This is a genomic window from Microcoleus sp. D2_18a_D3 (assembly GCF_036702455.1).
Lineage (GTDB): Bacteria > Cyanobacteriota > Cyanobacteriia > Cyanobacteriales > Microcoleaceae > Microcoleus.
In genome coordinates this window covers 1-57388 of sequence record NZ_JAUBTK010000035.1, presented here as the reverse complement: position 1 = coordinate 57388, position 57388 = coordinate 1, and the positions used below count along the sequence as shown (strand labels likewise).

The 57388-nt window shown below is 45.9% G+C and carries 53 protein-coding genes, 1 CRISPR repeat array and 1 riboswitch; of the genes, 29 read left to right on the top strand and 24 right to left on the bottom strand.

Annotated elements, in window-relative coordinates; all coding sequences use genetic code 11:
* Positions 1-117 precede the first annotated feature (117 nt).
* The 3 genes from QUB06_RS17440 to QUB06_RS17430 all read left to right on the top strand — a co-directional run bounded on the left by QUB06_RS17440 (position 118) and on the right by QUB06_RS17430 (position 2699).
* Positions 118-1011: a DUF2382 domain-containing protein gene (locus QUB06_RS17440; protein ID WP_333436332.1), complete on the top strand. Its 894-nt coding sequence runs from the start codon at positions 118-120 to the stop codon at positions 1009-1011.
* Between the two features lie 241 nt (positions 1012-1252).
* A complete protein-coding gene (locus QUB06_RS17435; RefSeq protein ID WP_333436331.1) occupies positions 1253-1738 on the top strand; it encodes a glutathione peroxidase in 486 nt (161 codons plus the stop codon).
* 499 nt (positions 1739-2237) lie between these two features.
* A complete protein-coding gene (locus QUB06_RS17430; RefSeq protein ID WP_333436330.1) occupies positions 2238-2699 on the top strand; it encodes a VOC family protein in 462 nt (153 codons plus the stop codon).
* A gap of 219 nt (positions 2700-2918) precedes the next feature.
* Here QUB06_RS17430 and QUB06_RS17425 read toward each other — a convergent pair whose 3' ends face one another.
* The 5 genes from QUB06_RS17425 to QUB06_RS17405 all read right to left on the bottom strand — a co-directional run bounded on the left by QUB06_RS17425 (position 2919) and on the right by QUB06_RS17405 (position 9224).
* Positions 2919-5504: a PAS domain S-box protein gene (locus QUB06_RS17425; protein WP_333436329.1), complete on the bottom strand. Its 2586-nt coding sequence runs from the start codon at positions 5502-5504 to the stop codon at positions 2919-2921.
* A gap of 129 nt (positions 5505-5633) precedes the next feature.
* Entirely contained in the window at positions 5634-5909 is a 276-nt protein-coding gene (locus QUB06_RS17420; protein WP_333143480.1) for a hypothetical protein, read from the bottom strand.
* A 302-nt stretch (positions 5910-6211) separates the two neighbouring features.
* On the bottom strand, positions 6212-6418 hold the full coding sequence (locus QUB06_RS17415) for a hypothetical protein (protein WP_333436328.1): 207 nt from the start codon (positions 6416-6418) through the stop codon (positions 6212-6214).
* Between the two features lie 175 nt (positions 6419-6593).
* A complete protein-coding gene (locus tag QUB06_RS17410) occupies positions 6594-8732 on the bottom strand; it encodes an ATP-binding protein (RefSeq protein ID WP_333436327.1) in 2139 nt (712 codons plus the stop codon).
* Positions 8733-8879: 147 nt separating this feature from the next.
* Positions 8880-9224: a slr1659 superfamily regulator gene (locus QUB06_RS17405; RefSeq protein ID WP_333282684.1), complete on the bottom strand. Its 345-nt coding sequence runs from the start codon at positions 9222-9224 to the stop codon at positions 8880-8882.
* A 369-nt stretch (positions 9225-9593) separates the two neighbouring features.
* On the opposite strand from QUB06_RS17405, the gene tnpA reads away from it, so the two are divergent.
* The 5 genes from tnpA to QUB06_RS17380 all read left to right on the top strand — a co-directional run bounded on the left by tnpA (position 9594) and on the right by QUB06_RS17380 (position 14206).
* Positions 9594-9992, top strand: a complete 399-nt coding sequence (gene tnpA, locus QUB06_RS17400; RefSeq protein WP_333436326.1) for an IS200/IS605 family transposase — start codon at positions 9594-9596, stop codon at positions 9990-9992.
* Positions 9985-11256 (top strand): transposase, encoded by a 1272-nt coding sequence (locus tag QUB06_RS17395; RefSeq protein WP_333436325.1) that lies wholly within the window; start codon positions 9985-9987, stop codon positions 11254-11256. Before tnpA ends, QUB06_RS17395 begins: the two co-directional genes overlap by 8 nt.
* A gap of 141 nt (positions 11257-11397) precedes the next feature.
* The gene (gene cynS / locus QUB06_RS17390; RefSeq protein ID WP_333436324.1) at positions 11398-11841 is read left to right on the top strand and encodes a cyanase; all 444 of its coding nucleotides are present in this window, start codon (positions 11398-11400) and stop codon (positions 11839-11841) included.
* Between the two features lie 224 nt (positions 11842-12065).
* Entirely contained in the window at positions 12066-13445 is a 1380-nt protein-coding gene (clpX, locus tag QUB06_RS17385) for an ATP-dependent protease ATP-binding subunit ClpX (protein WP_333436323.1), read from the top strand.
* 221 nt (positions 13446-13666) lie between these two features.
* Positions 13667-14206: a type IV pilin-like G/H family protein gene (locus QUB06_RS17380; protein WP_333436322.1), complete on the top strand. Its 540-nt coding sequence runs from the start codon at positions 13667-13669 to the stop codon at positions 14204-14206.
* On the opposite strand, the gene QUB06_RS17375 is transcribed toward QUB06_RS17380, so the two are convergent.
* A complete protein-coding gene (locus tag QUB06_RS17375) occupies positions 14198-15541 on the bottom strand; it encodes a serine/threonine-protein kinase (protein ID WP_333436321.1) in 1344 nt (447 codons plus the stop codon). The two genes, QUB06_RS17380 and QUB06_RS17375, sit on opposite strands and share 9 nt — an antisense overlap.
* A 142-nt stretch (positions 15542-15683) precedes the next feature.
* Positions 15684-17591: a serine/threonine-protein kinase gene (locus QUB06_RS17370; protein ID WP_333436320.1), complete on the bottom strand. Its 1908-nt coding sequence runs from the start codon at positions 17589-17591 to the stop codon at positions 15684-15686.
* 91 nt (positions 17592-17682) lie between these two features.
* Positions 17683-17829: riboswitch (cobalamin riboswitch) on the top strand.
* Positions 17830-17851: 22 nt separating this feature from the next.
* On the opposite strand from QUB06_RS17370, the gene QUB06_RS17365 reads away from it, so the two are divergent.
* Both QUB06_RS17365 and cobW read left to right on the top strand, forming a co-directional pair.
* Positions 17852-18262 carry a DUF1636 domain-containing protein gene (locus QUB06_RS17365; RefSeq protein WP_333436319.1) on the top strand — a complete coding sequence of 137 codons (411 nt, stop codon included), beginning with the start codon at positions 17852-17854 and terminating at the stop codon, positions 18260-18262.
* 281 nt (positions 18263-18543) lie between these two features.
* Entirely contained in the window at positions 18544-19572 is a 1029-nt protein-coding gene (gene cobW / locus QUB06_RS17360) for a cobalamin biosynthesis protein CobW (protein WP_333436318.1), read from the top strand.
* 48 nt (positions 19573-19620) lie between these two features.
* Here the strand turns inward: cobW and QUB06_RS17355 are convergent, their stop codons facing one another.
* Together QUB06_RS17355 and QUB06_RS17350 are read right to left on the bottom strand one after the other, a co-directional pair.
* Complete coding sequence (locus tag QUB06_RS17355) at positions 19621-20007, bottom strand: aspartyl protease (protein WP_333436317.1); 387 nt, start codon at positions 20005-20007, stop codon at positions 19621-19623.
* Positions 20004-20327: a hypothetical protein gene (locus QUB06_RS17350; protein ID WP_333436316.1), complete on the bottom strand. Its 324-nt coding sequence runs from the start codon at positions 20325-20327 to the stop codon at positions 20004-20006. The genes QUB06_RS17355 and QUB06_RS17350 overlap by 4 nt, the downstream gene beginning before the upstream one ends.
* A 194-nt stretch (positions 20328-20521) precedes the next feature.
* On the opposite strand from QUB06_RS17350, the gene QUB06_RS17345 reads away from it, so the two are divergent.
* Positions 20522-21493: a GTP-binding protein gene (locus QUB06_RS17345; protein ID WP_333436315.1), complete on the top strand. Its 972-nt coding sequence runs from the start codon at positions 20522-20524 to the stop codon at positions 21491-21493.
* A gap of 573 nt (positions 21494-22066) precedes the next feature.
* Positions 22067-23155 (top strand): WD40 repeat domain-containing protein, encoded by a 1089-nt coding sequence (locus QUB06_RS17340; protein ID WP_333436314.1) that lies wholly within the window; start codon positions 22067-22069, stop codon positions 23153-23155.
* A 158-nt stretch (positions 23156-23313) separates the two neighbouring features.
* Here the strand turns inward: QUB06_RS17340 and QUB06_RS17335 are convergent, their stop codons facing one another.
* Positions 23314-24150 carry a metal ABC transporter permease gene (locus tag QUB06_RS17335; protein WP_333282657.1) on the bottom strand — a complete coding sequence of 279 codons (837 nt, stop codon included), beginning with the start codon at positions 24148-24150 and terminating at the stop codon, positions 23314-23316.
* A 96-nt stretch (positions 24151-24246) separates the two neighbouring features.
* Positions 24247-24966: a metal ABC transporter ATP-binding protein gene (locus QUB06_RS17330; RefSeq protein ID WP_333436313.1), complete on the bottom strand. Its 720-nt coding sequence runs from the start codon at positions 24964-24966 to the stop codon at positions 24247-24249.
* 90 nt (positions 24967-25056) lie between these two features.
* Between QUB06_RS17330 and QUB06_RS17325 the strand changes: the two genes are divergently transcribed.
* The gene (locus QUB06_RS17325) at positions 25057-26133 is read left to right on the top strand and encodes a metal ABC transporter solute-binding protein, Zn/Mn family (protein WP_333436312.1); all 1077 of its coding nucleotides are present in this window, start codon (positions 25057-25059) and stop codon (positions 26131-26133) included.
* Positions 26134-26417: 284 nt separating this feature from the next.
* Here the strand turns inward: QUB06_RS17325 and QUB06_RS17320 are convergent, their stop codons facing one another.
* A complete protein-coding gene (locus QUB06_RS17320) occupies positions 26418-26678 on the bottom strand; it encodes a DUF7219 family protein (protein WP_333143497.1) in 261 nt (86 codons plus the stop codon).
* A 289-nt stretch (positions 26679-26967) separates the two neighbouring features.
* The gene (locus QUB06_RS17315; RefSeq protein WP_333081421.1) at positions 26968-27135 is read right to left on the bottom strand and encodes a metallothionein; all 168 of its coding nucleotides are present in this window, start codon (positions 27133-27135) and stop codon (positions 26968-26970) included.
* A gap of 147 nt (positions 27136-27282) precedes the next feature.
* Between QUB06_RS17315 and QUB06_RS17310 the strand changes: the two genes are divergently transcribed.
* Positions 27283-27693, top strand: a complete 411-nt coding sequence (locus QUB06_RS17310; protein ID WP_333436311.1) for a metalloregulator ArsR/SmtB family transcription factor — start codon at positions 27283-27285, stop codon at positions 27691-27693.
* A gap of 212 nt (positions 27694-27905) precedes the next feature.
* Here QUB06_RS17310 and QUB06_RS17305 read toward each other — a convergent pair whose 3' ends face one another.
* From QUB06_RS17305 to QUB06_RS17295, 3 genes are all read right to left on the bottom strand, one after another.
* Positions 27906-28103, bottom strand: coding sequence for a heavy-metal-associated domain-containing protein (locus QUB06_RS17305; protein WP_333436310.1), 198 nt, complete (start codon positions 28101-28103; stop codon positions 27906-27908).
* A gap of 173 nt (positions 28104-28276) precedes the next feature.
* Entirely contained in the window at positions 28277-29137 is an 861-nt protein-coding gene (aroF, locus tag QUB06_RS17300; RefSeq protein WP_333436309.1) for a 3-deoxy-7-phosphoheptulonate synthase, read from the bottom strand.
* A 142-nt stretch (positions 29138-29279) separates the two neighbouring features.
* A complete protein-coding gene (locus tag QUB06_RS17295; protein ID WP_333436308.1) occupies positions 29280-29504 on the bottom strand; it encodes a hypothetical protein in 225 nt (74 codons plus the stop codon).
* A gap of 230 nt (positions 29505-29734) precedes the next feature.
* On the opposite strand from QUB06_RS17295, the gene QUB06_RS17290 reads away from it, so the two are divergent.
* From QUB06_RS17290 to QUB06_RS17280, 3 genes are all read left to right on the top strand, one after another.
* A complete protein-coding gene (locus QUB06_RS17290; RefSeq protein WP_333436307.1) occupies positions 29735-29950 on the top strand; it encodes a plasmid partition protein ParG in 216 nt (71 codons plus the stop codon).
* A 200-nt stretch (positions 29951-30150) separates the two neighbouring features.
* Positions 30151-30366, top strand: a complete 216-nt coding sequence (locus tag QUB06_RS17285) for a hypothetical protein (protein WP_333436306.1) — start codon at positions 30151-30153, stop codon at positions 30364-30366.
* Positions 30353-30763, top strand: coding sequence for a hypothetical protein (locus tag QUB06_RS17280; protein WP_333436305.1), 411 nt, complete (start codon positions 30353-30355; stop codon positions 30761-30763). The genes QUB06_RS17285 and QUB06_RS17280 overlap by 14 nt, the downstream gene beginning before the upstream one ends.
* A gap of 58 nt (positions 30764-30821) precedes the next feature.
* On the opposite strand, the gene QUB06_RS17275 is transcribed toward QUB06_RS17280, so the two are convergent.
* Positions 30822-31586 (bottom strand): sulfotransferase domain-containing protein, encoded by a 765-nt coding sequence (locus QUB06_RS17275; RefSeq protein WP_333436304.1) that lies wholly within the window; start codon positions 31584-31586, stop codon positions 30822-30824.
* A gap of 856 nt (positions 31587-32442) precedes the next feature.
* Between QUB06_RS17275 and hpsA the strand changes: the two genes are divergently transcribed.
* The 4 genes from hpsA to QUB06_RS17255 all read left to right on the top strand — a co-directional run bounded on the left by hpsA (position 32443) and on the right by QUB06_RS17255 (position 40121).
* Complete coding sequence (hpsA, locus tag QUB06_RS17270; protein ID WP_333436303.1) at positions 32443-37632, top strand: hormogonium polysaccharide biosynthesis protein HpsA; 5190 nt, start codon at positions 32443-32445, stop codon at positions 37630-37632.
* Positions 37633-37677: 45 nt separating this feature from the next.
* On the top strand, positions 37678-38334 hold the full coding sequence (gene hpsB, locus QUB06_RS17265) for a hormogonium polysaccharide secretion pseudopilin HpsB (protein ID WP_333436302.1): 657 nt from the start codon (positions 37678-37680) through the stop codon (positions 38332-38334).
* Between the two features lie 64 nt (positions 38335-38398).
* Complete coding sequence (gene hpsC / locus QUB06_RS17260; RefSeq protein WP_333436301.1) at positions 38399-39439, top strand: hormogonium polysaccharide secretion pseudopilin HpsC; 1041 nt, start codon at positions 38399-38401, stop codon at positions 39437-39439.
* Positions 39440-39497: 58 nt separating this feature from the next.
* Entirely contained in the window at positions 39498-40121 is a 624-nt protein-coding gene (locus QUB06_RS17255) for a GspH/FimT family pseudopilin (protein ID WP_333436300.1), read from the top strand.
* Between the two features lie 340 nt (positions 40122-40461).
* On the opposite strand, the gene QUB06_RS17250 is transcribed toward QUB06_RS17255, so the two are convergent.
* Positions 40462-41208: a cobalt-precorrin-6A reductase gene (locus QUB06_RS17250; RefSeq protein WP_333436299.1), complete on the bottom strand. Its 747-nt coding sequence runs from the start codon at positions 41206-41208 to the stop codon at positions 40462-40464.
* Positions 41209-41738: 530 nt separating this feature from the next.
* Here QUB06_RS17250 and QUB06_RS17245 point away from each other — a divergent pair.
* The gene (locus tag QUB06_RS17245) at positions 41739-42557 is read left to right on the top strand and encodes a tetratricopeptide repeat protein (protein ID WP_333436298.1); all 819 of its coding nucleotides are present in this window, start codon (positions 41739-41741) and stop codon (positions 42555-42557) included.
* A gap of 327 nt (positions 42558-42884) precedes the next feature.
* Here the strand turns inward: QUB06_RS17245 and QUB06_RS17240 are convergent, their stop codons facing one another.
* Complete coding sequence (locus tag QUB06_RS17240; protein ID WP_333143511.1) at positions 42885-43121, bottom strand: hypothetical protein; 237 nt, start codon at positions 43119-43121, stop codon at positions 42885-42887.
* A gap of 277 nt (positions 43122-43398) precedes the next feature.
* Positions 43399-44187: a TIGR01548 family HAD-type hydrolase gene (locus tag QUB06_RS17235; protein WP_333436297.1), complete on the bottom strand. Its 789-nt coding sequence runs from the start codon at positions 44185-44187 to the stop codon at positions 43399-43401.
* Between the two features lie 177 nt (positions 44188-44364).
* Here QUB06_RS17235 and QUB06_RS17230 point away from each other — a divergent pair, with 177 nt between their 5' ends.
* From QUB06_RS17230 to QUB06_RS17220, 3 genes are all read left to right on the top strand, one after another.
* Complete coding sequence (locus tag QUB06_RS17230) at positions 44365-44676, top strand: 30S ribosomal protein PSRP-3 (protein ID WP_278187374.1); 312 nt, start codon at positions 44365-44367, stop codon at positions 44674-44676.
* Between the two features lie 550 nt (positions 44677-45226).
* On the top strand, positions 45227-46159 hold the full coding sequence (locus tag QUB06_RS17225) for a class I SAM-dependent methyltransferase (protein ID WP_445251392.1): 933 nt from the start codon (positions 45227-45229) through the stop codon (positions 46157-46159).
* Positions 46160-46576: 417 nt separating this feature from the next.
* Positions 46577-47473, top strand: coding sequence for a Mo-dependent nitrogenase C-terminal domain-containing protein (locus QUB06_RS17220; protein ID WP_333436295.1), 897 nt, complete (start codon positions 46577-46579; stop codon positions 47471-47473).
* Between the two features lie 375 nt (positions 47474-47848).
* On the opposite strand, the gene QUB06_RS17215 is transcribed toward QUB06_RS17220, so the two are convergent.
* Positions 47849-49039 carry a transposase gene (locus QUB06_RS17215; RefSeq protein WP_333436294.1) on the bottom strand — a complete coding sequence of 397 codons (1191 nt, stop codon included), beginning with the start codon at positions 49037-49039 and terminating at the stop codon, positions 47849-47851.
* Positions 49040-49528: 489 nt separating this feature from the next.
* Between QUB06_RS17215 and obgE the strand changes: the two genes are divergently transcribed.
* Positions 49529-50569 (top strand): GTPase ObgE, encoded by a 1041-nt coding sequence (gene obgE / locus QUB06_RS17210; protein WP_333436293.1) that lies wholly within the window; start codon positions 49529-49531, stop codon positions 50567-50569.
* A 270-nt stretch (positions 50570-50839) separates the two neighbouring features.
* A CRISPR array of direct repeats spans positions 50840-52342; the repeat unit is 37 nt; unit sequence GCCGGAATCAACCTAAACCCCTATCAGGGATTGAAAC.
* Positions 52343-52475: 133 nt separating this feature from the next.
* Here the strand turns inward: obgE and QUB06_RS17205 are convergent.
* From QUB06_RS17205 to QUB06_RS17195, 3 genes are all read right to left on the bottom strand, one after another.
* Positions 52476-52877: a hypothetical protein gene (locus QUB06_RS17205; RefSeq protein ID WP_333436292.1), complete on the bottom strand. Its 402-nt coding sequence runs from the start codon at positions 52875-52877 to the stop codon at positions 52476-52478.
* Between the two features lie 65 nt (positions 52878-52942).
* Positions 52943-54529 carry a serine hydrolase gene (locus QUB06_RS17200; protein WP_333436291.1) on the bottom strand — a complete coding sequence of 529 codons (1587 nt, stop codon included), beginning with the start codon at positions 54527-54529 and terminating at the stop codon, positions 52943-52945.
* A gap of 298 nt (positions 54530-54827) precedes the next feature.
* Complete coding sequence (locus QUB06_RS17195; RefSeq protein ID WP_333436290.1) at positions 54828-55616, bottom strand: RNA methyltransferase; 789 nt, start codon at positions 55614-55616, stop codon at positions 54828-54830.
* Between QUB06_RS17195 and QUB06_RS17190 the strand changes: the two genes are divergently transcribed.
* The 3 genes from QUB06_RS17190 to QUB06_RS17180 all read left to right on the top strand — a co-directional run bounded on the left by QUB06_RS17190 (position 55531) and on the right by QUB06_RS17180 (position 57055).
* A complete protein-coding gene (locus tag QUB06_RS17190) occupies positions 55531-55716 on the top strand; it encodes a hypothetical protein (RefSeq protein WP_333436340.1) in 186 nt (61 codons plus the stop codon). The two genes, QUB06_RS17195 and QUB06_RS17190, sit on opposite strands and share 86 nt — an antisense overlap.
* Positions 55717-55887: 171 nt before the next feature.
* Complete coding sequence (locus tag QUB06_RS17185; protein ID WP_332959674.1) at positions 55888-56043, top strand: DUF2256 domain-containing protein; 156 nt, start codon at positions 55888-55890, stop codon at positions 56041-56043.
* A 76-nt stretch (positions 56044-56119) separates the two neighbouring features.
* Complete coding sequence (locus QUB06_RS17180; RefSeq protein WP_333436289.1) at positions 56120-57055, top strand: isoaspartyl peptidase/L-asparaginase; 936 nt, start codon at positions 56120-56122, stop codon at positions 57053-57055.
* Positions 57056-57388: the final 333 nt, after the last annotated feature.

Below are 57388 nucleotides of genomic sequence, written 5' to 3'. Positions count from 1 at the left end.
GGCGGGGGGGGGTACAAAACTTGTCTAGTTTTGGCAACGTTTATGAACTTTCCCCGCCTTTACCAATTTCCCCTTACCAATTCATAATAAAAATCCCTAAGCAGGAAAGTTTAAAAAATGAACGGTCAAGCATCAGCAGAAAAGATAGCAACTGCCAAATCAATAACCCGTCTCAACCGGGTGCCTGAAAAAGTCAGAACTAAGCTAAAAAGTTTTACCGTAAAAGACAACCAAGGTCACTTAGTAGGCAAAGTTAAAGATGTCTATTTTGATGCTAACGGTCAGTTAAACTTTGTGGTGGCAGGGCTAGGCAGCGAAAATCCCCGCATTTTTTTATTAAGTGTTACGCTGCTAAAAAAAGTCGATTATCACCAAAAAGCGCTGTTTGTAACTATTAATTCTGAGCACCTCGATCTGCTCCCGGTAGCTTCGGCAAATGGCGGGCATCCGTATTTAGAAAATGCCTCTGAACCGGATAGTGAATTTAGCAACAGTGAGTCAACAAATCCCTCAAAAGTTATGTCAAATCTAACAGATGCCGATCTCACAAATGCAGATTTCGAGACAGATCAGGATGAGGAAAACTTCGATATTGTCGATCAAGAAGTAATTCGCCTGCTAGAAGAACGATTGGTGATCAATCGCAGCAAGCGCAAAGTCGGCGAAGTCATAGTGCGTAAAGAAATTGAAACTCGGATGGTACAAGTACCCATCCAATGGGAAAAGCTGATTGTCGAACAAGTCGGCGACGATCCGAAGGTGTTGGCAGAAATAGATTTAGGCCAGGGAAACATCACCGGTATAGATTTGACGGAGATTAAGACCGATCGCCAAGAACCGACTGTTAAGGCTGAATTTACCTCTGTGCAGAAAGCGAGCAAAATCTTAAATTCGATCGCCTCTCAACCCCGTCACGGTTGCGTGAAAGTCCGCCTAGAACTCGTTCTGGAAGACAAGCAACTTGAGGATACTTACCAAAAATGGATGACGGAACACAACTCAGAGAGTTAAATCTAACAGCGGGCTGTGGCGAGTCGTGCTGGGGAGAAAGTTCACCGCCATCTACTAAGATCAGGTTCGGTAAATTAACCGTAATTTTGGTAGGGGCGGGTTCACCAATATCTATAATATAAGCCGGAGATGCGTAAACCTGCCCCTACCGGGATATTGAAATTTTTAGCGATCGACCTCTAGACAAAATTGTACCGACTTGCGGTAAAATTGTGGTGGTCAAATTTAAAAGTATTTGAAAATGCCCAGCACAATCTCCGACATTAAAGTAAAAACGATCGCAGGCGAAGACAAGCAACTAGGAGAGTACGCTGGCCAGGTACTCTTGATAGTTAATGTAGCTTCCAAATGTGGCTATACACCTCAATACAAAGGACTCGAAGAATTAAGCCAGAAGTACAGCGCGGCTGGACTCCGTGTTTTAGGATTTCCCTGCAACGACTTCGGAGGCCAAGAACCCGGAAGTAATCCCGAAATCGTCAATTTCTGTACTACAAAATACGGCGTCACCTTTGAATTATTTGACAAAGTACGCGCTAAAGGCACTCAGCAGCACCCGCTATACGCTAAGCTTACGAGTGCAGTCGAGCCCCAGGGTGAGGTTGCGTGGAATTTTGAGAAATTCTTAGTTAGCAAACAGGGTGAAGTGGTGGCTAGATTCCGCAGCAGTGTGGGGCCCGATTCGCCCGAACTAATCGCTGCTATCGATCGAGAATTGGCCAAATAAAAAGTTCGGCAACTAAGCAGTGTACAGGATTTAACGGATGGAGGTTTAAGGAAGAGGGAAGAAATTAATAGGCTTTTTTTATAATAAGTGGAAAGCTATTTTTTTTCTGCTCTTCCCCATTGTTTGCAAGCACTCAACCCTGAACAAATACCGATGATTGTATTTAATTGGAGAACGGTTTAATTTAATGGAAAATACATCGGGATTAGATTTAGTGGTAGGTTTACTTGCCTTCGCAATTCTGGCAGGTGGTCTGGCCATGCTATTTGTAGGCATGGCATCGTTTCCTAAAGAAAAATAACAATACTAGGACTTACTCACAATTGTTGAGAAACCGGGTTTTTTTACGAAAAGACACGTTGTAGACCGCACCCAAGGTAAAAAACCCGGTTTCGGGGCCCCGATGAAGTCCTGACTACCAACTTAAAATGCTTATTTTACAGGACACCATCTGAATAAATCAAACTGCTTTTAATTTGAACATTCGCAATTGACAATCATGCAAACTACCGAAAACAACGTCACAATTGCCCTCGCGCCTGGGAATTTGCGCCGCGTTCACCATATCGCTTTAAACGTGCGCGATATGACAGCTTCCCGCCACTTCTACGGTACAATTCTCGGCCTGCACGAACTAACAGGTGCAGAAATTCCCGCAACTTTAACAGAAATGGTAGCCGCTGGTAAAGTCGCTAATTTCGTTACCCCAGACGGTACTGTTATTGACTTATTTTGGCAGCCAGACTTGGAACCGCCAAACCCAGACCCGGAGAAAGCTTTTACCCGCGCCAACCACTTAGCCTTCGATATCGAGCCGGATTTGTTCGATCGCGCTCTGGAAGTGCTAAAGTCAAATCAAATTGCGATCGATAGCGGCCCCGTCACTCGCGCTACAGGACGCGGCATTTACTTTTACGATCCTGATGGATTTATCATCGAAATCCGTTGTGATGCCGTTTAAACACTCGCTATCGGGTTCTCCGTAGTCCGTGTGCACCCTACATTTACTCTTTTGAGCGCGGCGATCCGTAAACCTCCTATAGCAATCCTAAATCATTTGTAAAAATATGTAGGGGTAGTGCCCCCGTGCCTACCCCAGTCAAGGCGGGGCAACCACGGGGGGTTTGCCCCTACAAGAATTACACGAATCATTTAGGAGTGCTATACCTTTAGAGTTGTTTTATTTTCCGTCTTTGCTAATAGATTGCTTCGGCCAAGTAAACCGAAAAGTGGCTCCCTCACCTTCAGCAGATTCTAGGGAAATACTGCCCCCTTGACCTTCCACAATTTTTTTCACCAGCGACAAACCAATCCCAGTATTTTCAACTTTATCGCGAGCTTCCAAGGTCTGAAAAATTACAAAAACTTTATCGTGATATTGAGGAGCAATCCCCGGCCCGTCATCCTCTACAGAAAACTCGTAAAAATCATCTAACTCTTTAACCGAGATTTTTACGTGACCCGATTCAGCTCGGTTGTGCTTAATTGCGTTGCTAATTAAATTAGAAAAAACCTGCTGCAACAGCAATCTTTCGGTCACAAAATTTGGCATTCCCGGTTCAACTTTCACCTCAAATCCCGACGGCGGCGCCAACGAATCAATAATTTCTGCTAATAACTTCTCAACTTTTACCATTTCTGAAGGCACTTCAATGCGTCCGACGCGGGAATATTGCAGCAGTCCCTCAATCAAAGCTTCCATCCTGTGAACTCTGCCGCGTAGCAGGTTCATTTGGTGCAGAGTATCCTCTGTCATTGACTCGCTGAGGTCTTCTTCTATCCAACTGCTGAGATTTGCGATCGCCCTGAGCGGCGCTTTCAAATCGTGAGAAACTACATAAGCAAACTGGTCTAATTCTTGATTCCGCTTTTTCAAAACATTCGTCGTTTGAGCCAGATTTTGCGCCGTCAACCTCAATTCTTGAGCGCGCAACCGCAGCGATTCCTCAGCTTGTTTGCGTTCCCTAATATCTTCTACCACACTCATCAGAAATTGAGTGCCATTTTGTTCTCGCAGGAGCGAAACCGTCAAGTTTGCCCACACCAACTCTCCGTCTTTGCGGATGTAGCGCTTTTCCAGAGAGAAATTTTCAATTTCTGCTGCTAACAATTGGCGCAAAAGTTCCAGTTCGCTTGCCAAATCTGCTGGCAAAGTAATATCCTGAAATCTTTTCTCCACCAATTCTTGCCGGCTGTAGCCCAAAATTTCGCAAAGTTTTTGATTGACTAACAGAAACTTGCCTTCCACAGTCGCTTGAACCATGCCGACTGCCGCCTGCTCAAAAGTAGCGCGAAACCGCTGCGCGCTTTGGGCTAAAGCAATTTCTGAGCGTTTGCGATCGCTAATATCGTTGCTGATTTCCAAAATAGCAACCGGTTGATCTTGATCGTCGTACTGCAAAGTCCACCGGCTGGCCACTGTTATTTTTGTGCCGTCTTTCTTGGTTCGCACCAGTTCTCCTTGCCAAGAACCCTTCTCGAAAAATACTTTTTGAATTACCTCAAAAGGTTGGGCCCACTCTGTTTGTAAAAGCTTGTGAATATTTTTTCCTATTGCTTGCGATTTGCGCCACCCGTAGAGCCACTTTGCCCCCAAATTCCAATAAGAAATTGCCCCATTCAAGTCTAGTACCGCGATCGTATCATTTGCCAAATCCAGCATTTGCGCTTGCTTTCGCAGAGTTTCCTCGGCTTTTTTCCGTCCTCTGGCATCGCGGCAAATCGCAATAAACAAGTGTTGATTTGCCAGACGCATTTCGCTGACAGACAACTCCATCGGAAACTTCGTTCCGTCGTGTCGAATTCCAACTGTTTCTTGCTGGTAAGTCTTCAGCGTAGTATCGGGATGTAACACAAAATATTCGATCGAATAATCCCCCACACTGCTGTGCGGCAGCGGTTGAGCGATCAGCCGCCGCAGGTTAGATCCCCTTATTCGATGCGCTTTCTCGCCAAAAATCTTTTCGGCTGCCCTATTAAAAGACTCAATATTTCCCTGTGCGTCCAAAGTAATAATACCGTCAGCCGCATTGTCTACCACAGCTTGAATGCGACTTTTACTTTCTTCCAAGCCAGCTTCCCGCTTCCTCAATTCCTTCTCTAAACTATCAAATAAATACCAGGAAGCCCCTGCACCCAAACAGCCGGAAAGCAAACCCGCAACTTGCACAAAATTAATGAAATCTACCAACTCCCCTAGTTGCCGATCTACACTTTTCTGGTAAGCTGCGCCGGCCTCAGAAAAAGCATTAATTTGTGTACGCAGCTTATCCATGTTCAATTTGCCTTGAGCAAACACCTGAATTCTTTCCGGCGACTGCATCCTTCTTGGCGAACTGTCGAGCTTATTCAAAGTGTTTTGCAAGAAATTTATATGCTGTTCGGTACTTTTTTTTATAGCTTCAAATCGCTGAGCTTGCAGTTTGTTTTCTTGAACCATAACCTTGAGTTTAGCCAGCAGCGGAGGCAAACTCTTCTTTGCTTCTAAGTAGGGTAATAGAAATTCGCGGCGCTGCGTCAACCCATAACCCCTAATGCTCGTTTCCGCATCCACCACCAGGCTGATCAACCGGTTAGTTTCCTGAAGTATTGCCTTATTAGTATCTGCTCGCTTTCTTATCTGTATGGCACTATCCCGGAGGCCGGCAATTGCTAGCAGCGAAGCAAACAGAAAAACCAGGGGGATAGCAATGATGACTGTTCCCTGCTGGCGAATTGGTCGGTCTGTCCATACTAAGTGGAGGCAGCGATCGAGCAAATACTTCACGAATATTGAAGGAGAAACTTTGCTGCCAGTATATCGCTTTTTGACAGTTTAGGCTATGGATAAGTTCGTTTTTTTATTGAGCGATCGTGGGGGACTAACCGTGGAAACTAGATTAGACCCCTGCGATAGCTACCTGCTGACACTAACAGCAGATTTTTTGGCACGGTGTTTAAACGGAGGCAAGGAGAAAGAAAGGACTTTTTTCGACACCGAGACAGCAGGCGAAGCAGAAAGGATCGTTTCTGCTTTACCTTCGTTTTCGGCTTCGGCTTCTGCTTTTAAACTAGAGTCTGTTTCGCAAGGGTTCTGAACAGTTGTAACTACAGTAGTCCACCTGCCTGTAGCCGGATCGCGATAACAAGTAAAAGGATTTATTTTGAGCGGTTGACTGCAAGGCTTAATCATGTAGATGCACTCCTTTGATTCTGAGAAATTGTGCATTGCTTTCAGCAGCAGTGCTATCTCGCCAGTAGAAGCAGTATGAAGGCAAAAAGCAGAATTGTGTTTCTGCGTCCAGAGACTTTTGAAACTTCCTGAATTCCTGTTAACTTTTGCCTTCTACGGGTTCCCGACCATAGCATTACTTTTACCAAATTGGCTTTCTGGAAGCAACCCCCCACCCCTTTAATTAGATTGAGGTGGGATTTGTAAATGCAGCGAGGCGCCCGATCGGGCCTGCAGGACAATTTTGAGATAATATAGGTATTCTAGGCTGAAAAAAAATGCTGCTGTGTGATCGAAAACAGAGGTCGATCGCGATCGGTGTCACAATTAAAAAGGGAATGGGTAATTGGTAATGGGTAATTGGTAATGGAGGAATTGGTAATGGGGGAATTATTCCATCTTTTGCCATCCGTTAAATCCATTAAATCCGCTACATAATTACTGGCAAAACCCCCACCCGTTAAATCCATTAAATCCCCTACATTGCTAGGGAGCCGCTCATATTTGTAAAAACACTTCTTCTGGCTCCTGACTTCTTCCTTCAGGCTCTTTTCTCCTGGCTCCTGACTCCTGACTCCTAACTCCTATTTTGGGCTTGGCTGCTTTCATTGAGATGCTCCCCATTGCTAGTTGCCCAACTTGCTTCTAACTAATATCAACTTTTGCCTTTAAATGAACAGTAAAAGTAGAGCCAACACCCAACTCACTCTCAACAGTGATATCGCCGCCCATCATCTGGCAAAACAAGCGGCTAATGGCCAATCCTAAACCAGTGCCGCCGTACTTGCGAGTAGTCGAAGCGTCCCCTTGAATAAAAGGTTGAAACAAACCCTGCTGCTGTTCTGCCGACATTCCAATCCCCGTATCAGATACCTGCAAATAAACCCAATCGCTGTCACCTGCTGGTTCGCGAGTCGCGCTCAACAGCACGGTTCCACCTTCGGTAAACTTCAGGGCATTCGAGAGCAAATTGAACAGAATTTGCCGGACTTTAGTCAAATCTGCATACATCACTCCCAAAGTTTCAGAGCAAGAAACTTGCAATTGATTGTGATTTTTTTCGACCAAAGGGTGCAAAGTTGCAACGACTTCTTCTATTAAATTACAGAGGTCAAATTTTTCTAAATAAAGCTCCATGCGACCGGCTTCTATCTTAGAAAGGTCGAGAATATCGTTAATTAAAGTCAGCAAGTGTTTGCCGGCGCTATAAATTTTTTGGGTATCGGGAATGATCTCTTCGAGTCCCGATTCCCGTGCTTCTTCTTGTAGCATTTCGCTGTAACCGATAATCGCGTTGAGCGGTGTCCGCAGCTCGTGGCTCATATTGGCTAAAAAAGTGCTTTTAGCTCTCGAAGCTGCTTCAGCTTTGTGTAAGGCTTCTTGCAAGGCTATTTCGGCTCTTTTGCGCTCGGCAATTTCGATGCGGAGCAGTTTATTGGCGGTGGTGAGTTGAGCGGTGCGCTGATCGACGGTCATTTCTAGTTGCGCTTTGGCTTTGGAGAGTGCTTCCTGAGCCCGCTGACGCTCAAATCCTTCGATCGCCAGCGCTACCAAATTTGCCAAAGAATCGGCGAAGGTGCGTTCCTCCAGAGCCCATTGGCGGGGCGCGCCGATATGTTCGAGAGAGAGGATGCCCACGATCTGCCCACCGAGCCTAATTGCTACATTTAATATGGATGAATTGGGCTTGCTGGCATTTGGCAGCACAGCGGAATGTTCGGCTAGCGAAGATGAGTGGGACAAATTTGTTTGTAGAGATTTTTGAGTCTTTGTCGTAGGTTCTAAACCATTCTCCGATCGCAAATTTTCGCCCGGTGCGTCGCCCTCAACATCTAAAAGGGATAAATTTAAATCGCTTGGCGATATGCACTCCCGGCTCAAATGATTCTCCTGGGTGCGATCGTACAAGTCGAGACAAACTAATTTCAGGTTGGGCATTTTAAACTTAGAATGATTCACCCCCTCGTGCTGCTCTGAGGCAGCGGCCTCTGTATCGACTGGCTCTGTTTGGTTGTGGGCGAGCACTCTCTCCGTAAAATTTAGCTGGGGCTCGTTCGGGTAGCGAGTTCCAAATCTTCCGTGGTTGTAAAGCCAGACGCTGACTTTTTCCACCTCCAAAGTGCGGGCTGCAGCCTCGGTAATTTCGCGAATTCCCACATTCAGCGCACCGCTGTTGAGAGTCCTTTGTCTACCTAGCTGCAACAAAGCCAAACTCTGGCGCCGGAGCCGCTTTTCGCTCTCTTGCAGGGTTTGTTCTGCTTCCTTGCGCTGGGTGAGGTCGTACAAGGCGCACAATGCTGTCGGCTCGCCGTTAAACACCAGCGACTGAACCGAGATCATCGCCCAGAAAGCGGTGCCGTCTGATTTTTTGCAGTTGATTTCGTAGTTTTGGAGGTATCCGTCCTTAGCAAGTGCCTCAAGTACCTTTGGGCGATCGGCGGGGTTGAAGTAAAAGTCTGGAGTGCTGCAGCCGATCAATTTTTCTAGGGGTATGTTCAGCAGAGAAGCCAATTGAGCGTTCGCATACAGAATTAAGCCGTCACAGAGGCGAGAAACTAATATCGGCACGGGAGTTGCCGAGGCGATCGCCCGAAACTGCTCTTCGCTTGAACGCAGCGCCAACTGAGCTTTGCTCAGCAAGTGAGCTTCCATCGTATCTGAATGTTCGGTGGTAGTCTCCAGCAAAAGTTCTAGGTCAACCTTTTCGCGCTTCAAGTTTTCAAGTTCCGCACTCAGCCGCTGAACGTCGAAAAGTAGCTGTTCTGTCGATGGTTCTTCCTGCATAGCAATTGAAAATTGGTAATTTTTAGTCGGTTCTGAAGTTTTTTATGGTTTTGTGCTAGTTTAACTATGACTTATTCCGATTAACTTCAGCCACCCTGATCCTGGTTCGCGGACTTAGCCGGGGATTTATCTTTACCTTTTTCCCTATTATTCCAATTCTAATTGCAAGGAAGGCATCAGCCGCCGCAAGTTTTTCAGGGATTTTATCTGCCAGGGGATCTGTTTAGAACCTTTGATGGCGATTTGAATATTTTTTTGCTGACGCACTTTGATCACAAATTTTGAGACAATATTAATTCCCGAACTATTTAAAAATTCTAGCTTTCGCAAGTCTAGAGTCACCGTGTTTGGGCAGGAGTCAGCCACTTCGTTGAGCAGATCGACGATCGGTGCGTATTCTTCCACCTGGCTGAGTCGGAACGAGCCGCTACAGGTGACTGTTTGCGTAGCGCGATCGTACTGGATCGTGTAATCTTTGGTCTGAATCTCCATACTTTTGTCAGTTGCCGATTTTGAGTGGTAAAGGGGCTTTGCCTGCGTGAGCGAGGATTGAGCTTCAGGCTAGCACGATCAAAATTCACCCGTTTGCCGAATGCCGAAGGCCTTTGCGCGTGTAACTTTTATTACATATACTGCCAACTGTACCATTTCCGCAGGGCAGTTATGAGTTATTTTAGGATTTATCAGTTGTGATACCAGTTGTGATACCCGTTATAAAAAATGCAACTGTTGACCGGAAAACGAGCCCGCCGGGCCCCTGGCTTTAGACACGGGGAAAAGTCGGTAGCGGTTTCAACCGCCTTGAACAATTCTTTATATTTCGACACACAATATACAGGTTGGTTGGTATATACTGTAAATATGAAAACAAAACTAAAATCCAACAGCAATGTAACCTACTGCTGCAATTATCATATTGTGTGGTGTTCAAAGTATCGTAGGTCTGTGTTGATTAACGGTGTAGATGTTCGCCTGAAAGCGATTTTACAAGAAGTTTGCAGCGAATTTAACGCCGAACTACTAGAAATGGAAGTAATGCCAGATCATGTTCATGTTTTAGTAGGAGTAGACCCACAATTCGGGATTGCCAAGTTGATCCGATATTTGAAAGGACGTTCATCTCGACTGTTGAGACAGGAATTTCCTTGGTTAAAAAGCAGACTGCCAACTCTGTGGACGAATAGTTACTTTGTTGCAACAGTTGGCGGTGCGCCACTATCAGTGGTCAAGCAGTATATCGAGAATCAAAAGAATGTCTAATTACGGATGCCAGCAAAACTTAATTAATGCTGATTTCAGTCTGAAAGCAATTTTAGAGTTTGTCTGTGGTGAATCAAACAAGCTAGCAAACTGTGCCTTGTACTACGGTCGTCAGTTGTATTTCAAAACTGGCAAAATCCCTGGGAAATATGATTTCCATAAAATGTTTAAATCGAATTTGCATTTTAAGGCTCTGTATTCCCATGTCGCACAGCAAACTTTAACCAGTGTAGCTGAATCCTTCAGTTCATACATTGGGCTGCTAAAGGGAATCAAATCTGGGACTGTTACGCAGCACCCAAAGCTACCAAAATACAAAAAAGATTCTCTGAAATTAGTGACATTCCCTAAAGCGGATGTCAAACTCAAAAACGGGTTGTTACGGTTCCCACTAGGTAGTAAAGTCAAGCTTTGGTTTGGAATCGGAGAATTTTTCTTGCCGATGCCGTCAAACTTGGACTACAAGAAACTGGTTGAAATTCGGATTCTTCCCAGAAATCGCTGTTTTTACGCCGAGTTTGTATATCGAACAGAGGAGCAGCTTGGTAGTGCTGTGCTTCCCGGAAGTGTCCTGGGGTTAGATCATGGAATTAATAATTGGTTAACAGGCGTATCCAATGTAGGGACTTCTTTTATTATTGATGGACGACATCTAAAGTCTTTGAATCAGTGGTACAACAAGCGAATCTCTGTGCTGAAAGAGAATCGACCACAGGGGTTCTGGTCAAATCAGTTAGCCCGGATTACCGAAAAAAGGAATCGACAAGTTAGAGATGCAGTCAACAAAGCAGCAAGGATTGTAATCGATCACTGCCTTAAGAATGGGATAGAAACGGTAGTATTTGGATGGAATAAAGAGCAAAAACAAAATGCCAATATGGGTCAAAAGAATAATCAAAAATTTGTGCAAATTCCTACGGGTCGGCTAAAAGAGAGAATACTTCAATTGTGTCAGCAGTATAAAATTAAGTTCGTAGAAACTGAAGAAGCATACACCTCAAAATCGAGTTTTCTCGATAATGATTCGCTACCTGCGTTCGGTGAAAAAACTGAAGGGTGGAAAGAATCAGGAAAAAGAATAACTCGCGGGTTGTATCGTTCAGCCGATGGTATGAAAATAAATGCTGATTGCAACGGCGCAGCCAACATTGTCAGAAAAGTAGCGATAAAGCTAGGATTAGATCTTAGCAGAATCAGTAGCGGCGACTTGATAGCGCCTTTGAAGATCCGACTGTGGACTCTCCAAGAATCCCCTCGCCTTTAGGCATGGGGAGTATCAAGAGAACAGCTTTTGCTGAAGTTCCAAGCTACCAATTCGATTTTTTTCTCAACTTAGTATTGACAAAATCACCAAAATGTGAGAGATATTTCACATCGGATACAGAAGTGAAGGGGAGAATATTTAATGGCAATTTCAGGAATTACAGAAAAGCTTTTGGCGGCTAAAAAAGCTAAGGGAATTAGTTTGGCAGATTTGGAAAAAGTTTTGGGGCGCGACGAAGTTTGGATTGCCGCGGTTATTTACCGTCAAGCTACCGCATCACAAGATGAAGCCGAGAAAATTGTCTCGGCTTTGGGACTAGATAGCGAGACGGCTGCGGTTCTCTGTGAACCTCCGTTAAAAGGTTCTTTGGAGGACTCGGTTCCGGTTGACCCCCTGATTTATCGTTTCTATGAAATTATGCAGGTTTACGGGATGCCACTCAAAGCAGTGATTCACGAAAAATTTGGTGACGGGATTATGAGCGCGATCGACTTTACTATGGATGTCGAGAAAGAAGCAGACCCAAAAGGCGATCGAGTGAAAATAATTATGTCAGGAAAATTTTTGGAATACAAAAAATGGTAAGCCAGTGCTGCTTTACCTTCAAGAATTAAAAATTCAAAATTTGGTCGAACGACTAAGGACTCCTGACTAAGGCCTCAAAAGTGTTAACTTAGAAACAGAGATCGCGAAGCTTGACTGGCTTGGGTGTCCGATCGGGAAACCCTTCTAGGGCACAGCTAAGGTCACTCCCGCGGCAACTTCCCCAGTCGAAACAAGCAACCGCAACCGTAAAGTAAGAGGCAAATATGTCAAAATATGACTCCCATCTCAGATGCTCCTTTTGCGGCAAGTCGCAAGAGTACGTCCGCAAGTTAATAGCTGGGCCCGGCGTCTACATTTGCGATGAATGCGTGGAACTGTGCAATGAAATTTTAGAGGAGGAGTTCTTTGACTCCAGTAAAACAATTGGTCAACAGATTCCCCAATCAGAGGTGCGAGAGTCTCAGGGACAAGGAACGCGGCGTCCGGGTCGATCGAACAAATCGAAAATCGTTTTAGCTCAAATTCCGAAACCAACAGAGATTAAGCAGCATTTAGACAACCACGTCATCGGTCAGCATTCAGCAAAAAAAGTTCTTTCTGTAGCAGTTTACAACCACTACAAGCGCTTGAGCGTTGACCAAGCTAAAGATAGCGACAAGTCTTCCCCTGACAGCGATGTAGAACTGCAAAAATCCAACATCCTCCTAGTGGGCCCCACAGGTTGTGGCAAAACTTTGTTAGCGCAAAGTTTGGCGCAAATGCTCGAAGTGCCGTTTGCGGTAGCGGATGCGACGACACTGACAGAAGCGGGATATGTCGGCGACGATGTAGAAAATATCTTGTTGCGGCTGTTGCAAATGTCAGATTTTGATGTTGAAGCGGCGCAACGTGGCATTATTTATATTGATGAAATTGACAAGATTGCTCGCAAAAGCGAAAACACTTCGATCACTAGGGATGTATCGGGAGAAGGAGTGCAGCAAGCGCTACTAAAAATGTTGGAAGGAACAGTGGTTAACGTGCCCCCGCAAGGCGGCCGCAAACATCCTTACCAAGATTTTATTCAAGTTGACACTAGCAAAATTCTATTTATTTGTGGCGGTGCTTTTGTCGGTTTGGAAAAAATAGTTGAACAGCGTTTGGGTAAAAAATCCTTGGGCTTTATTCAGCCAACGGAAAGCGACAGCAACTCGACTTTGCCGGCGAAAGACAAGCGGGCGGCTGATATTTTGCAGCAGGTACAGCCGGACGATTTAGTCAAGTTTGGTTTGATTCCTGAGTTTGTCGGGCGGATTCCGGTGGTGACGGTGATTTCGCCGCTGGATGAAGCAGCTTTGATGCAGATATTGACCGAGCCCCGGAATGCGCTGGTGAAGCAGTATCAAAAGCTGTTGAAGATGGACAGCGTGGAATTGGAATTCCAGCCGGAAGCGCTACGGGCGATCGCCCAGGAAGCCTATCGTCGCAAAACTGGCGCGAGAGCTCTCCGCAGCATTTTAGAAGAGTTAATGCTGGATGTGATGTACGAGTTGCCTTCTCGCAAGGATGTGGCTAACTGTATGATTACTCCTGAAATGGTCGAGAAGCGATCGACTGCTGAATTGCTGTGGCATCCCGCATGGCGGAAGCACGAAACAGCATAATTTATAGTTTGTAGGGTGCTTGTGGCGCACCCTACAAATTTGCTACCTTTAATTCCCTTGGCGAACCCGCCTCTACAAGCCTAACACTACAAACTTTTTTCAAGGTCGATCGAATGCAATCTTAAGGTAAGACCTTAAGGAGTAAACTTATAACTGTAAAAATAACTGTTGAAAAAATGCCAAGAAATGTAGCTAAAGCAAGTAAAAACCCCAGAGTTAAAATGCCAAGTTTCTTAGACGGAATTCCCGGAGTGTCAATGGCAATTCAGTGCGGTTTGCTAGCCAGCCTAATGTTGTGTTGGTACGATTTCAAATACAACACGATAGTATACTTCATTCCGCGATCGGCAATAGCAGAAAAAGAAATTTTACTCATCAATCAAAGGCAGCAAGCTTACTATGCAGAAAATAATCAATTTAGTTCTTCCCTAAAAGGATTAGGTCTAGGAAGTGAAAAAGAAACCTACGATCATTATTATAAATACAGAACTCGGTTATCAATGGGTCCGGTTCAAACTTTACACAATCAAAGCGAAGCAGCACCATTTGAAATGACACTCGCATTCGCCCAACCTCGCTCTCGTAGCAACAAGAGGTGGTATACGGGTGCAGTAGTTGCTTTCAAAAAAAATGGTAGCAATCTACTAACAACTATGGCAGCAGTTTGTGAGAGCGATGCCCCTCCTAAAACAATCAGGAGTGGGCCAACTTTTGACGGCAAAGAAATTCACTGCCCCTCCGGGACAACTATGTTAAGGTAAGACTTTGAAACTATTTTGCGCCACTCTTCGATTGTTTAAGTAAAATTCAAAGTACCAATTGCCAGGTTGGTCATCTTTTTGAAAATTGTACCAGCACCAAGTATTTAATCTACCTCCTGTCGTTTTTAAATTTGATGCACCCCGCTGTACTAATTTTCCTTGAGGGTTAAACACCTCACAATCTCCTCTATATTCTCCCTCTGGCAAGCTCGCAGCACTTACGGTCAAATAGACTTTCTTTTGTTGTTTCAAAGACCAGACATCTGTAGTTTTTGTAGCTTCTAGCTCGTCAGTCAACCTCGCTTGAGTTAAAGTTTTTAAATTTTGTTTGTTAGTTATTGGTGGGGAGTCAACTACTGCTTGAGGTTGGGGATAAGTTAGTAACAACGGACTAAAAATAGCAGCGACGACGGGACTAAGCATAGCAGCAATTGGAGCAATTACTGTTAACAATACCGTTACTGTTGATAATCCGACTAATATCAGCGCAAGTTTTGAGTTGTGGCGCTGCTGGACTACATCGAGGGGAATCAAAGCATTGAGGGCCGCATCTGCCGAAGGATAGCGGTGTTTGAAATTAGGTTCCACCATTTTTTGCAGCCAGTCAAGAAATTCTGGAGTTAACTGCTGCAAGCGATTTTTAAAATTAATCTGCCTTTTAAAATTAATCCGTCCCGTCTCGTCCATCAAGCTGCCAATTTCGAGAGAACTTATCCTGATTAGCAAGCAAATTAGCGTCGCGCCGAGACTGTATAAATCCGATGCCACAGTTAGCTGCCGATTGAACATTTGTTCTGGTGGCATAAAGCCCAAAGTACCTTTAACAACGCTGCTGGCGGCCACTTCTCCCCCGCCGAGTCTAGCAAATCCAAAATCGACAAGGCTGACATTCAGGCGATCGTCCACCAAGATATTTTCCGGTTTTAAATCTCGGTGAATTACTGGGGGAACGCGGTTTTGCAAGTATTTAAGAATTTCTAAAACAGAGATAGCAATTTGCTTGATTTGCTGTGGCGTTAGCTTGCGGAGAGTTGCGAGGGAAGTGGCATTTTTGTATTCCTGTACCATGCAGAAACCCGATGCTGTTTGGAAGGAATCTAAATACCGAGGAATGCTGGGGTGATCCAGTCCTCGCAAAATCTGAATTTCTTTTTCGTAAGCTTGATACTCCGACCAATTAGCGCCTGTTTTGGCAAATTGAAATTGTTTGATAGCTACGGCACGTTGGGTATTAATTTCGGTAGCGAGATAGGTAACTCTACCGCCGGCGCGATTGTGTCCGAGTTCGCGAGTTATTTGATAACCGTAGTTAGAAAAGTCAGGAAAAGCATTCATAGTTAAATAGTTGACAGTTGACAGTTGACAGTTGACAGTTGTAATTGGGAATTGGGAATTATCTCAATCGTACAATCTCCCAATCTGCGGATCGTACAATCTCAAATCTAATGACTGCTGACTAATGACTAATGACTGATGACTACGGTCTAATTAAATTTTGTTCGGATTTGTGATAGTTGGAAATAATTCTTTTTGGGTTAAATACGAGCGTGTCAACTAACGCAATCCCAATAACGATTAGAGGGAATAGTGTCACTCCTCCTGCGGCTATTATTTCGATTGGTTCAACCCATTCCAACTGATTACCCAATTTTAAAAACAATCGAAAAGCTGCTCCCAATAGCGTACAAAATACGACAGTAAGGAAAGCTATTTTAGTAGCATCTGCTTTAAAAATTTTTCTAGTTGCTTGCTCGGCAACTAGATTGTTAATGCTGGCATTTATCATCATTGGAATTAGAGCTCTCAATAACAATAGCATTACTGCAAATCCTCCCATAGAATAAATAAAATAAGAAATCATATTAATTATTAGATCGATCATTAGATGTAGTTCTTTAATAATAGGGGCAAAAAATAGCGGGGTAAAAATAATGATAACTACACTGAAACCGAGAATCGATTTCAATATTTGCTTAAAAACTTGCCTAACATCTAACCATTTAACATTAATATCTTTGAGTGTGTTTGGATTTACTGTCATGACTGTAATGGTAGTTTCAGCGGAATTAAATCCCAACAATACGGCCAATGATACCCAGCACGAAAAAGAATGGAGCAAAACGTTGTTGGAGTTGATGAGGTTAGTTAATAGCTCCGAAATCATAAAACCTGCTAAGGTAAAACAGCACATAAAAGCCAGCCTGCGCGCAGACAAAGAAGTATTTTTTTTCGGTACGTGCAAGGCAGATGTGGTGACTTGCAATTCTATTGTATGAGTTTCCGGCTCAGAATTGGCGTGTAAGATGATTTGGCGGTTGTAAGTTTGACTTGCCAGCAATTTTTGAGTATCAACTCGAATTTGGCATTCAATATTATTGCTTTCAAAAGACTGCGGTACAAAGGAAATCCAAGAGTGGTCGTAAGGCGTGTGTGGCGGGTCATTCGGATGTGGCGCGACTTCCCATCTGCCGCCAAGCATTGTATCGGGAATTGGGTTGCTAATGGCGATATTTTGCGTTAAAATTTCTCCATATTCTGTAGCGGTAAGTTCCAGCCGAGCGCGATCGATCCTAACTTTTGGCAATTGTTTAACATCCAAAGATTCTAGGGCCGCTAAAGCATCAGCCGCTGACTGATATCTATCTTGAATTCTCGGGGCTACCATTTTCTCCAACCAATTCATCCAACTTTGTTGCAACGGCGGTACTAAATGCCGAAAATGAATGCCATAATTAGCATCAATCAAATTGCCAACATCCGCAGATTTTGTACCTGTTAACAAGCAAATCAGGGTGATTCCCAAACCATAAATATCCGAGGCTTTAGTTAATTCTCGGTTGAACATTTGCTCCGGCGACATGAATCCCATCGTACCTTTGACAACGCTGCTGGCGGCAATATAGCCGCCTCCAATTCGTGCAAAGCCGAAGTCTACTAAGTAAACATTTAAGTGATCGTCAATTAACAAGTTTTCGGGTTTGATATCGCGGTGAATTACAGGCAGTTTCTGAGATTGCAGGTAAGCTAAAATTTCTAAAGTGGCGATCGCAATTTTTTTGATATCTGGCAGCGAAAAAGTACGATCGCACGCCGATTGGGCATTGATATATTCCTGAACAATGCAAAAACCGCTATCTGTTTGAAAATCGTCAACATAGCGTGGAATTCCGGGGTGATCGAGCTTTTTCAGCACTTGGGTTTCCTGTTGGCTAGCGGAGTATTTCGCCCAGCTAGACCCTTGCGCGAATTGAAATTGCTTAATAACAACTGATTTATTGGTGTTAGTTTCTGTAGCTAGATACGTGACGCGGCCTCCCAGACTGTTGTATCCGAGTTCGCGAGTGACTTGATAGCCATGTGTGGAGAAGTCGGGAAAAGTTGTCATAGGTAGTTCTTCGGGTTTAATTTATCTGGGAATATATTAAAAATTGCTATTACCAAGATAACTTTTTTCAAAAAAGGCGTCAACTGTGATAAGATTTGACTTCGCGATCGGTTCTAGCGGGGAGCAGCCGTTAGAGGAAACGGGGAAAGTTCGGTGCAAGTCCGGCGCTGTCCCGCAACTGTAATGAAACCCTTGGGGTTTCTCAAGTCAGAATGCCCGCCGATATCTAACTCACTTTTGAACGCATCTGCGAGGTACGGATGATGGATGGAATTAACACGGCTGTACGCACAAAGCACAGTCTATTTGTTTGCACTGCTTGCGCTAGTGTTTGGAAAAACGGCAAGCGCGAAGGCAAAAGCGGCGGTCAACAATTCATGGAAAATTTGTCGCAACTAGCTAAAGATTGGGAGTTTTCTGATAAATTTGAGATTCAAGAGGTTGAGTGCATGAGTGCTTGCAGTCACTCTTGTGCGGTGTGTTTTGCTGCTGTTGGAAAGTACACTTATCTGTTTGGCGATTTACCAGCAAATGAGTCGGAAAGCGTCGAGGCGGTACTCGAATGCGCGGGCCAATACTATGCTAAACCGGACGGTTTGTTGCCTTGGTCTGAGCGTCCTCAAGCTCTGAAAAAAGGCGTTTTAGCAAAGATTCCACCACTCGCAAATTAGAGTTTTTCTTGTTCCTAGGATCGGCCCATTGGTGACAACTTAACGTCAAACCCGCCCTCCGGCCCTCCGGCAGCAGTCCGGCAGGGGTTGAAACCCCTGCCTCAAAGCTAAAGTCCTCTGAAGAGGACTGAAGAACTCATTAGTCCTCTTCAGAGGACTTTAGCTATAAGCCAGGGAATTCATTCCCTGGCGGACGGTCGGCTTAAGTTTTCATCAATGGGCAGAGCTTGGGAACGAGAGAACGAGAGATATCCCATCACCAAATAAGCACAAAATTATCAATGCACAAAATTCCTGTTACTGTCATCACTGGTTTTCTCGGTAGCGGCAAAACTACCTTAATTCGCCACTTATTGCAAAATAATCAAGGTCGCCGCATTGCTGTTCTGGTTAACGAATTTGGCGAAATTGGAATTGACGGAGAATTGCTGCGCGATTGTCAAGTTTGCGACGAAGAAGAAGATGCCAGCAGCAATATTGTTGAACTAACAAATGGTTGTCTTTGCTGCACTGTTCAAGAGGAATTCTTGCCGACTATGCAAGAATTGTTGAAGCGCAGAGAACAAATTGATTGTATCTTAATAGAGACTTCTGGCCTCGCACTTCCTAAACCTTTGATTCAAGCTTTTCGCTGGCCGGAAATTCGCACGGGTGCTACTGTGGACGGTGTTGTTGCTGTTGTCGATTGCGAAGCTGTTGCTAGCGGTACTTTTGTCGGTGATATCGATGCTTTGATGGCACAGCGGCAAGCTGATTCTAGTTTAGATCACGAAACTCCGATCGAGGAATTGTTTGAAGACCAGTTAGCCTGTGCCGATATGGTACTTTTAACGAAGGTCGATCGCGTAGATGCAGAAACTCACAAGAAAGTGCAAAGCTGGTTGCAGCAAGAGTTACGTCCAAGTGTGAAAATTGTGCCTTGCAAAGGTGGCGAAATTAACCCTGATGTGCTCATGGGATTTAATGCGGCGGTTGAGGATGATTTGGAGTCTCGCCCCAGTCACCACGACACTGAGGAGGAACACGAACATGATGATGATATTAACTCGACTTTCTTTATTGCCGATCGCGAATTTGAACCTGAAGCTTTGGTGAAAAAACTGCAATCCTTGATGCAGCAAGAGGAAATCTATCGGATTAAAGGGTTTGTGGCGGTTCCCAAGAAACCGATGAGGATGGTGTTGCAAGGTGTGGGTTCGCGCATAGAATATTTTTACGATCGCCCTTGGCAACCTTCGGAACTCCGCCAAACCAAATTAGTGCTGATCGGTCGGGAACTCGACTCTGCTAAAATACAGTCATTCTTGTAGTTGAATGCGGGCGATCGCTTTTTTTGAGAAAGGGCGATCGATCTGCAATCATTCTGCACTCGATACTGTTTCTAACGTCAAAATGCCGATCGGTTTATTAACAACTAGCTGCATCCTATCTAACCATTGCGAACCGATTAAAATCTCCGGGAGATCCTCTCCAACATGGACGGGAACGATCAACTCTTGACCGTCAATAATTACCCTGCCTTCATAGAGGTCAAATAAAGCATCTCCCCGTGCTGTCTGCATCTCGATTTCTCGGACAATTAAAGACCAATCTAAACCATCTAAGTCTTGAGAATTAATCGCTAGAAAACCAGTGGTAAAACCTGTATCTAGTAGCACTTCAACAGGAAAGCAATCGCCATTAGATGCAATCAATTCTATCTCAAAAAACAACTCTCCGTTTTCGCCAAACCAACCTGATATCATATACTGCCACAGGTTCCTGTTTCATTGAGGCGAAACATTGTTAACATCACACTTTTATCGCCATACTGTTCCTTGATTTTTTGGACAATGCCTAAAAGTTTGGGGTCAACTAAATACTCTTCGCTATCCGGCTCGATCGCAATAAACCAATTGTAATACTCGTCGATCAGTTCCGGGCGAATTCGCTCAAATATTGCTCGACCGCGTAAACGGAGTTTAGTTTTTTCTGCTTTGCGTCTTGCTAATTCTTCGGGTGGTATAGTCCGTTCGGGAAAAATTCTACCCCGTAGCGCTTTTCGCTTTTCTGATAGCTGAGTCATGGTGTTTTTTAGATTAAATGTATAGATTGATTTATGATAGCCCACAAGTATTATTTTGTCTATTTTTGCTAAAATCCGCCCTTAAAGTCTCCAGCGAACTCTTTATTAACATTTTGTAATATTCTTGCTACTAGCAGCTTGTCTGGTGTAGAATAACGATAATGGTTATCATTGTACACTAATCGAGGTCAAGTATGGTGAGTGCTGGGGCGATCGAATCAGTTCCTGTTACCGTTCTCACGGGCTATCTGGGTGCAGGCAAAACTACGCTACTGAACCGCATTTTAACACAGGAACACGGCAAAAAAGTTGCAGTCATCGTCAACGAATTCGGCGAAGTAGGCATCGACAACCAACTGATAATTGATGCCGATGAAGAAATTTTCGAGATGAACAACGGCTGCATTTGCTGTACAGTCCGAGGCGATTTAATTCGGATTATCGGTAACTTAATGAAGCGGCGCGACAAATTTGACCACATAGTCATCGAAACCACAGGTTTAGCCGACCCCGCACCCGTAATTCAAACATTTTTTGTAGACGAAGATATGCGGGACACATTACTGCTAGATGCAGTTGTCACGGTAGTTGATGCCAAGCACATCTGGCAGCACTGGGACGCAGACGAAGCTCAAGAACAAATTGCATTTGCCGATGTAGTTTTGCTCAACAAAACTGATTTAGTGAGTGAGGAAGAATTGGCAGAATTAGAAAAACGAATTCGCGCCATGAATGCAATGGCAAAAATTCACCGTACTCACAATGCTGAATTACAAATGGATGCTTTGTTGGGCGTAAAAGCATTTGATTTGAACCGGGCATTAGAAATCGAACCCGACTTTTTGGGCGAAGACACTCACGAACACGACGAAACTGTTACCTCGGTAGCAATAGTAGAATCCGGCGCTATTGATGGCAACAAATTTAGCGATTGGATTGAGGAATTGTTGCGAACTCAAGGCCCGAATATCTTTCGGACTAAAGGCATTTTGAATGTCGCCGGAGACAACAAGCGATTTGTTTTCCAAGGAGTACACATGGTGTTTGATGGCAGACCAGATAGACCTTGGAAAGCTACCGAAACTCCGAAAAACGAGCTTGTATTCATCGGTCGCAACTTAAACGAAAATCAATTGCGAGAGGATTTTCGTAAGTGTCTGGTTTAACTGACATCTTGAAGCATTTTTAATAAGCGTTTTAGGAACAGGCAAGATGCCTGTTCCACAAGAATAAACTTCATCTTTTGTGGGATGGAACAGGCAAGATGCCTGTTCCACAAGAATAAACTTCATCTTTTGTGGCACGGGCATCTTGCCCGTGGAATGGAACAGGCAAGATGCCTGTTCCACAAGATGAAAATTCATCTCTTGTGGAAGGGAACAGGCAAGATGCCTGTTCCACAAGATGAAAATTCATCTTTTGTGGAAGGGAACAGGCAAGATGCCTGTTCCACAAGATGAAAATTCATCTTTTGTGGGATGGAACAGGCAAGATGCCTGTTCCACAAGATGAAAATTCATCTTTTGTGGAATGGAACAGGCAAGATGCCTGTTCCACAAGATGAAAATTCATCTTTTGTGGAATGGAACAGGCAAGATGCCTGTTCCACAAGATGAAAATTCATCTCTTGTGGAAGGGAACAGGCAAGATGCCTGTTCCACAAGATGAAAATTCATCTCTTGTGGAACGGGCATCTTGCCCGTTCTTAAGAAGAGTACAACATCTCTGATTCAATAAATATGGGTAACAAAAAGACAAATAAAAGTGAACAAACCCTAGAAATTCATGCCGCAGCCATGCTGTCTGACTACGTAACTGCTGTTACTTGGTCGCCGGATGGCACAACTTTAGGAGTCTGTTCCGCGGCGGGCGAAGTGATGCTGGCGAAAGTAGGGACAGTTAATGAATTGTCCTTGCAAACCCTACAAACTGCTACGGGTAAATCAGCCGATTGCTTGTCTTTTTCCCGCGACAGTCAATTCCTAGCTGCTGGCGGACAAGATGGAAAAGTGCGAATTTGGCGCGTTAATTCTGGCGAATTAATTGCTGATTTGGATAACCAGCGCGTCTGGGTTGATAAGTTAGCTTGGAGTCCCAACTGCAACCAGTTAGCTTTCAGTATGGGCCGCTACGTTCAAGTCTGGAATGCTGAGGATAATGTTGTTGAAGTAACGCTGAATTTCGAGTCATCATCTATTCTCGATTTAGCATGGCATCCGATGGTTCAATATCTGGCAGTTAGCGGCTATCAAGGTGTCAAAGTTTGGCATGGCGAAGACTGGGACGAAGACCCGGAAATTTTATCAGTACCCTCTGCAACAGGTGCTGTTTCTTGGTCGCCACAAGGGGAATTTTTAGCTTGCGGCAATATGGACAATACTCTCATTGTTAATGAATGGGGCAATTTTGAACCGTGGGTAATGCAGGGTTTTCCGGGGAAAGTTCGGCAGTTAGCTTGGTCGGATAAAACTAATTCCTTGGGTGCGCCTTTGTTAGCTGCTGCGAGTTCTGAAGGGATTTCAGTGTGGGAAAAACACGCTGATGAAAGTGTCGGTTGGGATTCTTGGGGGTTAGAAGTGCATGAAAAAGTTGTAAATGCGATCGCCTTTCAACCTTCCACATTTTTATTAGCTTCCGCAGCCGCAGACGGTCAAGTTTGTTTGTGGGAGGAAGCAGAACAATTGCTGCAAATTCTAGAAGGTGCAGAGGGCGGTTTTTCCTGTCTCGCATGGCATCCCGAAGGCCAGTTTCTCGCGGCCGGCGGTGGTGGTGGCGAATTGCTTGTTTGGTCAAAGTCTATGCGCGGCAAAGGCTTCGGGCGGCGCTAAGTTCGCATACGCACCCGTTTGACCAAAACATAAACAATTGAAAACTTTAGGACTTACCCACGGGTATCCAGAAACCGGGTTTTTCGAGGGTCTACTTCGTTGCAGACTGCATCGAGTAAAAAACCCGGTTTCTAAGCGTCGAAGTGCGTCCTGGAGTGTTATCCTCTCTTTCTTGTCAAAATCCCTTGACTGGGACTGAACAGCAAAGCTACTAAAAATAACCCAAAAACAACTAATACAATTGCCGCACCAGACGGCATATTCCAATAATAGCTGAGATACATACCAGTCACGCTAGCTGTAATCCCAATAATTGCTCCTAATCCCATCATTAAATGTAGCTCTTTTACCAACAAATACGCCGTCATTCCCGGCCCGATTAATAGGGAAATTACTAACAGCGCCCCCACAGTTTGCAAACTCGCAACAATCGTCAGCGTAATCGCCGAAATCATCCCCAAATAAATCCAGTTTACAGGCAAACCGCACGCTTGCGCTCCCTGCGGGTCAAAAGTATAGAATAGCAGTTCTTTATAAAATATTTTAACGGTCGCCAAAATTATCAAAGTTATGACAAAAGTCTGCTGCACGTCAGCAGGTGCAACTGATAAGATATTCCCAAACAAAAACCCGTCTAAATCTAATTTGGTTGTCCGCAAGAGGCTAATCAGCGTGATGCTAATTGCTAAAAATGTAGACAAAATTAATGCCATAACTGCATCAATTTTTAGGCGCGATTGCGATTGTATCCAGGTCATTATTACCGCGCTGATAATTCCCGATATAAACGCGCCGATCGAAATATTGAAACCTAAAGAAAAAGCTACGGGCAATCCTGCTAATACTGAATGGGCAATCATGTCAACCATCATTCCCATTTGCTGTACAATTAAATAGGAACCGACAACGGCGCAGAGAATTCCTAGCAAAATGCCGACGGCGATCGCATTTCGCATGAACTCGAATTGTAGCGGCTCAATTAGCAAATTTAACATTGAATTAGGTCAATAATAGGATTTTTTCAACTACAATCTACTGCACAGGCGGGACGCCCGTGCCACAATCAATTTTAAAGATAAATCTTTTTTTGCTTACGCTGACACTAAACTTAAATCGTATCCATAGGCTTTTTGAATATTGGCGGCGGTGAGGACTTCCCTGCAGGAACCCGTCGCAATTAACTGCTTGTTGAGCAATAATAAATTGTCGTACTGTTTTAAAGTTTCGCCTAAATCGTGGCTGATTACTAGCAATGTTTTATTTTCTGCTTTTAGTTCGGCAAAAATATCGAAAATAATCTCTTCGGTTGCTTTGTCGATCGCGTTAAAAGGTTCGTCGAAGAAGAATAAATCGGCTTGTTGGGCGATCGACCTTGCTAAGAAAATCCGCTGCTGCTGTCCGCCAGACAGTTCGCCAATTTGCCGATCGCGCAAATCCCACATTCCCACCCGCAGCAAAGCAGCTTTCACCAATTCTTGCGACTGCTTCGAGGGACTGCGAAACCAACCAGTCTGGACGGTTCGCGCCATCATTACCGCATTCCACACCGTAATCGGATAATCCCAGTCAATTTGCGATCGCTGCGGCACATAAGCCACCCGCGACAACTGTTCCTTCAGCAGCCGCCCCTGATATTTCACCAAACCCCGACAGGCCGGGATCAATCCCAGCATCGCTTTCACCATCGTGCTTTTCCCCGCGCCGTTGGGGCCGAACACACCGGTTAATTGTCCGGGATCTAACTGGAAATTCACGCTGTTGATGGCCGAGATTCCTCGATAATTGACAGCTAAGTCTTGCACTTCTAACATAATCCGAGATTTTGAGAACGATTCTTGTTCGTAGCTACTAGAATAGGATAACTCGAAAAAGCAATAACGATTATCGTTCCAAAGGTGAAAATGTTAAAGAACTGGGCTGGAAAAAGCGGCAGATTGTGCGGTGTGGCTGTTTTGGCAATTGGCTGCGGACTGGTTGGGTGCAGTGGAGGGCAGAACGCAAGCAATGGAGTGCCAGAGAGTCCCGCCACAACTCAAACTCCAGCCAGTCCCGCCGCCAACTTGCCAAAAGTCGTGGCTACGACTGGCGTTATCTGCAACCTAACTAGAGAAATCGCTCAAAGTTCGATCGACACCACCTGTCTAATCAAGCCGGGAGACGACCCCCACGCCTATCAAACCAAGCCGGAAGACCGGAAAGCGATTGAAACAGCAAATCTGATTTTATACGGCGGCTACAACCACGAACCCAGCATCATTAAGTTAATTGAATCTAGCAGTAATTCCGCACCCAAAATCGCCGTCCACGAACTCGCTGTTCCCAAACCGTTGATGGGCCAACACGAGCACGAACACGGTGAAGAGAAAGCGGAAAACCAACCCCACGCAGAAGGCGAAAAAGTCCCTGACCCTCACGTTTGGCATAACCCGAAAAATGGCATCCGTATGGTAGAAACTATTCGCGATCAATTGATCAAACTTGCTCCCAGCAATGCTCAAATTTATACAAAAAATGCAGCCAGCTTAACAGATAAGTTGCAAAAAATAGATACTTGGATCAAAGCTCAAATTGCGACTATTCCAGCCCCAAAACGCAAGTTAGTAACCACTCACGATGCTTTGAGTTACTATGCCGATGCTTACGGTTTGGAGATGGCTGGAGCTTTGCAGGGTGTGACGACAGAGGAACAGCCCACCGCCGCAAGAATTGCCGAATTGTCCTCAGAAATTAAGACCGCCGGAGTGCCGACAATTTTTGCCGAAACTACAACTAATCCGAAGTTGATGGAGACTGTGGCGAGGGAGGCAAATGTCGAAATTTCAGACAAGGAACTTTACAGCGACGAGTTGGGCGGCCCCGGCACGGGTGCTGATACATATCAGGGAATGCTGAAAACTAATACTTGCGCGATTATTTCTGGCCTCGGTGGTAATTGTACTTCCTTTGCCGGAGAAACTGTACCAAATCCCAAACCATAGATTTTCTAAAGTTCGCCTACTAGCAAGCACCTTATATTTCAATACGCTTGGGTTAAGCGCGATCCCCCCTAGCCAAGGGCGGGCACGGGGGCACCGCCCCTACTAAGGGGGGGACAAGAACTTACTCAAAGTCCCCCTTCTTAAGGGGGATTTAGGGGGATCTCCGAGGAATAAATAGTTTTAACTCAAGCGTATTGCCTTATATTTGCTCGGTACGCAGCAAAAAGCAGCGCTCGCAATCGCAGGGGTTTTCGATTGCAAACGCTGCGTTGGCTGAGATGACTTTAAGGTGAATGTGGCTCCTCGGTACTGGGGGGTTTTTGGCCAATTCCCAATTGTTTCTTAGAGGATTTTAAGTCTTTCCAAAGCATCTTAATATCTTTATAAGCTTTCTCAGCGCTAATTTTCCCCCCTGTTTCCAGCGAGCAAATATAAGTTATTTTTTGAGCAAATTCCTGCAAGTTGGCATTAAACGCCAAGTTTTCTGGCGTGAAATCACCGTAGTAGCGATTGCGAGGATGTAAAAAATCTTCCCGCTCTTTCATTGCCCCCTCCTAATTAAACTTTTGGTATTCAACTTTTGGTTCGGTCTCTGCTGTTAATAGCACTATTTGTACTCAGTATCGCGGCGCTAACTTGCTTCTATTGTATTGCGTAAGTAGCAATTGTGCTTTTTCGCTCTGTATTTAGTCTATTAATGCAGTCTTAACCTTAAGTTAGCTTTATTTTAACTTTTCTTTAACCTAAAAGCAAAAAAATTGGGAAATGCGCGGTTCGCATCTCCCTTGAGATATATTTGGCAGTTGGTGATTAACCTTTTCTGAAGCCGAATATTTATTTGTGGCACTCGCAGCCGGTGTGGCCGCAGCCTTGGCCGTTGGGGTGGCCGTCAGCGCAAGCACTGGAACAGTATGTTTTGCCGTCTTTTTCAATGGCTTCGCTGGGGCTGACAACGCATGAACATGAAGGACAGGCACATTTTGTTTGGGTGGCGGTAGTCATTTGAGCTTCTCCTGGTGGGTTTGTTTGTCTATACTTATATCTGAACATATATTCAGATATAAGTCAAGGGAATGTAAAAGTTTTGTTACAAAAGGTGGGTCGATCGCACTAAAATGAAAATGAGAATTAAAACAAGCCGGGATAAAGATGTCACCCAACTCTGCTGTTAACGGAGCGATAAGTCAGTCTCACCAACAAAACGATACACCAACGTGCGATCCATCGCACCTAGTTGACTGTTGGCGGGCAGGGGACATCCAAACACAAGTTCTCAACACCGCAAAAGCGCAGCGGATGGCTGAGTTTTTCAGTCTTTTGGGAGATGCGAACCGCCTGCGGCTGCTGTCGGTTTTGGCCAAACAAGAACTGTGCGTGTGTGACTTGGCTGCGGCGTTGAGTATGAGCGAGTCAGCAGTATCGCACCAGTTGCGGGCATTGCGGGCGATGCGGTTGGTAAGTTACCGCAAGGTTGGGAGACAAGTTTTTTATAGTTTACTCGATCGCCACGTTTTTGAACTTTACCAAGCAGTCGCCGAACACTTAGACGAAGCAGATTAAGCTTTTGGGCAGTGGGCAGTGGGCATTGGGCAGTGGGCAGTGGGCAGTGGGCAGTGGGCAGTGGGCATTGGGCCGTGGGCAGTGGGCATTGGGCCGTGGGCCGTGGGCATTGGGCATTGGTAATGGATTTAAAATTTTGTAGGGGCGGCTTTTACCAATAATCTCGGCCTAAGATTAATAATCTTGTAAACCCGCCCCCACCCAACTAGATATTAATCTTCGACGGTGTGGCCCGTAGCAACAACCGCCTGTGAAATTGACTCTTCAGAAGCTTGAGCCTCAACCGTAACAGTCTTAGCTGCGACATCCACATTGACAGTAGCTTCGGAGTCAACAGTTTTGATGGCTTTGGTAATTGTATCACCGCAGCCGGAGCAGACGATCGAGGGAACGTTAAGTAGTATTGCCATAATTCAGCAAATTTTCGTAGATGACAGTATTATTTTTTATTTTAATCTAAATTCGTGAAACACGCGCTTTCCCGGATTTCGGCAGGGGTTTAAACCCCTGCCTCAAAGCTCAATTCGGTTAAAACCGACTGTAGAGTTGGACCTTAAAAGTTATAGATTATTTCCTACCCATATCACTTCAAACTTAATACCTCTGAAGGCACATTAATATCGGGTATGCGGCGTCCAACGGCGGCGGCTACAGGCCGCAAACTCGCAACTAAATCTACCATATCTGGTAAAGAAAGAGCTTGCCGCGCGTCAGAAACCGATTTTTCTGGTTGCGGGTGACATTCAATAATTAATCCGTCTGCACCGCAAGCAACCGCTGCTTTGGCTAGTGGCGCGACTAATTCTCGCTTGCCGACGGCGTGAGAAGGGTCTACAATTACTGGCAAATGAGTTAACTGTTTCAGCGCTGCGACTGCACCTAAATCTAATACATTGCGCGTGTAATTGTCGAAGCTGCGAATGCCTCTTTCGCACAGAACTACATCAGGATTTCCGTGACTGAGAATGTATTCGGCGGCCATCACAAATTCTTCGATTGTGGCTGATAAGCCGCGTTTTAGTAGGACTGGTTTTCCGGCTTGACCGATCGCCTTTAGTAACTCGAAGTTTTGCATATTCCGACTGCCTACTTGCAGCATATCAGTATATGTGACAACTGGATCGATTTGGGCGATCGACATTACCTCTGTCACCACTGGTAAACCGTAACGGCGGCTGACATCAGCTAAAATTTCCAGTCCCTCAATTCCCATGCCTTGGAAAGCATAGGGAGATGTGCGGGGTTTGTAGACTCCGCCTCGCAAAGCTTGCACGGATGCGGCGGATAGTTGGCGGGCGACGGTTTCCATTTGTGCGGAACTTTCGACGGTACAGGGGCCGCCGATGATTAATAATTCTGTGCCGCCGACTGAGACTGTTTCTGAGAGTTTGACAATTGTCTGGTGTTCGGGATGAGATTTGGTGACGAGTTTGGCTTCTAACATGAGGGTATTTTCCTGGCAAATTAAGTGGGTGGTTGACAACAAAAAACCCGGCACTTTTAGGAGTTCCGGGTTGGTGCGAAAAGACAGCGCGACAATTTACCCAGAACTCCTGTGGGGCCAAAAATAAAAGCTGTAGTACCAGTTACTGAATAATGTCATTGCTGTTTTCGCTTGTACTCGATTGGTTGTTGGGGAAAGAAGTAGAAAAAACAAAACCGCAGGTGTTAATCTGCGGTTCGCCCGGATGTTCACAGTGAATTACCAATTCACTCCGGGCGAACTTGGCTGTACCAAAAATAAAAATAGCTGTTGGCTGTGAACTTGGCTGTGAACATAGTTGAAGTGCTGCGATTTGTGGATTAAACACAATACTATTCGATAACCTAGCACAGACTGGTAGGAATGTCAAGCATTTTTTTTGCAAAATGTAGGGCAACGGCAATGGCGTTTAACTCGACGCGGTTGTCGTTTTTTGGGTATGTCTGTTATTATGTCGATATAGGGACAAACCGACAAGTCCCTATATCGACAAGTGACCCTATCCGAATCGCGCGCCTGTGTGTCAGGCTAGACACATAGACAAATCGATATAGCGATATGGAAACTTTGACTACAAGTAAAACTGTGTCCGTAAAAATCTATCTACCTGAAGAGACAAGAGCCAAGTTCAAAGCATCTTGCGCTATGCGTAGCCTCAGCATGAATGAGGTTCTGTTGGAGTACATCGAAACTTGGTTACAGGAAAACGAACCCGTTTTAGAGCCAAAGCCGCAGCGCGTCAAGACGATCGCCAAAACTCAGGAAACAGACTGATGACCGATCGACCGATTGACTATATCAGATCTCTTGCAAAAGTCAAATTCACCCCCCGCAAGTCCCCCCTTATTAAGGGGGGAAACAAGAATAATCTTGCTCCCTCCCCTTAGCAAGGGGAGGGTTGGGGTGGGGTGCTTTGTATTTTTGCAAGAGTTCTATCGAATAAATGGCATCCTCGAACAAACCGCGAGGGGCAAATGCTGAGAGATTCAGACAACCCAGAGAAATCTTGGGAGGATTTAGAAGCCGAATTGCTTCCTCACCGTCCTTTTTATGCCCCTGGCGAGACTGAAATTGAAAAAGACCTTTATGCTAAGCGACGATGTGCTCAGCAAAAAATGAAGGCTGAAAAACGCCCCGATATTGCAGGCCGCTCTTATTACTACTGCACGGAGACAAATGATGATGACTAACTCGAATTACCGACTGCTACCTGCCAGAGATGAGTATGTTCAAGTGTCTATCTATCTCAATCGGGTGCATTTGGACGGATATACGCCCGATCGCGCGATCGCAAAATTGATCGAAATGGGTTATGCTCCTACTTTGCAATATCAGTGGAATCCAAAACGAAATGAGTTTGATTTATTTGCTCTCATTCACGATCGCCCGATCGCCGATTCACTGATGGATAAACAGGCTTGTGATGCTCTCTGGGCTGCTTTTAACGAATCTTCGCTTTACGTGATTGGTTGCGAGATGGCCCAAAATCCTAACTGGCTAGCGGCACGTAGCTTTAACGATCCGCGCCGTCACGCTACGCCGGAGGAAATCGAGCCTCTGGAAGCAAATGCTACGGCCGCTGCTTAATATTTTAGTTTTGAGTGCAACGGGTACAAAAAAGGTACGTAGTTGCGCTTAAGCGCTGTTAATCCCAGCCGAAGTCTCGATCGCACAATTCGGCTAGTCTTTGGTTGTGCGATCGAAAATATGCTTTCAATTGCTCGTATACTGTCTCGCTGATGGGGGGATATTGGGTGGCGTTGTATTTTTCGTAGGTTTGTAGTTGGTGGGGCGGTAAGTCTAAAAATTCGAGGACTCTGTTGAGGATTTCCGATGGGTTGCTATACAAGTCTTCGCTTTTGAGGATTAAAAATTGTGATTTGGGAAAAAGTTTCATCCAGGCTGGGAGTTGATCGGCGTAAATGCTGCGGGTTAGATAGCTGTGGTGTTGGTGTTCGTAACTGTAGTAGGTTGGGTTGGCTAGGAGTTTTTCTATTTCGCCTTTGAGTCTTTCGGGCTCTGCGGCGATCGCCTCTTCTAATGAGAGGGATTCGTAGCCTATTTTGATATAGTAATAATAGTGGGAGATTGCGCGTTCTACGGGGTTTCTCAGCAGGGCGATTATTTTAACTTTGGGACATAAATCATAAATTCGCTGGGGAACTTGGGGGTGACAGATGTAGTAGGGGCTGGCTTCTCCGGTTAGTAGGTTTTCGCTTGTTTGGGGCTGGGGAAATTGGGAACAGTACCACTCCCAGCTTTTATCGAAGTTGAAGTCGAAGTAATGAATTTCTTTTTCGGCGGCGGGGGCGATTTGGGGATGTTGGATTAGGTAATTGTACAGAGATGTTGTGCCGCCTTTTTGGGCTCCGATGATGATGAAGTCGGGGGGTTTGGAGGGTTGTTTCATGGGTGGGGATGGTAGGTTTATATTTGGCACTTGTACTGACAGTGTTTCGGATTTGGCATTTGTACCGATAGTCCGCCGGGGGTTTTAACCCCCGTCTCATAGCGCAAGTCCTTTGAAAAGGACTGAAGATGTATTTATTTATCTAATATCTTAATATTTGATTAGTCCTATGCAAGAGGACTTTAGCTATGAGACGGGGGTTAAAAACCCCCGGCGGGTTGGGGCGTAAAACGAAAATTCGATCGCACTGACATCTTGCACTATTTTGAAGAACAGGCAAGATGCCTGTTCCACAAAAGTTCAATTTTCTTGTGGGGTGGGCATCTTGCCCGCCCCTAAAAGGCAGATTGACTATGGTGCAAGAGTTGAGATCGCACTTTGACCCAAAACGAAAATTCGATCGCCCGATTTAGATTTGATCGCACTGACAAGCCTAACCACTCGATCGCCCGATCGTGATTGTAGATTCTGGTGGTTGAAAGCGCTAGCAAGGCGAACACACCAACAAAGCCTGCCAGACAAGGGCTGGGCCATACGTCGGATACGATCGGGATCACTGTTTTTGGGCGATCGAATTCACTCTGGGTCTGACCACTGACATTTCAATTTAACTAGATTAGAGTGGAGTAAGGAATATCTAATCCCTGCGGGGGAAATCTTTCGCGGAAAAATATATTATCGGCCGCGATTTTGGTTGCGGGTTTGTGGGTTTTATTTTTCAGCCAAGGTACAGATTTAAATTTGTGCAAGAGGCTGATATGCAAGTTGCAAAAAATGGGAACAATAAAGATGGGATTGTACTGTCGAGCAGTAACTACCTGCAATACCATCTCTGAAATTATTCAGGAAGGCGTCAATGTTTAAGAGCAAATTATCCAAAGTTATCGTATCCCTGCTGCGGCGGATTGCTGGTGTTACCAGATCCGGGGCCAAGCGGCTGATGAGAGCAATGCTGCAAGCGCTGATGGCAATGGGCCGCAGGGCTAAACTACCGATGGCGGGGTTTGTGCTGCCGACGGTGACGATGGTGTTGCTGGTAGTTATATTGTTGACAGTGGCGATTACGCTGCGATCGTTCGATCGGGCTAATACGGCGCGTAACGTGCGCGTGAACCAGCAGGTGCTGGCGGCCGCGACTCCCGCGCTCGATCGGGCGAAAGCAAAAATTCAGTATGCCTTATCCCCTCAAGGAAGCGGAACACTTGATACACCATCAGACTTGAGCGTTTACCAAGCGATGGATTCGGATCGCTTTAAATTTGGAGATGAGGATGTTCTACAGATTAAGTTTGATCTGGATAATTCAAATGCAATTAATCTTCCCCCTGCAGATATAACTAACATCAATCAAAGCGAGAGGATAAATACCGCTTGGAGGTTCCCTGTAGATACTGACAACAATGGTAAATTTGATACCTACACTTTATACGGGATATATTTTCGCAGCCCACCTCGAGATCAGGACACAGGAGAGTTTAGTAGAGCTAGAAAGGCTTTAGAAGCCCGAACCCCTCCGATGGCAAGCCAAGGTTCTATCAGCGCGATCTGCAAAGCAGCAACAGGTACTAGCGCTAGTTTGGTAGGCAGTACGGACTGGTACAAAGGAGAGGGCGTACTCAAAAAAAGCTTCTTTGTTTACACAGTCAACGTGCCGATAAATGATATTACGGGAGTCGCTTCACCAGCCAACTACGAAACATTTAAAGGAACTCAAAGTTTCTCAGCTTTGGAGTACCAACAAGACCAAAAACGCATTCCACTACAAAATAATGCGGTGGTTTATGAAGATGATTTAGAAGTATCTCCCGGCCCGGCGCTGCGTCTGAACGGACGGATATTTACTAACAGTAACTTTATGGTCACCAACACGAATGTAGGCCCGGTGGCGTTCTATCTCGTTAGCAGCAAAGGATCTTGTTTCTACGACCTAGAAAATAGCAAAATAGTCGTTAGTGGTAATGTGGTTAACGGCTGGTCGGGCAGTGATGGCAACACTAGCAAAGACATAGCGGTTCATCTATTTGGGACAGAGGCGACCGATCCAGTCACCACAAAAGCAATAAAAGGCGGCACCAATCAATCGGTAGCCTACAAAGATGGTGCTTTGGGGGTCATGTACAATAACAAGGCTTATTCCGATCGCATCGGTCTGTTAGTTTCCGAACAGGAAAAAAATGCCCCTGCTTCCGATCCCCAGGAAGTTAAAAATGCCATTGCCACACAAGTTCAAGAAGAAACTGACCCCACTCCTCCCAGCGCCGATCGTCAAAACGAGATTCGCCGAGAGAATCTGGAATCTTACTTTAGATTGCGGACACGGAAAGTGCCGTTTGCAGAAGTGCCTGCCACTGGAGACGCACTGGCTGGATTTGTTAACCCTACAACAAAAGTGGTGACTGCATCTCCATTAGTCGGTACAGGGGATGAACTGCGACCGGTGGATGCCTGGGTTATGCCTTTGGACACCAACACTAAACTCGATACAGCAAGTGTCAGGCTGCAAGCCAACAGCCCCGAAAAGGTAGAGCAAGATAATAAAGAATCCGAGTTAGGCGATCGCATAGTAGTAGGGAACAATCTACCAGCACTGAGGTGGAGAACCGATTTGAACCCTCCCAAATTTGTGGGTGAAGGTGAGGAAGGAAGAGACACATTAACAGGAGTTAATTGGCTGGATGGGGGCCAACGCTACCGAGAACCCCAAGTGAAGCAGTTCGCTGATGTAGGGGGAGCAGAGAGGGACGGCTTCTGGGAAAAGAGTGCGGCCCAAGCACCTAAAACAGCAGTTGATGGCATTGGCGGATTGCGGGTAATTACGGGTGCAGGCGTTTACGAGCGCACAAACTCTTTTCTGCCACCTCCTAAAGTCTTAAACCCGGTTGGTGGTGCAGTATCGGATTTCTACGACGACCCGGCAACTACTGCTGTAGAAAAGTTCCCCGTTGTTTGGCCCGACTCCATGCCGATGTCACCGGGCCCGAATTCTAAAGTTTATAACAATAATCCTGCTGGTACTGGCTGGGAGGATTTGCCGGCGACGGCTTGGAACGCTTTGCCCACAACTCTGGGGTCAAACTTAACCGGAACCATTGACCCCAGGACTCCCAAGTATGCTAAGGGCGATTTGCGGATGCGCGCAAGTGCAATCTATCACTATGCAGACAACCCAAGCGATCAAAATGCTAAATTAGCTGATACCCCGCTGGCTTGTGTCAGCAGCTATTACGATCCCAGCTACCGATACAGCAAGGGTGGAACTCTATTTGATTCGACTCTCAACCGTCCAGGTTTGCCATCAGGAAGCAACGCAAATGGTAAATCCAACAACGGCATCGTCTACGGCCCTCCCCCAGCGAGACCGGCCGGTGCAATTTTGACGGCCGCTCTCCAGACAGACGCATCGAGTCTGGTGTCGCTGGCTGCAGGAACAACAGATCAACGCTTGAATTATCAAGCCAGTATCGTTTTCCCCGACGGTAGGTTTGTCAACGAGAACTTAAGGAAGGCTTTGCAGAAGGTTGATGCGGATCGCAGCTTGTCGGAAAAAGCTGCGATCGACTCTACTCTTTGCTCTTTAGGAATTTTGGATGGCAGCCTTGCTCCCAACACTGACGATCTCGACCACGGGACAATTCGGGAAGTTGCTTTTCTCAATCCTAGGGAAGTTAAGGCGATCGACAAGGACGACCCAGCTACTGCGGTGGACGAGACTTATAGCCTCAGCAGTCCTTTGGGTGGTGTCGCTCAGAGCGCCAAGCTAACAGGAAATTACGACCTTCCGCTATCAGAAAGACAACCCCTAGAAATCCGAGTCACGCAATTAGATATTGATAAACTCCGGAAGAAAAATTCGATCGCCTACAACCGATTACCCAAGATCAACGCCCTGAACCCAGAGTATATGCTGCCTTACAGCGGCCTAATTTACGCCAGCCGTGACGATGCAGCACCCGATCGCAGCGATCGTACTCCCAATAGTCTGGGCACTGGCATTGATACAACCCGCAGCCAGCTAAGCAGCTCAACAGATTCTCGGCTAGACCCCAGCCGCCGCCCCCACGGAATTATGCTGATTAACGGATCTAGCTTGGGTCGTCCAACAACTGTAAGCACGGTGACAGACGTACTCAAAGAGAAGGGTTTGCTGTTGACTTCTAACTTGCCGGTGTACATCCAAGGCGAATTTAACAAACACACCCACAGAGAATTTGGTTCAGGTGTTGCAACTGCTTTTGATTGGACTCCTAGCACTTTCTACGGTCGCACAGCCCTGAATCCCAATTTTGCTTGTCGCCTCGGCGATCCTCGATACCCTGGCAAATGCTCTGGCAGCGATAATTGGCGAGCAGCAACAGTGCTCTCGGATGCGATTACCCTACTTTCTGAGCCGGTGTCAGCTAATTTACAGGAAGGCTTCCGGTACGGTGTCCGCAATCACGGAGATTTTGACCTGAGAAATAATGCAGGTACCGCGATCGTGGGCTATGACTTCAATGGGAATAGGAATATACTTACTACTGATCCAACAGTTAGTGAAGTTACCTTCGACTTTGACCTCAATGGCAATGGGAATAAGACCGATACGACTGTTAAAGAGACCGATGTAACCGCTAAAGCCGCTCGCAGAATTAACGGTTTCGGTGCTAACAACTACGTCACTAACGGTTTAAGTAGCGGTGCTGCTTTTGACATTACAAACCAAGAAAAGTTCGGGCAAAGCGTACCAGGAACTACCGTTACACCAACAAGCACAAACTACAGCGGTACCACAGGTGCTGCTCCTAACAGTTCATACTTCAACAATTTCGTTACGCCAGTTCAACGACGGATTAATTTTCCCGAATATGTAATGGAAATCTGCCGGAAGTTGCCTGTTTCCGCTTGCGAGCCTAATGACTGGGTGGTTGGTATTGATACTGGTACTCTTGGGGAATTTGATCCATCTACTCCTAATGATCAAAGAGAAAAAGCAAGCAGTGTCCCAGCAAATACACCTGTCGGTCAACTTTTGTCAGGTACAACAGCTAAACCAGCGATCGATCCTGCAGATAGACGATATCCCCGTCGCGTAGCTTTTGTGCGACACATCACAGGTACTAATAAGGCAAACAGGCTGGTTTTTAATGGCAGTATCCCTGTGGCACTGGGAATTAATGGTACCGCAGTAGCTTTCTATGGTGGTGCGCCATCATCTTCTGTCCCTGTGGAGGGCGGAACTTCCATAACTACAGCCTCTGGTACGACGCCTACATCGGTAGCAAATTCTCTTTGGTATGCGACAACCACCACTTCAACCACTCCCACAGGAGGAATGAACTATGCCAGTACCAACCCTCTGTTTTACGCCAAATTACCACCAGGTACTGGCGGAGTGGCTAATACAGTTGAGCAGCCACAGCTAAGACCTGCTTTGCAGATTCAGGCAATGGATAGCACAACCCCAGGCGCCGAAACAACGCGATGGGTACAAAAAGCACGAACGACTGAGTTTAACCTCATAGTCGCCTCCAATGACGTTCCTTCACGGGCCCTCTCTGCCACCCTGGGCGACACGAATGGTGGTATGCAAAACTTACCGCGCTTTATGGAAAATTGGAAAGGCCTAACTAACACGATCGCAGGTTCGTTTATCCAATTCAAGCGCAGTTCTTACGCCACTGCTCCCTACGTATCTGTTATTGATACTGCTCCTGGTTCTCTATTCAAGGCCAAGCTATTTGACTACGACACAACCTACCCCTCTCCCCCTTACAAAATCGAAACCAATGGTGGTAAGATCGGCTATTTCGTACCACCCGATCGGGAATGGGGATTTGATGTAGGTTTGCTTTCACAGCCCCCTGACTTGTTCGCCCAAAAATTCACTCTCCCTGCTTCTCAGAAAACCCCTGACGAATACTTCAGAGAAATCAGCCGCGATGATGATTGGGTAAAAGCTTTGTTGTGCGCTGAAAAATTGCAAAATGATCGCACACTCTCTAATAAGTATGCTGCAAATGACAGCGCTACAAAAAAACCAAGAACAGACTGTCCTGACCTTTCCTAACCTTAAACCCTCAAATTCCTGAGTTCCAAATGCGGAGTGCTTACTATGTTCAAACACCAACAGCCACAAAGTAGTTTACATAAGTCTCAAGAAGCCGGCTACACGATTATCGAGTCATTGGTAGCGATGATTGTAGTGTCGGTGCTGATGATTGCGATCGCTCCTGTGATGGCTTTCTCAGTAGCAACTCGCGTCCAAGCCAAACGAATAGAAATGGCAACTCAAGCCGCCAAAACCTATATTGAGGCGCTCAGGTCTGAGGCGCTCAAACAAGGAGGCCCTATTCCGGGGTTTCCTGCTCCGTCCACAACCGGCAAAGAGTTAGAGAAAACCGCTGCTCCAGGCAACATCAACAATCTTTTCTGCATAGACAAAGATAGCGTTCCACTCTGTCAGGCTGACAGCAATGAAGACCTTGTAGTTCAGGGCTACTATTTTAACAACTTACCCGCTACAACAAATCCGGCAAAAACAGGCTACAGCTTAATTGTTCGTGTTTACAGGGCTAATTCTTTTGCTAGTGGCGTCGGAGCACTAAAAACTCAGAATGATTTACAAGCACAGCAAGGAACTACTACCGCAGGGCTGGGAAATCTCCGAGCGCCTTTGGTAGAAATGAGAACAGAAATAGGCGCTAGCGATCGACAAGGTGCTTACAACAGTTTGTGTACTCGCATCAATGGCCCCACAGGCTGTCAGTAATCCTCAAAGTCCCTGTTATTAACTTTAAAATCGCTCCCCCCATTTGGCAAAGGAAACAGTCAAAATGAAAACTTTACTCAGGTTGCTTCTCAAAAGTCAGCACCAGCGAAACCGCTCCGGCCCAGCTCAAACAGAAAAGGGCATGACTCTGGTCGAGCTATTAGTCGGAGCAATTATGGCGTTTTTAATCATTACGCCGATGCTGGGTTTTGTAGTAGATATGCTGAATACCGACAGGAGGGAACAAGTCAAGTCAAATACCGAGCAAGACATTCAGGCCGCCGTTGATTTCATCTCCCAAGATTTGAGTCAAGCTATTTATATTTACGATCAGGCAGGCATCACTGCTATTAACCCCACGACTCAACTTCCTCCTTCTCCTGCAAATACCACAGGTACTCCAATTCTAGTCTTCTGGAAACGACAGCTAATTAAAAATGCTGTTCCTATTAATTCGGCTGTTAGTACGAAAACACCAAGGGCTTGCCCAGCTAACGGTAGTGAGTGCAACGACACTTATGTACTATCATTAGTTGCCTACTACCAGATTAGAGATACTGCTCCTAACTCTACTTGGTGTCAGCCTTCAGGAGGCAATTGTCCTACCCGTATTGCTCGCTATGAAATTAGGGAGCCAGTTAGAAATCCCTACTCAATAGATGCCACACAACCTTATTACGATGCGGCCGATTTAAGTGATGGTCAAAAAGGCAGTGAGGCTTTTAATAAAGACTTTGACTTTAGTAAGCCCACAGTAAATGTGACGATGGGAGCCAATTTTCCCGCTCCTGAAGTATTGGTTAATTACATCCACCACAGTAGCACTAATGTTCCAATACCAACCGGATCTCAGTGTCAATATCTTCTTGCCGTAACACCTCCACCACCACCAGCAACATTCAATGCAAACGATTTACTAATAACAGACGCCTCAAGCCACAGCTTTTACGCTTGTGTTGATACATCTAAAAATATAGCCAGAGTTACGATCCGAGGAAACAGCCTCCGCCGCCTTCAAACCGATGCTGATTATGATGCCAATAAATCGGCATATTTCCCAACAGCAACTGTGCAAGTACAAGGTTTAGGTGGGTTAGGAAAATAACTGATTTCTGAAACACATTTCCGAATCGCGTCCCGTCGATAAACAATAGGATAATACCATGAAAACCCCACCAATATTATTAAAACTTTTGCATAACTCGGCTGCCAAGCCCAGCCCTAATTTCAACAAAACTGCATCCAGAAAAGATGATGGAGGCTTCACCCTTCTAGAAGTGCTGGTGATAGCGTTAATCATAGGTATATTAAGCTCGATCGCCGCTCCAAGCTGGGAGGTATTCATCAACAGACAAAGAGTTCGCACTGTGAACGATCGCGTTTTGCAATCATTACGACTTGCACAAAGCGAAGCAAGGCGAACTAAGCGCGATATCACTATTACATTTTCTGCCCCATCTGTCGATCCGCCAACAGTTACGTTTAACCCGCCAGTAGCCACAGGTGGTAGTACCCAGACGTTAAATGGTGGAGGTGAAATCAAACGGGGCACTATTGTACTTTCAACTAATGCAGCGACTCCTGTTGATACTGGTGTTCCTGTACATTCGATCGTTTTTGACTATCAGGGCAATGTAAAAAAATTGCCTCCCAGTACAAATCCTACAATTACCAACGCACGATTTGTGGTCACAGTTGCTCCATCTCGCGGTGGTGCTAAGCAGTGTGCGATCGTGGAAACTATCATAGGAGGAATGAGAACTGCTGAAGGAACACAATGTAACTAACTGAGCCTCCCTAATAGCTTTCAATAAATTGAATCTTAATCTCTAACAGCAATTCCGCATAAGTTCTGAATTGCTAAAAAACATTAACTTAAATTATTTTATATTTCAAATCTAATGAAAACCGTCAAAATAGGCCGCTAGAACTAAAACAAATAATCATCCAGCCAGGAAACCAACTATTAACTCAAAAACATAACCTGGCCGATGTTTGAAACCCTACTAATATCATTTCCGGTAACACCGGAATGATGTTGACGGTTGACGGTTGACAATGAACAGTCAACCGTCAACCGTCAACAGTGAACTCGAATTTACTATTCCGATGCTAACGAATTTGATATCATAACTGCTTAACTAACCAAGCGATCGCCCCTGCAACATCAGCAACTTTTTCAACATCCGCAATCGGCGGCCGCTGCACCATCACCACCGGAATTCCCAGTTCCCTAGCCGCAACAATTTTCGCATAAGTAGCACCGCCCCCGCTGTTTTTACTAACAATTGTATCAATCTGATATTCTAATAGTAATTGGCGCTCATCTTCCAAAGAAAAAGGCCCCCTTGCTAATAACAACTTACCATTAGGAATAGGAGTATTGAGTGCCGGAGGATCGATCGCCCGCATCAAAAACCAAATAGCATCCAAACCAGCAAAAGCAGCCAATTCCTGCCTACCAATAGTCAGAAACACCCGCTGAGACTCCCCTAATAAAGCTTTTGCAGCCTCCGAGTGGCCCGCAACTTCAATCCAGCGATCGCCCTCCACCCTCTCCCAAGCAGGACGCACCAGCATCAAATAAGGCACATTACACTCAGCAGCAGCAACAGCAGCATTAGCAGAAATCTGAGCCGCAAACGGATGAGTAGCATCAATTAACAAGTCGATCGGGCGATCGAGCAAAAACTGGGTCAGCCCAGCCGCCCCACCAAACCCCCCAATTCGCACCGTACCCATTTTTGGGGTAAAAGGCTGTTGAGTGCGTCCTGCCAGCGAAGAAACCACCTCTATATCATCAATTTGAGACGCTCTTACCGCCAGTTCAGCAGCATCCCCCGTCCCCCCCAAAATTAGCAACCGTTTTTTCACCAAATTATCCTTACCAACTACACAAACTGGCGGTTAAAACCGCAACTACACAACCAAAGTCCGCCTACGCGGACTAAAGAAAATCCAGGGTTTTAGAACCTGCGGAGGCAGGTTTTGTCTGTGTAGCTGCGACTTAAGTCGCCGTTTTTTCACCAAATTACCCTTAGCGACTACACAAACTGGCGGTTAAAACCGCAACTACACAACCAAAGTCCGCCTACGCGGACTAAAGAAAATCCAGGGTTTTAGAACCTGCGGAGGCAGGTTTTGTCTGTGTAGCTGCGACTTAAGTCGCCGTTTTTTCACCAAATTATCCTTACCGACTACACAAACTGGCGGTTAAAACCGCAACTACACAACCAAAGTCCGCCTACGCGGACTAAAGAAAATCCAGGGTTTTAGAACCTGCGGAGGCAGGTTTTGTCTGTGTAGCTGCGACTTAAGTCGCCGAGATTTTTCAAACATCTTCTAACCAACGCCCGCAATTTGGGTTAATAATATGCTTAGTAAAGCTTAAACTGCCAACAACAATGATTCGCTCATTTTTGACATTTTTTACAGTATTAATTGTAACCGGGTTAGTGTGGTTGGGAAATATCGCCCCCGTTGCCGCACAAGTACAACCAACAGATATCACCGATCCTCAACAGGAATTAGGAGAACTCATTCAAAAAGCTTTTGAAGCTACAAATGAAGGCAAATTTCCCGCCGCTGAAACTTTTTGGACTCAAATAATTGACAAATTTCCCTCAGAAGCCGCCGCTTGGAGCAACCGAGGCAACTCTAGAGTCAGCCAAAACAAACTACAAGCCGCTATTTCAGACTACGAAAGAGCGATCGAGCTAGCACCCGACGCCCCCGATCCCTACCTAAACCGCGGCACCGCCCTAGAAGGTTTAGGACGCTGGGAAGAGGCGATCGCCGACTACAATCATGTACTAGAATTAGACTCCCAAGATCCAGCCGCCTACAACAACCGAGGCAACGCCGAAGCAGGTTTAGGAAAATGGGAACAAGCAATAGCCGACTACAGCAAAGCCTTTGAATTAGCCCCCGAATACGCCTTTGCCCGCGCCAACCACGCCCTCGCACTTTATCAAAACGGGCAAACCAAAGAAGCAATTCGCAACATGAAAAACATCGTCCGCAGATACCCCCAATTTGCCGACATGAGAGCCGCCCTCAGCGCCTGTCTTTGGGAAACAGGAAATCGCGGCGAAGCTGAGAGCAATTGGGTAGCAGCCATCGGCCTCGACTCCCGCTACAAAGACCTCGATTGGGTTGCCAATACCCGCCGCTGGCCGCCACTTGCAGTCAGTGCATTAGACAAATTCTTGCACTTGAAATAATCTCACAACGCCAATAAAAAATTGCGAGCATCCCCATGATTGTGGGGTATTTTTCCTAACAGGGATGATCCAAAAAAGTGCCAAATGTCACCAGAAGCTATAGCAATCCTAAATCAGTTGTAAAAATATGTAGGGGTAGTGCCCCGTGCCTACCCCCCACGGATCGGGGCAACCACGGGGGGTTTGCCCCTACAAAAATTACACAATTTATTTAGAATCGCTATAGCAGAAAACAAACTATTGAAGAACAATTCAAACTCTTCTTGCAGGTTTCTTCTTTCCTCAATATTCATCCCTTAAATCAGTTTCCTCCGTTTAATTCTCTTATCAAAACTCGTATTCCACATCTCCAGCAACAATCCTATCTGTCACCAAGATTCTGTATAGTTCCAGTTCTTCCACAGTAACTTTTCCGTCTGCACAAATCGCTCTCTTAATGTCTTCCATTTCTTGCTTAGATATCTTGCCGTTAGCAACAGCTCGCTCGATTTGGGCTTGGAGCTTTTCTAGTTGCCGAGTTTCTTCCAGCGTAGGTTGTTTATCAGTCGATCGCGAAACTAACATAGTTGCATTCTCCTAGAGATTGACCTCTACTCTGTACTAAGCCGCCGCAGCAGATATTGTCAACTCAACGATGCAAAAATTGACAAATAAATGTAACAAAACTACATTTACTTGTCAAGAGGATAAGGTGCAAAATTATTTAACAAACTTACATTTGTTTGTCATTGGTTATTGATTATTAGTTAACTGACAACTGACAACTGACAACTAACAACTGACAACTGACAACTGACAACTAACAACTGACAACTGACAACTAACAACTGACAACTAACAACTAACAACTGACTAATTCCCAAATCCGCGCAGCCGTCAACTCCTCAACATTCCTAAAAACCGCTGCAGCACCCGCATTTTCCAGCCCCGCAGCATAAGCCTCGCAGCGCCCAGCATCATCCAAAACATGAGGCGGCAAAATACCAGCCCCCAGCCAAACGCGATTTGGTTGCACTTCCCGCGCCTTCACAACCGTGTAAATATCCGCAACAGTATCTCCCGCGTAAATCACCGGCAAATTTTTTTCTAAACCGTGCAGAGTTTCCAACTGTTCAATTGCCGCGAAAAGTCCAGCCGGATCGGGTTTTCCCGGTGCATCTTCCATCGCCACCAACACCGGGGAATTTAAACTCAGTTTCCCTGACAAAACATAAGCAGCTTCATCCCGCATCGCCCCGCTAAAAAAGCCCCAAACAATCCCCCCAACAGTTAAATTTTCCAGGTAAGCCGGACTTAACAACAGCGGTTCGGTACAAATGTAACCAGTCCAATTTTCCTCGTCAGGCCCGCGATAGCGACTTTGGAAGAAAGCCACTAATTCCTCATAGTTGAGAGCGAGTTCGTTTCTCGATCGTCCAATCCCCTCAAAATAACGGCAAACTAACTCGAAAGACGCCTGCCAGTCATTATTCCACACTCCCTCAGACTTCAGAGAGTCGATATCGAGAGAATTCGGGCGAAAAGCACCCGCCGTGAAATGTTCCACCGCATCCGCGATCGCCCGCCGATAAGAACCGGACACATCCCGCACCACACCGTCAATGTCGAAGACTAAAATAACTCTGTTCACAGCTTAACCATCCTTGTACCTAGGGCGCGTGAGAACCCAAATTTTATCTGTTCCCAGCCCCTGAGTGGCGCTAAAACCAGCCGCGCCACAAAACTTTTCATGGCCGATGACCAATTATCGAACAGAGTGTGCTACGCTTAGCGATTGTAGAAATTTTTAACAAGTTCGATCGGAACCCTGGAGGTTTGCTTGTCCAAGTTCATCTTAAAAGTTCTCTGGCTAGAAGAGAATGTTGCCCTCGCCGTTGACCAAGTTGTCGGCAAAGGAACTAGCCCGCTGACATCCTACTTTTTCTGGCCTCGCAAAGATGCGTGGGAAGACCTCAAAAACGAACTCGAAGCCAAACACTGGATTGCTGACAACGATCGCGTCGAAATCCTCAACCAAGCCACAGAAGTAATCAACTACTGGCAAGAGGAAGGCAGACGGCGCCCGATGACTGAAGCTCAGTCAAGGTTCCCCCAAGTGACTTTTACCGGCAGCAACTAAGCCCAGCTTTTAGTTGCTACCCATATACATTGCCTGTTATGGCTGACGAGGGGAAGGAGAGAGGGGAGAAGGCGAGAAGATTTGACGCTTTTTCCGCCTCGACGTGAAAGATAAAATTTGAATTCGCTACAGATTCTATTGATACTAACTCCGATTTTCAGACCTAATCGGGTTTTGGGCTTGGTCGATTTGAGATTAGAAATTGGAAATTTATGCAAAATAAAGTTCTAAAATCGCCTTCTCTAAAATCTTAAAAATACTAAGCAACAAAACCAAAGAAATCTAAAATCGGCTTTTTTATACTTTTAAATTGTACAGTCAGCTCTCAAAGGACTTCCCTATGACTAATGACTAATGACTAATGACTAATGACTAATAACTAATAACTAATGACTTCTTCGCGGAATTTATGGGCGCCGAAAGTACAATCAACCAGACCGAACAGCTACCGCTGGTAGTAAATCCCGACATTCTCCAGCAAGCTATCCTCTACAAAATTAATACCCGCGTAAACGCTCGCGGAGAATTAATTTTCCCCTGCGTACCGGGAATGCTAAGCCACTATCTCAAGGCAATAGAAAATCTATTTAGCACTCTCGACAGACCCCTGCCCGAAGACCGCAGAGACGAACTCAGCAAGCTTTTAGCCACCAAGTTAGAACAAGGCTACCGCACCTCCACAGCATCGATGCTGATCCTGCAATACGAATCAGTGCAGCCGCCGCAAACCGGTTTAGCCTGCAAAGTGATTGTTACTACCTCAACAGTTGGAGAACAATACAAAAGCTGGGTAGACACCAGAGAACCTCCGCTTTTCGGTTCTCATCCAGACGCAAAATTGATGGCAACGGCTGCTAAATTGGGCACACCCGATCGAGTGCGGATTTTGGACGTGGGGGCTGGTACCGGCCGCAATACCTTGCCGCTGGCGAGATTGGGCTATTCTGTAGATGCGATCGAACTAACTCCGGCTTTTGCAGAACAATTGAAAGCTGCTGTAACAGCCGAAAACCTTCCCGTCACAGTGACTGAAGGCGATGTGCTCGACCCCTTAATGCGGATGAAACCTGCCCGCTACCAGTTGGCTGTTGCCGCCGAAGTCATCTCACATTTTCGAGACAGCGATCAAGTACGGCTTTTCCTCGCTAAAATGTGCGATTCCCTGTCTCCCGGAGGTCTGTTGCTGTTCAGCACGTTTTTAACAGTCGGCGACTACCAGCCCGATGCCCTCGTGCGACAAGTTGCCCAACTCTCCTGGTCTACTTTATTTACACCCCAAGAACTCGCCACCGCAATGGAAGGATTGCCCTTAGTCCCAATATCCAACGAATTGGTGTTTGAGTACGAACGCCACCACCTGCCGGAAGAAGCTTGGCCACCGACGCCCTGGTTTCCCAGTTGGGCGACCGGTCGAGATGTCTTCCCGATGGCAAACGGACGCCCGCCAATGGAATTGCGCTGGATTTTGTGTCGCCGAAGTTAAAAAAATCTGTCATTTATAAACGGACACAGCAATCACACCCGTTGACAGGCGGTAACTGTTTCCTCATATATTTTTATTTCAACAGCTTAAAGCCAACTCGCTGTTAATATTGTGCATCCTGCACATAAAAATTTACAAAAATATATATTAAAATGTAAACAGAGCGAAGTTCGATCGCCCCTGGGAGACAAACCCAGTGCCTGATTAGATTTAACGCTTGCCAACCTTTTATTTCTTGCGAAAAATTGGGTTGCTAAGGGGTATCGGGCTTGAATAAAATTCGATCGTCATCTCGATGGGTGCAACTAGAGTTAAGATGAATTCAACAAACCTATTCCTCCCGATAGATGACTTTTTACGGAATAGGATTAGCCAATAGATTAGCTCGCTAGTCAGCGATGCTGCTGAGAAACAAATATGCTTTTAACACATCCACTACAAGCGTTTGGAGCAATCTTCGGGCACCAACCTTCCACAAATAGATCATCCATCGACCAAAAAACCAGTAAAAATTATTGGGAGGGGAATATTGAGCCCGCTGTAAACGACCAACTTGACTGGTATATCCAAATGGAAATGCTAATGAGTAACGCTAAATCTTCCTGCACCAATGAAGAGATTACTGCTTGGCTGCGCGGATTGCTGACAATTGCTTGGGCAGACGGCAACTTTGACGAATACGAGCAAAAAATGATTGCGAATCTAACTCAGGATGAACTACATCCGGTATCTTTTGAGGCGGGTTTTGAACCCATTACCGCAGAGGAATTAGTCGCTGTGTTAGGGAAAGACACCGCCAAAGGCGAGGATTTTTTGAGGACAGCAGTCATGGTAGCTTTGGCAGACGGTACATACTCGCTCAGCGAAGACGAGGTAATCTCTAAGTTTTGCACAGCTTTGGGGCACAATGTAGAGGCGATCGAAGCTCTGCGACACACCATCGAAGAGAGCAAGTGCGATGATCCGCAGGGGCCCAGCAGCCAAATCGTCTTTGATGCGAATGTCGCCCCCGTCGCCGGAACACCCCTTTCATCTCGGCTACCTAAACCTCACCACAAAGATGTCCTGCAACCCGTCAAAGACTGGCTTGACGGCTGGGAAATTCACGACCCCAAAGTGGCACACTTTGTCTGTAAAATTATTCCGCCCCAGTGTCCGTTTGAGCGAGATGTCGTGTTATTTGGTCGCAAAATCGTCCACATTCCGGCGATGTGCCAGATTAACCCGCTTTACGAACAGTTAGTCGGGATGCGCTTTCGAGCTCTCTGCTATTTGGCAGATGAATGTAAGGAAGATGTATCGTCCTATTGTTAGTAGTCAGTAGGCAGTTGTCAGTGGGCAGTTGTCAGTTGTCAGTTGTCAGTTGTCAGTTGTCAGTTGTCAGTGGGCAGTTGTTAGTTGTCAGTAGTTAGTTGTCAGTAGTTAGTTGTCAGTAGTTAGTTGTCCTTCTTGTGAAATATTGGATTAATGAGTGTAACTATTAACCAATGACTACTAATTAGTCCAAAATGCAAAAACCGGGTTTTTCTAGGACAAAACATCGTTACACCCATCCCCGCCAGTAGAAAAAACCAGTAGAAAAACCCGGTTTTTTCAGTTTTTGTCGGTAAGTCTTGCTAAGATAAAATCTGCTTTGATAATACTACTTCATTGACACTCTCCGGCGTGAACGCACGGAGATTCTTTAATCTACGAACCGACTTGCTGAGACAGGATTTCTCCAGTCAAAGTAGAGGTCAACTCTCCTAAAGCGTTGTTTGGCTCAAGACCAAAGGTTCCGGTATGCCCTACCGTACCCAATCCTCGACTAAGGATGTTTCTAGCGGCGTTTTCATCGCGATCTAAAACACAACCGCACTTACAAACGTGCGTTCTTGTAGATAGCGATTTCTTTACAATTGCACCGCAGCTAGAGCATTCTTGGCTGGTATATTGCGGATTTACCGCTACCGTGATTTTCTCAAACACTTTTCCGAAGTATTCAAGCCAAACACGGAATTGATACCAAGAAGCATCGTTAATAGACTTAGCTAAGCAATGATTTTTCACCATGTTTTTGAGCCTCAAATCTTCGTAGACGACTACATCGTTTGATGAGATTACGCACCTTGCAAGTTTTATTGCATGGTCTTTGCGCTGTCTACTTATTTTGAGGTGGCGTTTGCCTAGAATCTGCCTAGCTTTGCCCCTGTTGTTTGAACCTTTAACTTTTCTGGATACGCGACGCTGGGATCGTTTGAGAACTTTCTCACCTTTTCTTAGAAACCTCGGATTTTCCACCGTAGTTCCGTTCGAGTCGGTGTAATATTCCTTCAATCCCACATCTAATCCAATCGTAGTACCATTCGGTTCTGTGTTTTCCTTTCTATCGACATCCACACAGAATTGGACGTATACGCCATCAGCACGTTTTACCAATCTCACCCTTTTTATTTGACTGATTTGGTAGAAGTGCAAGTCGCGTGTGCCTTTTAGCTTTAATCGCCCAATCCCTTTCTTGTCGGTAAAATTGATGGATTTGCGATCGTCGGCTAACTTCCAACCCGTCGTTTTGTATTCGACAGAACGACAATCTCTCACGAACTGCGGATATCCTTTTTTGCCCGGTACATTCTTCTTGCAGTTGTCGTAGAATCGGGAGATCGCAGACCATGCTCGTTCTGCACTCGATTGTCTTGCTTGAGAATTGAGTTCGTCGGCAAACGGAAAGTCGCGAGCCAGCACAGCGCAGTATTTATTTAAGTCGTACCGACCCACTTTTTTGTTGTCCATCCAATACCGCAAACAGCTATTGCGGACAAATTGGGCGGTACGAATTGCTTCGTCTACTGCGTTGTACTGATTCTTTTTTCCGTAAGCTTTGAACTCAAAAACTAGCATGGCTTTACCTCCTGTTCTTATGTTATACCGTCTGACATAAAATCCTTAGCAAGTTAATGAAAGTTTACAATGATGAAGCAGGAAGCTGACTGGGAGACTAAAGTCTCCCGCGAGCTTTCATCCCTGGACTGAAGTCACAGGGTTTTTAGCTTGTTTTCTATAAAAGTCTTGGTACTATCCTCAAGCTTATACAAATTATTAAAAATCGCCGATTTAGGAGCCGGAAACGGCAATGCCGTTTCCCTACAAATGCTCGCGTACAATCTCTCGCTCTGAACTACTTTTAAACATTGGTATAATTATAATTATCGGGCAACTGTAAGTCGCGACTAAACTTGGCTGTCGTCTGCCAACCCGGACTAAAGAAAAAGAGAAATATGGTACTTGGATCTGGTATCATAATAACTACTGACCAATGACAATTGACAATTGACAACTGACAACTGACAACTGACAATTGACAACTGACAATTGACAACTGACTAAATTATGCAATTTATCGATCGAGCAGATATTCAAGTCGCAGCCGGCAAAGGCGGCGACGGTATGGTAGCTTTTCGCAGAGAAAAGTATGTACCGGCGGGCGGGCCGAGTGGCGGCACCGGCGGGCGGGGCGGTTCTGTGTTTATGGTGGCGGTGGAAAGCCTGCAAACGCTGCTGGATTTTCAGTACAACCGGATTTTTAAAGCCGAAGACGGGAAGCGGGGCGCGCCGAAGAATATGACTGGGGCTTCCGGGGACGATCGCACGATCGAAGTTCCCTGCGGTACAGTGGTTTACGACGCGGAAACTCAGGCAATCTTAGCAGATTTAGTAACGCCCGGACAGACTTTTTGCGTAGCCAAAGGCGGCAAAGGCGGTTTGGGGAATAAGTGTTTTCTGACTAATTCTAACCGCGCTCCAGATTATGCGATGCCGGGAAAAGAAGGAGAACACAAATTTTTGCGTTTGGAATTGAAGCTATTAGCTGAAGTCGGAATTCTGGGGATGCCGAATGCTGGCAAATCCACCTTAATTTCTGCTTTGTCTGCCGCCCGCCCCAAGATAGCAGATTATCCGTTTACAACTTTAGTCCCGAATTTGGGCGTAGTCAGAAAACCGACCGGCGACGGTACTGTTTTTGCAGATATTCCGGGATTAATTGAGGGGGCTCACGAAGGCGCTGGTTTGGGTTACGAGTTTTTGCGGCACATCGAACGAACTCGGTTGCTGCTGCATTTGATCGATATTACGGATGAAGATCCGATCGCCAATTACGTCACAATTCAGGAAGAATTAAAGGCTTACAGGCGTGGTTTAGCCGATAAACCGCAGATTTTGGCTTTTAATAAGGTAGATGCGATCGACCTCGAAAGCGAAGAAATCGGTAATTTAATCAGCCGAATTAAAGAAATTAGCGGCGCTCCTGTTTTGTTGATTTCTGCCGTTAGTAGAGTTGGATTGGATGAATTAATGCAGCAAGTTTGGCAGAAACTCGACGAGATGAACGAAAAAGAGGCGGCCCAACTGTTAGCAGTCGCGAGTGTTTAATCGCTTTCTGGTTCCTGGAATTTCCGTGAATGGGTAGGTGTTTTTTTGAGGGGGTCAAATCTTTCGGCTGTATGGCTTGTGCGGCAAGGGTTTGAGCCTCTATGCTGAAAAAAACGGTTCACGGAAACGCTGAAATTATTGCTGTGTATAGCTTTGATGGTTGTTGAAAATTTTGTCTCTTGACAGGGCGGTGGCTGAAATGATATTTTGTAGATGCTTAACGGAACTGTACCTTGAAAACTAAATACTGTAATGCTTCTGGAGCGATCGGCCGGAATCAACCTAAACCCCTATCAGGGATTGAAACAGCAGACGGCACAGAATACCAGCGAGCCACGGCGCGGGAACGCCGGAATCAACCTAAACCCCTATCAGGGATTGAAACATTACTACTGGTACTGCATGGATTAGAGGCGGGCCGGAATCAACCTAAACCCCTATCAGGGATTGAAACGCATTGACGCAAAGTTTCCCTGCCCTAATTGTGTCGCGCCGGAATCAACCTAAACCCCTATCAGGGATTGAAACGAACTTTCCGAGCGAATTCTAGTTGACCAGCATGCCGGAATCAACCTAAACCCCTATCAGGGATTGAAACCCACAAACTTATCCTCTTCCTTGGCGTGAGGATTAGCCGGAATCAACCTAAACCCCTATCAGGGATTGAAACAAATTCAAACAAATCAAGGTAACTATTAAATTTGCCGGAATCAACCTAAACCCCTATCAGGGATTGAAACGTCGGTAGTCCACCTACGTGACAGGCGAACAATATGCCGGAATCAACCTAAACCCCTATCAGGGATTGAAACATCAACAACCCAACAGTGGCAGGCAAAGACATTCAAGCCGGAATCAACCTAAACCCCTATCAGGGATTGAAACACAGAAGTGCAATCTCGTGGCATTGAACCTGCTACAGCCGGAATCAACCTAAACCCCTATCAGGGATTGAAACTTCGCCACACGCCAACAACACCGACGCACTGATCAAAGCCGGAATCAACCTAAACCCCTATCAGGGATTGAAACCGGGCCGCTTTAGATAGTACCAGTGCCAGCAATCTGGCCACCACGCCGGAATCAACCTAAACCCCTATCAGGGATTGAAACTCGGCGATCATGGCACCCGCGATCGCTTTCTTCCGCCGGAATCAACCTAAACCCCTATCAGGGATTGAAACAGCGAATCTCTGGCCCCTTGTCCAATATTTTCTGGAGCCGAAATCCACCTAAACCCCTATCAGGGATTGAAACTTAGCCTACCAGCTTATACTTTGGGGTAGTAGGCCGAAATCAACCTAAACCCCTATCAGGGATTGAAACAGCCCTTGAAATGTGTGCTGATGAGCAAAAGCCATGCCGAAATCAACCTAAACCCCTATCAGGGATTGAAACAGGAATGGAAGCGCCATCGCATTCAATTAGTCCATGCCGAAATCAACCTAAACCCCTATCAGGGATTGAAACGTATCCGCTATGTGAATGAGATGATTCTTTTATTTTTTGCCGGAATCAACCTAAACCCCTATCAGGGATTGAAACGCCCAAGGATTCGACAAATCGGCGACAACATTGCAGCCGGAATCAACCTAAACCCCTATCAGGGATTGAAACATCGAAAACGTCGCAGGATTGCTCAACTGCCCTTATTCTCCCGGCCGAAATCAACCTAAACCCCTATCAGGGATTGAAACCCGGTTGTAACCGTTCAAAAAACATCCCCAAATATCCTTGCCGACATCAACCTAAACCCCTATCAGGGATTGAAACTTTCGGAAGTATTCAGGAAGTCCTGAACGCATCAACACCAAGAAACCGGGTTTTTTACGGTTTCTGGGGCTGTAACAAAGTATTTCTTGAAAAACCCGGTTTCTGAGCACCGATGAGTAAGTCGCAAGTATCGTTAAATTCCGTTTGAGTCACGAATTGGCCCGTTGTAATCAACTCTGATTCGGCCATCTTGGGAAACCGTAACAACCGTTTCTACAGTATAGACAGACGAACCCGGCTTGGAACCCTTAAAAGTAAAAGTCCAAGTTCCATCGCCATTGTCTACAAAAGGCGATTCCTTAGAAGTACCGTGCATAGAAGCTTCAGCTCGATAGTTGCCTAAACCCCCATTAGCCCTTTCTGCTGCTTGACGGGCTAAGTTTTTTGCCCGATTGAGTTCGATATTATTGTTAATCACTGTCACGCCGTCGGTCTCATATTCAGGAGCAGGATTAGCATTACTCAAGGTGGGGGAGATTCCAACGGCTAAAGTTGAGAGCGCTACCAGACAAGCAAGGCGGATGCTTAGTTTCATAATACAAACTGATTTATAGTTTGATAAACTCTACGAGACTTGTCCGAAAAAACCCGGTTGAATTTTCAATCTTTAATTTTCACTTTTGAATCTGCGGGCGTTTCCCCACCGTACAAATAGCGGTAACTCATCCGAGAAATATCCCGAATTAATGTTTGAGCAGGCTTTTCGGTTTCTGGCGAATGCTTCACCATCACCGCCACCAAATAACGCTTACCGTTCGGCAAATCCACCATCCCCGCATCCGCAAGCATTGTGTCAATGTTGCCGGTTTTGTGAGCAATAACTGAACCTTCGCCTAAACCTTTCGGCAGTAAAGAATCATTTCTAGTTTGGCGCATGATTTGCAAAATGCGATCGCGCGATTTCACCGATACCACATTACCCCGATCGATCTGGGCTATGATATTAATCAAATCCTTCGGACTGGTAGTATTAGTTCCCTCCAAATCTGGCAAATTATTACGCAGAACCGTGGTACTCAAACCCCAATTGGCAAACTGCTGATTTAAAACCTCAGCACCTCCCAACAACTCAATCATCATATTTGTCGCCGTATTGTCGCTGACAACAATCATCTTTTGGGCAACTTCCAAAGCCGAATACTTCTTACCCGGAGAGTCGTCTTGCATATCCCCAGAACCGCCTACAATGTGTTCCGACTTCAGGGTCAGCATCTGATCTAACTGCACTTTGCCTTCATCTACTGCTTGGAAAAAAGCTACTAAAATTGGCACTTTAATCGTGCTAGCTGAAGCAACAGCAGTATCCCCATTAAAATTTAGGTAGCTTCCAGTATCTAAATCGACTAGAAATATTCCGGCTGTCAAACTAGGATTTTCTGTTGCTAAAACCTGAACTTGCGTTTTCAAAGCTCCTAATTCTTGATTCAGTTGCAGCACTTCTGGGGCTGCAGGTGCCGCAGATGCGCTATCGGCTGGGTTGTTCTGCCCTGCGGTGGTTTGTTCTTCTGCCGCTACAGTGGATGCTCGACTCACAGCATTTACCACCGACAGCAGCGTACCGCAAATCACCGCTATCCCAACTCCCAAAATCAGCAAGCGAGTAGCATACACCAACGGCGGCACGCTCGCAGATGCTGGTCGTTTACCCTGCCTCTGGCTCGCTTGTGGGCGCGGTTTAGGCACGGGGGGTTTTTTGGCATCTGGGGGGATTACGGTGTCTGGAATGCGAACTGGGGGTGAACTGGGACGACTTCCACGGGTGGTAGGGGGAGTGGCTATTGGGCTCTGGCTGTTGGGATTGCTGGCGATCGAACTCACATTTTCCCGCTCCAGAGTCGGGTCTGGAAACTCGAACATATCGACAGCAGCGAGGCCTTTTTTGCGGGGTTGGCGAGTCTTCGACTGCGGAGTTTTGCTGGTTCTGGGTTTTCTGGGGTTAATTGCCGATCGAGGATCGGATAAAAAGTCTTGTGTAGTAAATTCTTCCGAAGATGTGGGAGAATTAGCTCCAATTCTGCTGCCGCGGCTTTGTTGCGGTGGCAAAGTCGCAGGTTCGGGCGATCGAATTTCTGAATTGCCGTTTTGCGGTTGCGGAGGGCGGCGGCGGCCGGAGTTGCCAGACTGACTTGCTTTGCCGGACTTAGGCTGCTTTGAGCCGGAGTTGGGAGAGGATATCGAGGATATCACCGATAATATCGATCCTTTGGGAAACCGCTCTGCCACGTCTTACTCCTTCATCACTAATGTAAAGTTCAAGTTTAAGATTTTTCAGCTTGCCAGCCAATCAATTTTAGATTTTAGATTTTAGATTTTAGATTTGCCCCAGACGCTGCATGGTATCAGCAACCGGGTTTATTGCTCGCAAATTATCGCAAAGCTTAGGTTTTTAGTCAAGAAACACTGTTATGAAGGTGACAAGTGGGTGCAGAAAAGTTCTCTTTGAAAAAAATACTCGATCTCACATCCCCAATTATCAGCATTTCTGCTAGCTATCCGTTGGATTTTCCGGTAACGCCCTATCCAGAGTATCAGAATTTGTCTCTCGTGGGTAACTTTTGATTGCCCATTCTGTTTGGCGGAGGACGCCCCGCAGCATGGCGACTTCATCCACTGTCGGATAAGCCCTGTTGTACAAACGCCGAAATTTTTCCATCCGACTTGCTGCTGTGTGCGGCTGCAAATATCCTATTTTGAGTAACAGCGTTTCTAGTTGCTGGTAATATCCCTCTAAATTTTCCAAGGGAGCCGATTCCTTCTGGCCACTGACAACTGACAACTGACAACTGACAACTGACTTGTATAGTTCGTAGCAGCAGATAGCGACGGCTTGGGCGAGATTTAGGGAAGTGTAGGCATCGCTGCTGGGAATGCGGATCAGGCGTTGAGCGCGGTTTAATTCGGCATTGGTTAAGCCGCAGTCTTCTCGGCCGAAAATTAGGGCGCTGGGGGCTTCTAGGAGCCAAGGCAAGGCATCTGCGGGTTCTTCTAGTTGTGTTGGCAACGATCGACAATCATCCCCTGTAGTTGCGATCGCTCTGACACACCCAACCAAAGCAGCGGGCAAACTCTCGACTACTTTAGCCGTTTCCAATATGTCGGCGGCGCGAACAGCCATCAGTCGGGCTTCTTCCCCTAAATAATCGCATTGAGGATTTACCAAAACTAATTGGTGCAAACCCATATTTTTCATGACGCGGGCAACAGAACCGACATTCAATGGGCCAGCAGGTTCGACTAAGACTATTCGGATGTTGGCGTCGGCCGTTTCGAGCATTTTTATTTGGGAAGAAGGAAGAAGGAAGAAGGAAGAAGGAAGAAGGAAGAAGGAAGAAGGAAGAAGGAAGAAGGAAGAAGGAAGAAGGAAGAGGCAATAATAGCAAGGGTTTCAGCAATCAAGAATGTCAGTTCCACAAGCAAATTATTTCCTTAGCAACAGACTTTCGGGCCTGTTCGACAACAAATTAAACTATGAGTGGAACAGGTCCGAAAGCCTGTTCCTGAAAATGGTACAAGATGTGAGTTAGTAATCTACTGTTCAAATTAGCATGGCCAAGCAGCGATCGAAATCTGATTTACCGACAAAAATGTGCCCGGTGTGCGATCGACCTTTTACTTGGCGCAAAAAATGGGCGGACTGCTGGGATGAGGTCAAATACTGCTCCGAACGCTGTCGTCGCCGCCGTTCGGCGGCTCAAGATTAAGAATTTAGGGGAAGTTGCTCGATCGAAGCTAAGATTGCAAAGGAAAAATTTTACTTACTTTATTAGGTTATAAATTATGGCATCGCAACAAGTGCAACCAAAGCTAGTTATTCACGGCGGTGCGGGCAGTTCTCTACACAGTAAAGGCGGAATTGAGGCGGTGCGGAAATCGCTTTACGATGTTTTGGAGGAAGTTTATCCGCTGCTGAAAGACGGTGCAAGTGCCGTAGATGCAGTGGTGCGGGGCTGCCAATTGCTGGAAGATGACCCGCGATTCAATGCCGGTACTGGTTCTGTGGTGCAGTCGGACGGTCAAATTCGGATGAGTGCTTCGCTGATGGACGGTTTGATGCAGCGTTTCAGCGGGGCGATTAATGTTTCTCGCGTTCAAAATCCGATCGAACTTGCTAAATTTTTGCAGGCTTCGGACGATCGGGTTCTCTCTGATTTTGGTTCGGCGGAATTGCTGCGAGAACTTCACTTGCCGATTTACGATCCGATGACGGATTTGCGCTTGCACGAGTGGATGCAGGAACGCCAAGGCAATTTTAGCAAAGCAATGGCGGACGTGGTGGCAGAACCGGCCGGTGTTGGGACGATCGGAGTCGTAGCTTTGGATGTTCACGGACGCTTGGCTGCTGGGACTTCCACTGGCGGCAAGGGTTTTGAGCGGATTGGGCGGGTTAGCGACTCGGCGATGCCGGCGGGTAATTACGCGGCCCAAAGTGCGGCGGTAAGCTGTACGGGGATTGGCGAACACATTATGGACGAGTGTTTGGCCGCGCGAATTGTGATTCGGGTAACGGACGGTTTGAGTTTAAAAGCTGCTTTTGAGCGTTCTTTTGCTGAAGCTGACGAACGTCAACGGGATTTTGGCGCAATTGGAATTGATGCTAGCGGGGCGATCGCTTTCGGCAAAACTAGCGAGGTGATTTTGGGTGCTTTTCACAATGGTATGCAAATGGGCGATACTTTGGAAATGAGCAAGGGAACGCTGATTTTTATTGCTTAAAAGGGATCTCGAAATTGTCAGTATGTGGTTCAGATACCCGACTTTTTGAACAAGTCGGGTATCTCGATCGGCGTTAGTTTGATATCAAATCCGACAGTCATCAGTCATTAGTCATTAGTCATCAGTCATTAGTCATTAGTCATTAGTCATTAGTCATCAGTCATTAGTCATCAGTCATCAGTCATTAGTCATTAGTCATCAGTCATTAGTCAACAGTCATCAGTCAACAGTCAACAGTCAACAAGCACGGACGGTGCAGTTAGAGAGTCGATGGCAGAGTGTCCCCTACCATCTCTCCTACAATTAGAGTCGATGCCTGTGTTACCACAGGAC

Excerpts from the sequence above, each read along its gene's own strand:
- QUB06_RS17440 (WP_333436332.1), top strand. The coding sequence starts at position 118 with ATGAACGGTCAAGCATCAGCAGAAAAGATAGCAACTGCCAAATCAATA.
- QUB06_RS17435 (WP_333436331.1), top strand. The coding sequence starts at position 1,253 with ATGCCCAGCACAATCTCCGACATTAAAGTAAAAACGATCGCAGGCGAA.
- QUB06_RS17430 (WP_333436330.1), top strand. The coding sequence starts at position 2,238 with ATGCAAACTACCGAAAACAACGTCACAATTGCCCTCGCGCCTGGGAAT.
- QUB06_RS17420 (WP_333143480.1), bottom strand. The coding sequence starts at position 5,909 with ATGATTAAGCCTTGCAGTCAACCGCTCAAAATAAATCCTTTTACTTGT.
- QUB06_RS17415 (WP_333436328.1), bottom strand. The coding sequence starts at position 6,418 with ATGGATTTAACGGGTGGGGGTTTTGCCAGTAATTATGTAGCGGATTTA.
- QUB06_RS17410 (WP_333436327.1), bottom strand. The coding sequence starts at position 8,732 with ATGCAGGAAGAACCATCGACAGAACAGCTACTTTTCGACGTTCAGCGG.
- QUB06_RS17405 (WP_333282684.1), bottom strand. The coding sequence starts at position 9,224 with ATGGAGATTCAGACCAAAGATTACACGATCCAGTACGATCGCGCTACG.
- tnpA (WP_333436326.1), top strand. The coding sequence starts at position 9,594 with ATGAAAACAAAACTAAAATCCAACAGCAATGTAACCTACTGCTGCAAT.
- QUB06_RS17395 (WP_333436325.1), top strand. The coding sequence starts at position 9,985 with ATGTCTAATTACGGATGCCAGCAAAACTTAATTAATGCTGATTTCAGT.
- cynS (WP_333436324.1), top strand. The coding sequence starts at position 11,398 with ATGGCAATTTCAGGAATTACAGAAAAGCTTTTGGCGGCTAAAAAAGCT.
- clpX (WP_333436323.1), top strand. The coding sequence starts at position 12,066 with ATGTCAAAATATGACTCCCATCTCAGATGCTCCTTTTGCGGCAAGTCG.
- QUB06_RS17380 (WP_333436322.1), top strand. The coding sequence starts at position 13,667 with ATGCCAAGTTTCTTAGACGGAATTCCCGGAGTGTCAATGGCAATTCAG.
- QUB06_RS17375 (WP_333436321.1), bottom strand. The coding sequence starts at position 15,541 with ATGAATGCTTTTCCTGACTTTTCTAACTACGGTTATCAAATAACTCGC.
- QUB06_RS17370 (WP_333436320.1), bottom strand. The coding sequence starts at position 17,591 with ATGACAACTTTTCCCGACTTCTCCACACATGGCTATCAAGTCACTCGC.
- QUB06_RS17365 (WP_333436319.1), top strand. The coding sequence starts at position 17,852 with ATGATGGATGGAATTAACACGGCTGTACGCACAAAGCACAGTCTATTT.
- cobW (WP_333436318.1), top strand. The coding sequence starts at position 18,544 with ATGCACAAAATTCCTGTTACTGTCATCACTGGTTTTCTCGGTAGCGGC.
- QUB06_RS17355 (WP_333436317.1), bottom strand. The coding sequence starts at position 20,007 with ATGATATCAGGTTGGTTTGGCGAAAACGGAGAGTTGTTTTTTGAGATA.
- QUB06_RS17350 (WP_333436316.1), bottom strand. The coding sequence starts at position 20,327 with ATGACTCAGCTATCAGAAAAGCGAAAAGCGCTACGGGGTAGAATTTTT.
- QUB06_RS17345 (WP_333436315.1), top strand. The coding sequence starts at position 20,522 with ATGGTGAGTGCTGGGGCGATCGAATCAGTTCCTGTTACCGTTCTCACG.
- QUB06_RS17340 (WP_333436314.1), top strand. The coding sequence starts at position 22,067 with ATGGGTAACAAAAAGACAAATAAAAGTGAACAAACCCTAGAAATTCAT.
- QUB06_RS17335 (WP_333282657.1), bottom strand. The coding sequence starts at position 24,150 with ATGTTAAATTTGCTAATTGAGCCGCTACAATTCGAGTTCATGCGAAAT.
- QUB06_RS17330 (WP_333436313.1), bottom strand. The coding sequence starts at position 24,966 with ATGTTAGAAGTGCAAGACTTAGCTGTCAATTATCGAGGAATCTCGGCC.
- QUB06_RS17325 (WP_333436312.1), top strand. The coding sequence starts at position 25,057 with ATGTTAAAGAACTGGGCTGGAAAAAGCGGCAGATTGTGCGGTGTGGCT.
- QUB06_RS17320 (WP_333143497.1), bottom strand. The coding sequence starts at position 26,678 with ATGAAAGAGCGGGAAGATTTTTTACATCCTCGCAATCGCTACTACGGT.
- QUB06_RS17315 (WP_333081421.1), bottom strand. The coding sequence starts at position 27,135 with ATGACTACCGCCACCCAAACAAAATGTGCCTGTCCTTCATGTTCATGC.
- QUB06_RS17310 (WP_333436311.1), top strand. The coding sequence starts at position 27,283 with ATGTCACCCAACTCTGCTGTTAACGGAGCGATAAGTCAGTCTCACCAA.
- QUB06_RS17305 (WP_333436310.1), bottom strand. The coding sequence starts at position 28,103 with ATGGCAATACTACTTAACGTTCCCTCGATCGTCTGCTCCGGCTGCGGT.
- aroF (WP_333436309.1), bottom strand. The coding sequence starts at position 29,137 with ATGTTAGAAGCCAAACTCGTCACCAAATCTCATCCCGAACACCAGACA.
- QUB06_RS17290 (WP_333436307.1), top strand. The coding sequence starts at position 29,735 with ATGGAAACTTTGACTACAAGTAAAACTGTGTCCGTAAAAATCTATCTA.
- QUB06_RS17285 (WP_333436306.1), top strand. The coding sequence starts at position 30,151 with ATGCTGAGAGATTCAGACAACCCAGAGAAATCTTGGGAGGATTTAGAA.
- QUB06_RS17280 (WP_333436305.1), top strand. The coding sequence starts at position 30,353 with ATGATGATGACTAACTCGAATTACCGACTGCTACCTGCCAGAGATGAG.
- QUB06_RS17275 (WP_333436304.1), bottom strand. The coding sequence starts at position 31,586 with ATGAAACAACCCTCCAAACCCCCCGACTTCATCATCATCGGAGCCCAA.
- hpsA (WP_333436303.1), top strand. The coding sequence starts at position 32,443 with ATGTTTAAGAGCAAATTATCCAAAGTTATCGTATCCCTGCTGCGGCGG.
- hpsB (WP_333436302.1), top strand. The coding sequence starts at position 37,678 with ATGTTCAAACACCAACAGCCACAAAGTAGTTTACATAAGTCTCAAGAA.
- hpsC (WP_333436301.1), top strand. The coding sequence starts at position 38,399 with ATGAAAACTTTACTCAGGTTGCTTCTCAAAAGTCAGCACCAGCGAAAC.
- QUB06_RS17255 (WP_333436300.1), top strand. The coding sequence starts at position 39,498 with ATGAAAACCCCACCAATATTATTAAAACTTTTGCATAACTCGGCTGCC.
- QUB06_RS17245 (WP_333436298.1), top strand. The coding sequence starts at position 41,739 with ATGATTCGCTCATTTTTGACATTTTTTACAGTATTAATTGTAACCGGG.
- QUB06_RS17240 (WP_333143511.1), bottom strand. The coding sequence starts at position 43,121 with ATGTTAGTTTCGCGATCGACTGATAAACAACCTACGCTGGAAGAAACT.
- QUB06_RS17225 (WP_445251392.1), top strand. The coding sequence starts at position 45,227 with ATGCTAAGCCACTATCTCAAGGCAATAGAAAATCTATTTAGCACTCTC.
- QUB06_RS17220 (WP_333436295.1), top strand. The coding sequence starts at position 46,577 with ATGCTTTTAACACATCCACTACAAGCGTTTGGAGCAATCTTCGGGCAC.
- QUB06_RS17215 (WP_333436294.1), bottom strand. The coding sequence starts at position 49,039 with ATGCTAGTTTTTGAGTTCAAAGCTTACGGAAAAAAGAATCAGTACAAC.
- obgE (WP_333436293.1), top strand. The coding sequence starts at position 49,529 with ATGCAATTTATCGATCGAGCAGATATTCAAGTCGCAGCCGGCAAAGGC.
- QUB06_RS17205 (WP_333436292.1), bottom strand. The coding sequence starts at position 52,877 with ATGAAACTAAGCATCCGCCTTGCTTGTCTGGTAGCGCTCTCAACTTTA.
- QUB06_RS17190 (WP_333436340.1), top strand. The coding sequence starts at position 55,531 with ATGACGCGGGCAACAGAACCGACATTCAATGGGCCAGCAGGTTCGACT.
- QUB06_RS17195 (WP_333436290.1), bottom strand. The coding sequence starts at position 55,616 with ATGCTCGAAACGGCCGACGCCAACATCCGAATAGTCTTAGTCGAACCT.
- QUB06_RS17185 (WP_332959674.1), top strand. The coding sequence starts at position 55,888 with ATGGCCAAGCAGCGATCGAAATCTGATTTACCGACAAAAATGTGCCCG.
- QUB06_RS17180 (WP_333436289.1), top strand. The coding sequence starts at position 56,120 with ATGGCATCGCAACAAGTGCAACCAAAGCTAGTTATTCACGGCGGTGCG.